Here is a 57,671-nt window from a genome sequence, read left to right on the forward strand (position 1 = left end):
CTGCGGCACGCGCGATCCGTGCGAAAGCCGGAACCGCCGTAAAGGCAATCGCGATGATAATATTAGTCATCGTGGCACCAAGCATTGCGACTAGCGCCAGCCCAAGGATCAGGGACGGGAACGCGAGCACAACATCCATCGTTTGCATAAGCACGATGTCGGTCTTGCCACCGAAGTTTCCCGCAACCATGCCGATTAGTGAACCGACAATCACTGCAAGGACAATCGAAAGAATCCCGATCGTTAGCGAATAGCGCGCGCCAAATATCAGCCTCGACAGCGTGTCGCGTCCGAAAATATCGGCGCCGAGCAGGTACTTGCCCCCCGGCGGGGCGAGTTGCGCCATGATGTTCTGCTTTATTGGGTCCAGCGGTGCGACCAGGGGTGCGAAAATCGCTGCGGTAATTAGGAGCAACAGAATGCTACCGCCTATCACCACGGAAGGGTTCATCCAGTGCGGCAGGCGACGGGAGGCGGAGGGGGTCATGGCAACGGTCATCTATATTGTACCCTTGGATCGAGGAAGCCATAGGTCAAGTCGGTGATCAGGTTCACCAGCACCACCAGCAGCGTGTAAACTACAATCAGCCCCTGCAGCAGCGTGTAGTCCCGCTGCGATAGCGCATTGAGGATCAGCTTACCGAGGCCGGGACGGTTGAAAACGATCTCGGTAAGGACCGAATTGCCGATCAGGATACCGAGGTAAAGCCCAACAACGGTCGTAATCTGGATGAGGCAATTGCCCAATGCGTGCCGCCATATCACTACGCTCGCGGGTGCGCCCTTGGCGCGTGCAGTGCGGACGAAGTCTTGGTTCAACACTTCCAGCATCGCTGACCTCGTGACGCGGGTAATGTAGGCCATTAGAAATAGCGCCAGCGAAACCGTCGGCAGGGCCATGTTCCGCAGATGCTCGCCGATAGTAGCCCCTCCGGCGCCCGATATTACCGGGAACCACCTCAACTTGATGGCAAAGAGCATCATCAGGATTATTGCGCCCACAAAGGCCGGAGCCGAAAGGCCAATAAGAGAGACTAACCGCATGAGGTAGTCCGGAAACGCGTTCCGTCGTACCGCCGCCAGAACTCCCGCGGGCACACCAAGCACCAAGCCCAACACTAGCGCAGCGAAGGTTAGCTCTAGTGTCCAAGGCAGGACCGTCATGATTTCCTGAAGCACTGGGCGATTGCTGATCATCGAGGTTCCGAAGTCGCCACTAAGGATTTGGGCAAGAAACGCGAAATACTGGACGTAGATTGGTTGATCGAGACCTAATCGTGTGCGCACGGCGGCGACGGCGACTTCGCTCGCCTGTTCGCCAGCAATTACCAAGGCGGGATCGCCCGGAATTATTCGAACTAGAATGAACACACAAGTTAGAACGAGGACCAGAGTTACGAAAGCAAAACCTAGGCGTTTAGCCGCATAGGCGATCATAGCCAGGCACCTTGGGACGAAAGGTCGCCAGCGCTAGTCGTCGACAATTTCGACACTGAGACCAAATCATGTGCGGAAACTACCAAAGCAACGGCGACAATCTCGCCAACGTCAACAATCCCAATCTTCATCGCCACCTGGCTCCTCGTCTAGCCCAATATACCCCAGCTATCTCGCCGGAGGCTACGTGCATCTGTTGTTGGCGTATACCAATTGCTATACCAATGCATTCCTGTCATAAACTTGTCAAGCGAATGTTGCTCTAGCCGTTTGTCGAACGTCAAAAAGGAATTGAAATGCGAATGAATGATCTAGCCCAATGGGTTGCCGCACAATCGTCTGTGGCTCCGCAGGTTCAGAGGGCTGCTGTCCATGTCGTGGCGGATGCTGTCGGCGCAGCCATTGCGGGTTACTCACTGGCGGGTGCAGTGGCCGCGCGAAAGACGGCCGGCAATATTTGGGGGCCTGGCCCTTGTACGATCTGGTTCACATCGCAAAAGGGATCGCTATCGACTGCAGCTTTTGCCAATTCGATGGCAACCTGCATCCTGGATCTCGACGACGGCCACCGTGCCGCTGCCGGGCATCCCGGTGCCGCAATCGTTCCTGCGGTTTTAGCTGCAGCGCAGACACTTGATGCCACCGGCGAAAAAGCTCTTATCGCTATCGCCATTGGATACGAGGTCGGCATAAGGATCGCAGCGGCTCGGGATTTAAGAGCTATCGACACTCTGATTACAGGACGTTGGTGCGGTCAAGGTATTGCGGCCGCAATCGGGTGGCTCAAAGGCGACAATGCCGAGCAGATTGCCGAGGCGATGGCGATTGCCGGCGCGGTTGCCCCTCACATGCTTGTCGCGGAATACACCCAGATCGGAAACCACACAAAGGAAGCAATACCCTTTGGCACAGCTAACGGTATCCTTGCTGGTGCGCTTGCAGCAGAAGGATTCAAGGGGCCGCTCGATATTCTGGACCACGATTCTTTTGATCCGAAGGTCTTGGTCAATGGAAATGGCGGGAAATGGTTTATCGAAACAACCTATTTCAAACCATATAGCTGCTGCCGGTGGATTCACGCCCCGATAGATGCGATCCTCGCCGTTGGAGAGGATATCGACTGGAACGAAGTTTCAGAGATCGAAGTTGAAACATTCGGTCGAACGATGTCGCTCAACAATCAATTTCGCCCGAGCAGTGTTCAAGCCGCACAATATAGCACGCCGTTCTGCGTTGCCGCGGCGGCAATCAATGGAGCCAAGTGCCTTCAGCCGATGTCAGATCAGTTGTTGACCGACGAGCGCGTTCTCACACTGGCAGCAAAGGTTCGAATGAGCGTTGATCCGGTGTTGGATAGGATGTTTCCAGCTGGCGTGCCGGGGCGCGTGACCATCAAAACCGGGAGCCTAACAATTTCAAAAGAAGTTCTAGCGCCCAAAGGAGAAGCAACAAATCCTATGAACTGGGATGAGTTGGTGGCAAAACTCAGCGCAATCTCAGTTCCGCGACTGGGAAGCGCGGGCACTGCTGAAGTAATTGAGGCGCTGTTAGTACTGCGGAACCAGTCTGAAATCAGCCCACTTCTTAAATGCTTGGCTCGATAGAAAAAAGGTGGCGAGGCTTATGCCTCGCCACCATCTTTGTAATCGATGCCATGGCCAAATCCACCCTCGAATTGGCAGGCTCTAGCAGCGTTTGAGGCTCCCGCGAGCAACGCGTCGGGGAAGGCTCCTTGTTTCATAAGTGTCGTAGTGACCCCGGAGATGAAAGCATCACCCGCACCAAGGGTATCCACTACATTGGTGGGGAGCGGCTCCTGAACATGAAGCCTGCCTTCAAACAGGCCTATGCACGGCATTTCACCACGAGTGGCGACCACCATTTGTGGCCCTAGTGACGCTGCGAAACGTACCAGCGGTTCAACATCGTCGATCGCCAGTTCAGATGCCGAAAGAAACGCCCACCGGCAGTACGGAAGCACTTTTTCTAAGTAGGCTTTGGTCCACCGATTCGAAAGGTCGAATGAGAGCGCCCATTTCGGGTTTATTCTTGGAAGATATTCGTCCAACTCGCTATAGATGCTGGTGTGAACAACGTCGAACTCGGCTATGTAGGCAAAATCCACATCGCCGAATTCGTATTGTGCTCTCACACCCGCATTTGCTCGAATAAAGTACCGATCACCATTGCGATGACCGATAAACGCCCGCGCATTATTTCCGTTGCGCCGTCGAACGCGAGGTACTCCGACGCCTTCTGCGGTGAGCGAAGAGAGGAGCAGATCTCCACCTTCATCACTTCCTATACATCCGAGGTAGTGACTGTCGACGCCGAGTCCCTTCGCCATAACTGCAACATTGACGGCATTGCCGCCTGGATATTGAAGCTTACGATCGAGATAGGTGTCGATGGTATTGTCCCCAAGTCCGAGAAGTCGCATCTGCGTCAAATCAATACTCGCTCTTCCACATATATCGGCGCGTCGAAAGAGGCTGATCGCGCCAGATGGATAGTCTCACAGAAAGGCGCTTCAAGGCAGCTTGGATCACATAAGGCGCAACTATGGGTCGGATTTCCGGATCCACACCTTCCATAGCGTACTCGCGCGAATCATAGATCATCAGGCGCTCAGTGTGCTTTTGGGAAAAGGTCTTTACTCGCTCCATCAGTGGCCGGCTAGGATCTTCACCGATAATCAAAACGAGCGGCGTTTTTGGCGTAACGATCTCGAAGGGTCCGTGGAAAAACTCGGCGGCGTCAATAGGGTAAGCGTGAATCCACAGCATCTCCATCAGAATGCAAACGCCAAATACGTAAGCACTGGTCGCGCCAGGGCCTGAGGCGACGAAGTAAATCTGATTGTCATCCTTGTAGAGCCGCGCATCTTCCGCCGCCCGTGACTCGTTCTGTTTTGCGGCCGCGACAACGGCCGAGGGGAGCGACTTCAAAGACGAAACAAGTTTCGGCAATAGTGGCCAGCCTTCTTTCTCTTCCCAAACCGCCCCAACAAGGGCTTGCATCAGCATAAAGATGGCAAGAAATGTTTCCTCGGTCTCGCCCAGGAGAAATACCTCGTCGCCGTGAGCGGCGAGCGGAGAGGATCCAGATTGAGTAAAGACAATTGTCTTGCAGGGCTTCCCCTTTACGAATTCTGCGGCGGCCAGCGTTTCGGGAGTGGTACCAGACTTCGAAGCAAGCAGAACAAGTGTGCGATCGTTCAATTTAGGCGGGTTCATAGCCATGAACTCGGCAGGGAAGAATGTGCGGACATCAATGTCTGACGCGATCTGATCCGCCCAATACTGAATGCCCTGCATTGCACGGTTCGCAGAACCGCAAGCGATCATATAGATGCGGTCAATCTTCGGGGCGACGTCGCGTCCCACCCGAACAGCGCGATCAATCGAACTGACAGCGTGGTCGAGGCTTTTGACTATTTCGTTTTCATTCAGTTCGATGGCCATTCAAATTGCCTTTATGATTGGAGTACTCCAGTGGTATAGTTCACTGAACTCCCATGCGCAATAATTTTTTGCAAACTTTGGCGCTGAGGTGTAAGCGGGAGCAAGGAATTCGGAGTCTGGCATGGTCCAAAAACAATCCAAGGTGCCTGTTTATCTACAGATCAAGCATTTTCTTGAGGAACTTATTGATGGGTCAGATTATGGCCCTGGCGATCATATTCCAGCCGAACGGACCCTTGCTGACCAGTTGCAAGTCAACAGGCTAACTGTGAGGAAGGCAATTGATCGCTTGGTATCTGAGGGAAAGCTCGAGCGGAACAGTACCAATGGAACCCGGGTGCCTGTACCCAGACTACTTCGTCCAGTCGAACCTCAAAATTCAGGCGGCATAGCGCGTGTTATCCAGCTAAGCGGTGGGATATCCAGCAACAGGCTTCTTCATTTTGAACTGGCTAGAGCAAAGGAATCTATCGCCAGTCATCTCAAAATTCCTGTAGGATCTGACATAGTTATCGTGCGACGACTTTGGCGCGTTGACAACACTCCTATCATTATTGAAACCAGCCATATTCCCGCTCAGTACGTGCCCGGCTTAGAGGCAGAAGACTTAATTTCGGGGCAGTCTCTCTATAACATATTGGGGGAGCGGTATGGTATAGTTGCTGCATTCAGCACCCGAACATTCTCTGTACATACTCCGACAAGTTTCGAAGAACAAACACTTATGTTGCCGCCGCACTCATCTACACTTCTTATGCGACTACTCGTCGAAGATGCAAACCGACGACCCATTGAGTACGTCAGGTCTGTCAACCATCCTACTCATGTAAATTTCCGTAATTCGGTTCCTGCAAGAGAATAGTCTCTGCTGCGAATTCCGATGATGCCGGACGGCTATTCCAATCTGAAGCCGGACAGTTGGTTTGCCTCTGGGTCGTTAGGTTTTTTGACCTGAAGCCGCTTGGCGGTCAAGGCCCGGGTTGTTTCAGCAGCGGTCACGGAACGTTGCTTTCGCGTGCTCTCGTCGGAGAGTTCGATGCGGTAGGCATTGTGGACAAGCCGGTCGAGGATGGCGTCGGCGATCGTGGGATTACCGATCATGTCGTACCAATGTTCGACGGGCACCTGACTGGTTACAATCGTGGACCTTTTCTCATAGCGGTCCTCAACGATCTCCAGGAGGTCGCGCCGTTGCTCGTCGCTGAGTTTCTCCGGGCCTCAGTCATCAAGGATGAGCAGGTCAGTTCTGGCGAGCGTCTTCAGGACTTTTAGATATCGGCCGTCGCCACGCGCCAAGCAAGGGTGGCGAAGAGCCTGGGGAGGCGATGATAGGCGACGGAGAAGTCTTCACGGCATGCCTTGTATCCGAGAGCGCAGGCAAGCCAGCTCTTGCCCACGCCGGCTGGCCCGATCATGAGCAGGCTGTTACGCTGCCGGATTCCGCCAACCCCAGACCTTCACACCACTCGGAACCGAGGTCATCGCAGACCCTGCATACAATCGAGAATGCGGCCCAGCGCATCCGTGTCAATATCGCTATCCACGCGGATGCGTCTGCCCCGACCAAGTTCGATCGTTACATCGCTGCACTTCCGGCGTGATGTCATCGGCGATTCCGTGGCCGCGGGCTGGCAGTCAGCGGTCTATCTTCGCAAGACGGCCTTCAACGTCTTCCGATTACCCACATTGTCGGCGAGTTCCGATGGAGATGCCGAAGGCGATGTCATTGAGGCGGGTCAGGCCTCGCCATACGACCATGTTTCCGGGAGGTGGATCGTGCTTGCGAGCGAGATAGCCACCGGCATGGCGATCTGGAGCAAATAGGAGGCAAGGGTCCTGCGCTGGATGCGCGGCGTGGGGCGCGCTGCATCGATGCTGTCGAGTGTCGCGATTTCAGTCGGGGTAAGAATTATCTCCGGCTTCGCCTCGGGCTTTTCCCGTGCAGACATGGTGAGGAAAAATATCCGCCAGCTGACCACCGCAATCGGGGCGAGGAACTTCGCCAATCGATCTGCGGTCTTGAGGTATTAATGCGCTTCAGGTAACGCAGCATGTCGAAATGCAGCGAGCTGGTTCACTGGCTGTCGGCGCGGCCGTCGCGCAAGCCCCCGAGATGACGTTCGGCCGATTGCTTTTCAATCCGGCGCACTTCGACCTTCATATCCATCAAATGTCTGGCGAGAGTGGAGTCGCGGGTAACGAAGATCGTCTGGGCGATCCACAGATTGTCGATGGTCAGATCGAAGAGCGCCTTTAACTCCTCGTACCCATCCGCTGAGAGCTTCAGGCTCAGCGAGGCTTTCCTGCCACCTCCTGCTGCAGGCTGTCGACACGACTTTCCAGCAACGGGACCTCGTTTGACGTCGAGGTGCCGTTTTTCTCGAACGCTTCGAATGCGGTTTCAAAGACACGGCTTCTTCGCCACATCACTTTCTCTTTTGGGAAGTTCCATCAAGCACCGCGGGCAACTTGGGAGGTTCGCTGCCAACCGGCTTCCTGTCCGCGACGCTTCGCACTCAGGATAAGGGATGCAAACCGCATGTCGTAGCGCGGTCGTAGCCTGTCCGGATCGCTACGAAGCAAAACCAAACCCCCCTTCAGTAATGCGCTCGATGCAAGCGTCACACCGGTTCCTTCTCCAATCCTCATTGTGATCGATATCGATCATTGATTCAAAATGGTTTTGATTTTCGCATCTCACCCGTCTCGCTCGGGCAAACATCATCCGCAGAACTGCTGCTGCGCAACATGTTTCGTCATCAATCTGTCATTTGACAGAGATAGATAACGATCATACGAATGATCGAATTAGATCACCATTCGAAGAGAGACACCGTGTTAACAGCCGCCCAGGACCGCCAGGCAAAAATCGCAGAGCTGCTGCGCGAGGAGCAGTTTGTCGCGATCAATACGCTAACTGAACGTTTTCAAATCTCGCTGGCAACAGCGCGGCGCGATCTTGGCGACCTCGAGCAGGCCGGCGTACTTCGCCGGACGCATGGTGGTGCGGTGAGCGTCAATCAGGTCGGTCAGGACCCAACGCATGCTGCGCGCGCCATTTCGCGTCAAGCAGAGAAGGCAGCCATTGCTGCCGTCGCCGCGGGGATGATCGCCGACGGTGACGCAGTCTTTCTCGATGCCGGAACGACCGCACTTGAGGTCGCCAAGATCCTGTCGGCTCGCAAGGGTTTGACGCTGATCTCCAACGGTCTTGATATTGTCGCCGAGCTCTCCCGGGGCGAAGGGAACACCATTTATTCCGTCGGTGGTGAGTTCACCGATACGAACCGCTCCTATCGCGGACCGCATGCGGAAAGCTTCATTCGCCAATTCAACGCCGACAAGCTGATCCTCAATGCCAGCTCGATCGATCTCGATCGCGGCCAGATCTGCACATCGACACCGATGAACGCCAGCGTTCAGAAAGCCATGATCGAAGTCTCGAGCCGTGTGATCGTGGTCGCCGACCACTCGAAGTTCACGAAATCCAGCCTGTCGGTCACAGCAAAAATCGAGGACGTCGGTGTGATTATCACCGACGTCGGCACCAGGACCATCATCGACACGGTGCCAGAAAAACTGCGGAGGAAGTTCGTGATCGCGAACTAGGGCTCGATGTCCCCGCCAATCCGTCAATAGAAATTTGTTAAGTCCGGGAGAGGACCGATGGTAAAAACTGATCGCAGAAATTTCCTAATTGGCGCAAGCGTTGCCGCGCTCGCATCGACCACGAGCATGAAATTCGCCTTTGCAGCAGATCGCCGCGCGTTGCGGATCGGCGTCAACGGCCTGCCGAGTTCGCTTGAGCCGATCAACGGTATCAGCAACACCGGTCCCCGCATCATCAACCAGATCTTCGACACTCTCATCCGTCGCGACTATTTCGCTGACGGCGCAAAGGGAAATGGCATCAAGCTGGTGCCGGCACTCGCCGAAAGCTTTGAACGCATCGACGACAAGTCGGTACGCTTCAAGCTGCGCCAGGGCGTTAAATTCCACAACGGCGCCGAGATGACTGCCGAGGACGTAGCCTTCACCTTCTCTTCCGAGCGTCTTTGGGGCGATGAGGCGATCAAGACAGTCCCGAACGGCCGCAATTTCTCGCCGAACTGGGATGAGCCGGTCGTCGAGGACAAGTACACGGTTGTTCTGCGGACCAAGACGCCGTCCTATCTCATCGAAAAGTATCTCGGTTCCTGGCTCGGCCCCATTGTCCCGAAGGAATATTACAAGAGCCTTGGCGCGGTCGCCTTCGGCAACAAGCCGATCGGTACCGGCCCGTACAAGTTCCAGGAACTGGTCGCCAACGATCACGTTACGCTGGAAGCCAACGACGCCTATTGGGGTGAAAAGCCCACGGCCTCGAAAATCACGTATCAGGTCGTCGCTGAACCGGCGACACGCGTCGCCGGTCTCATCAGCGGCGAATACGATATCATCACCACTTTGACGCCGGACGACATGGCGCTGGTTGACGGATACTCGGACCTCGAAACGCGGGGCACGCTGATCGAAAACGTCCACATGTTCACCTTCAACATGAACCAGCCGATCTTCCAGAACAAGACGCTGCGCCGGGCCCTGGGCCTCGCGGTCAATCGTCCTCTGATGGTCGAAGCACTCTGGAAGAAAACCGCGTCCATTCCGAACGGCTTCAACTTCCCGCACTATGGGGCAAGCTTCGATCCGAACCGCAAGGCGATGGAATACAACATCGAAGAAGCCAAGCGCCTGGTCAAGGAAAGCGGCTACGACGGCACGCCGATCACCTATCACACGATGGGTAACTACTACGCAAACGCCGTACCGGCGCTAATGATGATGATCGAGATGTGGAAAGCGGTCGGCATCAACGTCGTGCCCAAGATCTACGCTCCGGGAACCACGCCTAAAGATCCCGACATTTTCATCCGCAATTGGTCGAATGGCCAGTGGCTGACCGATGGTCTCACGACCCTGGTATCCGAGTTCGGTCCTGGCCGCGGCATCCAGAAGCGCTGGGGCTGGAAAGCACCTGCCGAATTCAACGAACTTTGCGACAAGGTGGCCCAGATGAAGGATGGCGAGGAGCGCTCGGCCGCTTTCAATCGCCTGCGCGATATCTTCGAGGACGAGGCTCCTGCCGTGCTCTTGTATCAGCCGTATGACGTCTATGCCGCGCGCAAGGACGTCCAGTGGAGCCCTGTCTCGTTCGAGACCATGGAATTCCGCAAAAACCTGAACTTCAAATAACAACGAACCGACAAAATTGGCGGTGCGCATCCGTGCGCACCGCCCCCTGGGAGGGAAGAATGTCCACTTTGTTGAATGTTCGTAATCTCGTGGTCGAGGTTCCGGCACAAAAGATCAAAATCATAGATGATGTGAGCTTCTCCCTCGAGGCCGGGCAGACGCTTGGGCTCGTCGGAGAATCCGGCTGTGGCAAGAGCATCACCTGTTTTGCCGTTGGCAACATGCTTCCTCGCGGGATCGCCCAAACAGCTGGCTCGATCGAATTCGGAGTGGATCCGGCGGTAGTTGGCAAGGCCGGCAAACCGACCATCGCGATGATTTTCCAGGACCCGACGAGCAGCCTGAACCCGGTCCATACGATCGGCTATTACCTTGAATCGGCGCTCTACCGCCATCAGGGCCTAAGAGGCAGTGACGCCCGAATGGAGGCCATGCGCCTTCTTGAGCGGGTAGGTATCGACCGGGCCAAGAGCCGGCTTCGTTCGTATCCGCATCAGTTTTCCGGTGGCATGAACCAGCGGGTGATGATTGCTCATGCCCTTGCGGCCAAACCCCAGCTGTTGATTGCAGACGAACCAACGACAGCGCTGGACGTAACGATGCAGGCGCAGATCCTGCATCTGCTCGAAGAACTGAAAGCTGAAACCGGTATGGCCCTGATCATCGTTTCGCATGATCTGGGTGTCATCGCGCGTTTGGCCGACCGGGCAGCCGTGATGTATTGCGGCAAAATCGTAGAGACAGCACCCGTTGCCGAACTGCTGGACAGGCCAGCGCACCCCTATGCCCGCGCGCTTATCGACTGCATGCCAAGCATCGATGCTGCCGATCTCGAGCCGCCGGTTCCGATCCCCGGGTCCGTCCCGCTTCTCGATAGCCTGCCTGAGGGCTGTTATTTCCATCCGCGCTGTTCGCGGGCGAGCGGTGAATGCACCGCTCGCTTCCCGGCGCCTGCAAGGATCGGCCCCGCCCATGAAGCCGCTTGCTATCACCCGGTGGCCGCATGACGACTCATCTTCTTAAGACGCGTGACCTGTCCAAGGCGTTCAAGCACAAGACTGGTTTCTTCGCCAAGCCAACCAGCCAATTCGCATGCAATGCCATTGATCTGGAGCTCGCCCCACGCGAGCGGCTGGGCGTTGTCGGCGAGTCCGGTAGCGGCAAGTCCACGCTCGGCCGACTTCTTCTCGGATTGACGCCGCCCACCAGCGGCGACATCTGGTTCGAGGGTGTCGATCACAAGGAGCGAAGCGCACAGGACTGGAAGCAGTTCCGCATCAGAACATCGCTCGTGCAGCAAAACCCATTGTCCGCGCTGAACCCGCAGATGACCATCGGTCAGCAGGTTGCCGAGGGCCTCCTGGTGCATCATGTCACTGATCGCTCAGGCGCCTATGAACGAGCCGCGGCCATGCTGGAGCGTGTCGGCCTGTCGAGTGCGATGATGAGCCGCTATCCCCACCAGATGTCGGGCGGCCAGAGACAGCGCGTGGTTATCGCTCGTGCTCTGATCCTCGATCCGAAGCTCGTCGTCTTCGACGAGGCCGTCTCTGCGCTGGACGTTTCGGTGCAGGCGCAGGTCGTCGCCTTGCTGCGCGAGCTTTGGCAGGAGCTCAATCTCGCCTATGTCTTCATCACCCATGACCTCCGTATCGTTCGTCATCTGGTTGATCGTATCGCCGTCATGTATCTCGGCCGCGTCGTTGAGACCGGAGATATAAAGTCGGTTTATCAGTGGCCACGCCATCCCTATACGCGCGCACTACTGGCGTCAGTTCCGACGATGGACCCAACGGTTCGCAACATAGAACCGCCGATCAAGGGTGAGCTCGACGCGTCAAAAGTCGCGCAGGGTTGTGCATTCCGTTCGCGCTGCCCATTCGCGATCGAAAGATGCGCAACCGAGACACCGGCCCTCCGACCGGTTGGTCAGCAAGTCGCGTGTCATCGGGCGGAAGAATTCCCGCAATCGATCGCGTCGTCGCCCGTGACCACGCCGCACAAGGAGATCGCGTGATGGGTCCGTTCATTCTTGCCCGCATCGTCCGGGCAGCTATCGTGCTTGTCTCCACCGTAACGGTCGTCTTCGTTGTCCTCCGCCTGAGCGGTGACGCTGCTCAGCAGATGCTGCCTGATACGGCAAGCCCGGAGGCTCTGGCGGCATTTCGCACCAAATGGGGGCTGGATCGGTCGATATTTGAACAATACCTTATCTATGTCGGCAATGCGGTGCGCGGCGACTTTGGGACGTCCTATGCCGACGGCCGCGAGGTCTTCGAAATTGTCAAAGAGCGAATTCCGAAGACACTGCTTCTGACGGTGTCCGCCTTCTTTATCAGCATAATGATTGGCATCCCGGCCGGTATCATCGCTGCTGTGCGCCGTGAGTCCCCAGTCGACAAGGGTGTTATGGCGGGAGCGGTGCTCGGCTACAGTATCCCAAACTTTCTGCTTGGCTTGATATTCGTCTTTCTGTTCGCCGTCTGGCTGCGTGTGCTTCCAAGTTCCGGCAGCTCTTCCTGGAAACATATGATCCTTCCGGTGGCAACGTTCGCCCTCTTCAATGCGGCTGGCATTGCCCGGTTCATGCGTTCGACGCTGATTGACGTGATGGGCCAGCCCTACATCGCTGCCGCACGTGCAGACGGGATCCCGAACTGGGAGATCATTGTCCGGCATGCTTTGCCGAACGCTGCGATCCCGATGGTGACAACGCTCGGTTTTACCGCCGGTGGTCTGCTTGGCGGTGCTGTGCTCATCGAACCGGTGTTTGCGTGGCCAGGCCTTGGTAGCGGTTTTGTCGCCGCCACCAGCAGTGGCGACCTCTCCGTGGTTCAGGCAATGATCCTGTTGTTCACCGCCTTCATGGTGACCATCAATCTGACCGTCGACGTCCTCTACGCGGTTCTCAACCCCAAGATCAGGAAGCAGTGATATGACGACAGCGACATCATCGCGTTCGTACACGAGCGCCATATGGACCCCTTTCCACCGCATGCCAATCAGCATCGGCGCATGCTGCACTTGGATCGCAATCGTTATCGCTATCGGTGTTTCGGCGCGATGGGTGGCGCCCTTTGACTACCTCCATCAAGACCCTCTGGCCCGCTTTGCCAAGCCTTTCTTGTCCGCCGCCCATTTTCTCGGGACCGATTACCTTGGCCGAGACGTGGTCAGCAATCTTCTGGTAGCAACCCAGACGACGCTGATGATTGCCATCATCGGATCGATCATCTGTGCTTTGGTCGGGACCAGCCTTGGTCTGCTTGCCGCCCACTTCGGTGGCTGGGTGGATAATGCAATCATGGGGTTTTCCGACGCCATGGCGTCTATTCCCTTTATCATCGTCGCACTCGGCGTATTGGCAATCTTCGGATCCAGCCCGCTCCTGTTCGTGTTCCTGGTCGGGTTTGCAAACTGGGAGCGCTATGCTCGCCTGACACGCGGGTTGGTTTTAAGCGCCAACGAAGAGGGCTACGCGGAGGCCGCCCGGATCGTCGGCGTCCCGCCGATGCGTATCTACCTGAGGCACATGCTCCCGAATATCGCCGGGCCGCTCATCGTGCAATTCACGGTCAATTTCCCGGAAATCATCCTGCTTGAAAGCGGCCTGAGCTTCCTCGGCCTTGGCATTCAACCTCCGGCGACGAGCCTGGGCCTGATGGTGGCAGACGGTCGTAACTACCTGGCTATCGCGTGGTGGCTGGCTGCTTTTCCCGGCGCCGTGATTGTCCTGACGACCCTGTCGATCAGCCTGCTCGGCGACTACCTGCGCGACCGTCTCGACGCGCGCCTCCGTTAAATGAAAGGAAAAGAAAATGAACCCGCTGAGAATGACACCGAAAACGATGCGTGTCGCTGGCCATCGCGGCCACAGTGAAGGTGCGCCGGAAAACACGTACGCCGCATTCCGCAAGGCCCGCGAATATGCCGGACCCGGCGTGACATGCGAAACCGATTTGCGCATCACCAGCGACGGAGAGCTCGTCTTGATCCACGATGAGACCGTCGATCGCACGACCGATGGCCACGGCCTTGTCCGCAATATGACCTATGCCGAAATCGAGACCTTGAGTGCCGGCCGCTGGTTTGATGAGGAATTCGCGGAGGAACGAGTGCCTCGTCTAGCCGACGCACTGCAGTTTGCTCGTGAGCATGGCATCATCTACCAGCTCGAATTGAAGACCTACGGTCAGGACGAAGTCTTCTTCCCGAGGTTAAAGGCGCTGATCGAAGAACTGGGCTGCGCCGATCTGTTGCAGTTTTCGTCGTTCGACTTCGTGCAACTGCGCGCGTTGAAGAAGGCGATCCCGGACGTTCCAACGGTCGGTCTTTCTCATTCCCGTCTGATTGATCCGGCCGCGATTGCCCTGGAGGCAAACGTCGACGCTATTAACCTCGAAATCCATCATTTCCCAAGCGGCGAGGCACGCCAGTTGCACGACGGCGGTATCGCGACCTTCCTGCACGTGCCACCCCCAAGCAAACTGAAGAGCCTCAAGACCTACGGCGTCGATATCGAGGCTGACGTCGTTGAATGGATCCACGATGGTCAGCTCGACCAGCTGATCAGCAACGATGTCTCCCAGGTCGTCCGGCTCAAGGACATGGCCAATGCATGATTTGAATACGCCAGCCTCGGTCGAGACAATCATCGAAGGAATCGCTCGGGAGGCCGGCAAGCTTGCCCTTGAGCATTTTCGATCGCTGGCAAGCCTGCCCGTCGAAAAAAAGGGGCACCTTGATCTTGTGACGGAGGCCGACAGGCAGGTCGAGGATTTGTTGATCGCACGTCTCAAACAGGCTTTTCCCGACGACGGTATTTACGGAGAGGAACGCGGCGAGATCCTGGGGACATCAGGCCGGATCTGGGTCATCGACCCAATTGACGGCACGTTTAATTTTATTCGTGGCGGTCAGAACTGGGCGATTTCGATTGGCCTCTACGAAAATCGTTGGCCGGTATTCGGCGTGATCTACGCCCCAGTCCGTGATCTGATGCTGGTTGGTGGTAAGAGTGTCGAAACTCGATTGAACGGTAAGCCTCTGAGGTTACTTCCTCCGCTCGATCTCTCGCAGGCATCAATGGGGATAGGCCTCCATCCTTCGGTCGTCACCAAAGATCGTCTGGAAGTAGTGCGGTTTATATCAGATGATCTTCGCATCAGTTTCCGGTGCTGCGGTTCCGCGACTCTCTCATTGATCGAGGTGGCGATGGGAGAGACCGATGGTTACGTGTCGCTGGGGGATTCGACTTGGGATGTAATGGCGGCTCTGCCCATCCTCGGCAATCTCGGCGCCTCCCATACGATCGATTGGGACCGGATCGAGCTGCAAGACAAGCTGCGGTTTGCTGTTGGAAGTAGCTCATTCCTGGAAAAGGTCAGACCTTTGCTGGAGAAGGTGGCTGCATAGTGCGGTGTGGCCCCACGAGAAAAGGCCGGACGCCGGCAGACCCGAAGGTCAACCAATGCGCGGCAATATGCTTGCGATCAACGGATGTCGCTGCCAGCGAATTCGAGGTTCTTCTCATCACCAGCCGCGAGACCGGCCGTTGGGTGATCCCCAAGGGCTGGTCAATGGCCAAGAAGAGGCCGCATCAGGTTGCCCGGCAGGAAGCTTGGGAGGAAGCCGGCGTACGGGGGCGGGTACGCAAAAAGCCATTCGGCCACTACACCTATAACAAGAAGCGCTCGCAGGATGAAATCGTCCGCTGCTTGGTTCAGGTTCATCTGCTGACCGTATCGGGACTCGAAGGCGACTTTCCTGAAAAAGGACAACGTCAAATCAGGTGGTTCTCGCCAGAGGATGCAGCTCGCGCAGTAGAAGAGCCCGAGCTGCAACGGCTGTTCATGAATCTGCCGCATCAGACGGAGGCGAACGAACAGCGTCGTCCTCACTGACGGCCGTTCGGAAGTTCTTTTCGGCGTGCGGCGCACTATCGAGGGTAATATGGATATCAACCTGCTAAAAAAGACGCCCGATTTAAGGGCCGTCGCGGACATTCGTCTGGCAACGCTAGAGGACGGTCCCGGACGTGGCCAGAGGCTTCTGATCGCCCGAAATGGAAACGGAATCACGTTCGAGGTTGCGGTCGATAGAGGGTTCGATATCTCCAGCCTCTCCTTCAAGGGCACTAATATCGGGTGGAATTCGCCGACGCAGTTGCGTTTCCCTCCATCCGATCCTGGCTCCGAGGAAGGGTGGGCCTTTATGCGCAACTTCGACGGATTCATGGTGACATGCGGCCTCGATCATATCAGCCGGCCCCGTGAAATAGATATTTCTCACTACGAGCACCCGCATCTCAAAACGAAGACCATGCCGCAGCATGGAAGGATTTCGACCGAAAAGGCGCGCCTTATTGGCTATGGCGTGGATGCGGAGACTGGCAAAATCTTCTGCGAAGGGCTCGTCAGGCAGGCGAGCGTTTTTGGTGAAACGCTGGAATTGCGTCGGCGGATCACTCTGGGTGTGTTCGACTCCAAGCTTGCCATCGACGATACGGTGAGCAACCGCGGCTTCATCCCGTCGCATCACGCCGTCATCTACCATCTGAACTACGGGTATCCCTTCCTTGACGAGAACTTGGAGGTCACTGGATTGCCTGAGCTTCTATCGGCTACAATGCTGGCGGACCCGCCTGTACCAAATGACAAATACGGCGAGCGGGTGGACTCGGCTGATAGTCGTGAAATCCCGGAAGCGGGTTCGATCATGCTTAGCAATCCCGCGCTCGATATATCCGTTGGTCTGACATTTAGCCGTACGCACTTAACCAAGCTCGCTATCTGGCGCGCATACCAGTCAGGTGTGTTCGCACTCGGGGTGGAGCCGCGGACTGAACTGGCCCAAGACAGACCTCTGCTTCAGCCCGGGGAAAGCTGCGCGCATTCTCTGCAACTTGCCCTCGGCAATCACAGAGACTAGCGAAAGCCGCGGCACGCGCCACATAACTTCCTCTCGAACTGAGTTTACATACGAAGGAATTGCGGCCACCGGTCAACTGCAGCGCAGTATGAGGAGTTAAAAGGCAATGTTCGGTATAACTATTAGCACCTCATCCGAAGCGCAGCCATTTTGGCAACTGGTTAAAAGGGCCTCCGTCTTTGAACGCAATTCGTCGATCGAAGCGTTGGGATACGCGCCACATATCACACTAGCGCGCTACTCTGAGATAGAGCCCGCTACTCTTCTCGAAGCGGCAGAAAGAGTGCAAGAAGCGAAGGCCTTCTTACTAACGTTCGATCGCATCGCTTTTTTTGACACTGAACCAATTGTCTTGTGGCTATCGCCACGCGCCAATCAGCGCCTTTTTAAACTGCATGATGAAATCCATAGAATTATCGACCCTCAACTCTGCGACCCGCACTATCGCCCGCTGCAGTGGACGCCGCACCTGACAATCGCAATGGCGATTGACGCTACGCAACGTGACGGAGTGTTGGAACTTTCCAACCAGCCTTTTGATCCCGTGACCTTGAGCTTCGATGCTGTCGATTGCGTTTCCTGGCCACCGGTTCGTGTCTTGAGCACGTTGTCGTTGCAACCGCGGGAGTTGCGCCCGTGACTATGCTGCTGCACGGAAAAGCAAGTTGAGATGGTTGCGTGCCGGCCGTGCCAAACTCGATGTAAAAAGGGCGTTTGAGCCCCCGCGGGGGGCGTTCTGGACGAGTACCCCGCCGGATACTCGATGGCGTCAGTTTAATCATTGCAAATGAGGAGCTTGTCAGCAACTCTTGCTGGTAGAAGAGGCGATTCGGAGGTGCGCCAAACACGTAATTTGATTTAGTCTTTCGATCAAAGATCAAACTCTAGGGACGAAACCGATAAGATAAATCAGCTGTCGCTGACAGAGGATTTGGGGCGCAAACGGGGCAGATGTGTTTGTAAGGGCAATCGAGGGAGAGTTTGCCGAGTTAGGGATCGGAAAGTTAATTGACCGAAGAGGGCAGACTGCGCTCGTCGAGTATTTTGACTCGCCCAACAGTGAAACTCATGTCCATTCGATGGACGTTGAGCTTGTAGCACCAGTTGCGCTACCTGAGCAGACGCGCATTTACTATTTTAGCAAGGCGACGGCAGCCTGGGAAATTGGCCGCGTTCTCGATGACCAAGGTGAATTCCTCTACGTCAAGTTTCCCAATGGGATAGACAGGCGCTTAAGACCTTTGGAAGCATTCGTCAGATGGGCAAAGCCGATTTCTGACCCCACGGCCTTCCTGGCAGCGAGGATTAACGAGACGCCCCGGTTCTCGGCCGGGCGTAGCGGTTTTGTACGTTCGCTTGTGAGCCAACGAGGGGCCACTATCGGCATGTCGGCCGTTGCTTCTTCCGCCATCGAATTGGAGGCCCACCAGATCGAGGTGGTTCGCCGCGTGCTACAAGACCCGGTGCAACGCTACCTCCTTGCGGACGAGGTCGGGTTGGGCAAGACCATCGAAGCGGGAATGTTGATCCGCCAATGTCATCTTGACGCGCCCGATGTCCAAATTCTCGTGATCGTTCCGGATGCACTTGTTCAGCAATGGCGCATCGAACTGACATCCAAATTTTTTCTCGGTCATTGTCTCGATCAATCGCTACACGTTGTTTCTTACTCCAACGTCGACCAAATCGTGGCTCTGCTCCCATCTCTCGCGATGCTCGTTATTGACGAAGCCCATCACCTAACCGAGGACCGGGGACGTGGCGCTAACAGCTTGTACCCTGCAGTTGCGAAAGCAGCTCCGGCTATCGAACGGTTTATTCTCTTATCCGCGACGCCCGCCCTCCACAATGAACGTGGCTTTCTCGAAATGCTTCATCTGCTCGACCCCGACACCTATTCGCTCGATGACGTACCGGGGTTTCGGCAGAGGGTTGTAAACAGGCAGGCACTCGCCGAGATTGTGGCTGGGCTTACACCCGACAACGCATTGTTCCTAGACGAACGCCTTGCCGAACTTGAAGAGTTCTTCCCCGATGATGAACTGCTTCATACGTACGCGCGGGAATTGTTATTAGTAACGAATGAAATGCCAACCGAGGACGATCCGAGGTTGATCTCGGCGATCAATGTGCTGAGGGCACATCTGAGTGAAGTCTATCGGCTTCATCGCCGCGTCCTCCGGCATCGGCGCAGCAGCGTCGGTGGCTTGACTCCTCATCGAGCAGGCGCCCACGTTATTGAATATCGATCGGAAGAAAGTGGTCGACTGTCTAACACCACCGAAGACTGGCGGTTTGAGGAGTCGGTGGCCTCTGCAGGCGATCCAACCGGCAAAATGCGACTCACTCGGTCATCGGCGTTTGCCAAGTTACTCGACCGTTCGTCTCAGTACGCTGCGAACGGCAACGGCGTTGTCGGATCGCTCGCTCGTCGACCGGAACTGGTCGGCAATATGGAAAAATTCGATCGCATTGCCGAGCAACTGAACAGTGACGCGCATTTTGAGGCGAGGCTTGATGCGCTGATAACGGGTATTCAGCCTATGCTTGTCCCCAAGCAGCAGGTGGTTGTCTTTTGCTCAGATGAAAGGACGGCTGATAAGCTTGCTAAAAGCCTGGAGGATCGTTTGAAAGCCCTGGTCTATCGCCATCACCCGGAGGACCGAGGGTGGCAGGCGTTCAACGACAATTCTGAACCCGCGATTTTGGTGTGTGATCAGCGCGCTGAGGAGGGACTCAACCTTCAAGGTGGACGCAAGATCGTGGTTCATTATGATCTTCCATTTAATCCAAATCGCGTAGAGCAAAGGTTGGGTCGTGTCGATAGATACGGTTCAGGAGATGCAATTCGATCAGTTGTTCTTAATTGTCTCGATAATGCGCTTGAAGGTGCGTGGCTGGGGTTCTTGGACAGGGGATTGGAGATTTTCAATCGCTCCGTTGCAAGCCTCCAGTATTTTATCGAGGACATGAACAGTGCGTTGGCTCACTCGCTGTTCGATGGTGGATTGGACGCCTTGCTTGAATTGACGGAGGTGAGTGGCGGTAAAGACGGGCTTATCGCAAAAGAAATGCATAGTCTGAACCAACAGGATGCACTGGACGCACTTGGTGCCACGCCTTCGGAATTGCTGGACCAGTTATCGGACGTCGATGAGGATTGGGAGGTCCTGGAAGCGGAGGCTAGAAACTGGATAGAGACTACGCTCCAGTTTCATCGAACAGTCGAGCATGTTGGGGGAAGCCGCGACGCAAAGGGGTCGCCACCATTCCGCTATCAATACGCATCATCGGGCCGCGCCACGTTGGTACCCCTGGAGACATTCTACGCCCGATGCCAGTCGGCGGTTGATCGATCACAAGCTGCCGCACTGGCGAGGAAAATAAGAACCGTCCCACTCACGTTCCGGAGAAGAACAGCGCTCAGCCGGGCTGGGCAATCGATGGAAACGCGAATCCTTAGATATGGCGACCCCTTCATCAATGGGATGTGGTCGATTACACAGGCCGATGACCGGGGCCGCTCTACTGCGTTGTGGCGCTACCTGCCGGGACACAAGAGCGATGGCCAAAGTAATCTGTTCTTTCGGTTTGATTATATCGTCGAGGCCGATATTTCGGGCGCCACTGAGGTTCTCTTAGCGGCGTCCCGGATAACCCGGTCGTCGCAAGCGGCCGTCTTGCGACGCGGAGACATGGCGCTCCCGCCGTTTTTCTATACGGTCTGGCTTGACCGCGACCTCAACCTCGTCGAAGACGCCTCTATCCTGCGAAACCTTGAAGTCGACTATCGCCCTGAGCCGTCGGGAGATGGGGGACGTGATTTCAACCTGAACCCCAGACGATGGCACCAACTGGACCGTCTTGACATCCCCGAGCTTGGAAACTGGGCGGGTTTATGTATCGAGGCGCGGCGACGGAGTGAAGAACTACTGAGGACATCACCATCCTTCGTTCAAAAATTGGCGAGTGCGTTTAACCATGCTTCCGAAACTGACATCGGTCGAATTGGACAGTTGGCAGCCAGGGCACAACGAAACGGTAGACCAGATGAGATTGCCGATCTCGCGTTGGAGCAGGCCCTGTCTGGCGCCTTGTTGGAAGGCATCGTCGCTCCTCGCATTCATGTGGATGCGGTACGCGCTTGTTTCTTAAGCGGCCTCGCTTCAGCAGCGTCAATATTGGATAAACCAGCATGAACGCCAAGCTCGACTTTGACGTTCTATATGCAGTGCTGGACGAATGGCCTAACGCCGATTTGCCTACTGGTGCCCAAGATGGGCTCTTCGATCGCATCCTCCAGATCCTGACAGCTTGTCGAGCACAGGATAAATTGACGAACGATTTCATTAGCCTGCTTCGCCACGTTTTGAGGCGTCATACTCTTCAAGCGCAGATGACAGCGCGTTTGAGGGTCCCGGCTGTATCCATGTGGCCTTCTCGCGATCAATGGGCAAAATTCGGTGTTCGCGCCCAGAGAGTGGGAGTCGATCAATTTTTGATCGAGGCCCATCCGTACGCTCCGTCATGGCTAAGCGATACCGATGTACCTATTTTCGAGGACTCGTTTGCAGAACGAGAAGTACGCCTCGATTGGCGGCGGCCGATAGATCCATTTCTCGAGCATGCCAGCAATTTTACTAGCTACACCTCGCCGGGACAACGTGAGGCCGTACGAAGCGCATTTCTTATGGCTCCGGGCGAAACGCTAATTGTTTCGCTGCCGACCGGATCCGGTAAAAGCTTCGTGGCTCAGGCGCCAGTGCTTGTTCGCGGACTGGAGTCGGGACTTACGTTATGTGTCGTTCCGACGACAGCGTTAGCGCTGGATCAAGCACGACAGACCAGGAAATTGATCAAAGATCGTCATCCACGCACCGACGTGCCCGAACTCGCGTGGCATGCTGGGCTTACTGATGAGGAGAGAACAGAACTCAAGAGTGCGATCAGGCAGGGGCGGCAAGGAGTGCTCTATTGTTCTCCTGAGGCGGTAACCGGGGCGTTGCTTCCTGCCCTATACGATGCAGCAAGGGCCGGGTTCCTTGCGTATCTGATTATTGACGAGGCTCATCTTGTCAGCCAGTGGGGCGATGGATTTCGGCCTGCATTTCAGATGCTTTCCGGGGTACGTCGCGGCTTACTCGAAGCCTGTGGCGGTGAGCGCTTTCGAACCATCTTGATGTCGGCGACCTTGACCCCGGAGACTGTCGGCACGATCGACGCATTGTTTGGACCTGCGCGTACAACGCAAATGATTGCGTCAATCTATCTCCGGCCAGAGCCACAATATTGGATCCACCGCGAGTTGGACGAGCAAGCAAAGGTAGCCAAGATCCTCGACGCTGTTCGTCATGCTCCCAGGCCATTCATTCTTTACGTCACGAAGCGTGATGATGCCCGCGCATGGTTGAAGCGGCTGAGAGCAAACGGCTTTCTTCGCACCGAATCCTTTCATGGAGAGACGCGTGACGGCGAGCGACGGCAGATCATCGATATGTGGGCTGGTAACAAGCTGGACGGTATTGTGGCGACGTCCGCTTTTGGTGTTGGCATCGACAAGCAAGACGTTCGCACCATTATTCACGCGACGGTCCCCGAAACACTCGATCGCTTTTACCAGGAAGTCGGACGCGGCGGGCGCGACGGAAAGACATCAACGTCGCTGTTGATTTATTCAGAAGTCGATCGCGAGATAGCAGAACGATTGAGCGCGCCCTCCCTGATCAGCGAAGAATTGGGTTTTGAGCGATGGTCAGCCATGCTTGAGACGGCAAAGCCACTCAATCCGACGGGAAGCCTGCTCGAACTTAGTCTCGATGTCGTTCCTCCGCGTCTACACCAACAAACTGACTACAACGCAGCTTGGAATATGCGCACTTTGATCATGATGGCGCGAGCGAATATGATCGATCTAGGATCTCGTCCTCCGGAGGCTTTGGCCCGAGATGAAGGCGAGTTGGACGCGGCCTTCGATCTGCGAAATGAAGAACATTGGGCACAATATTTCCGGCAAATCATCGTGAGCACAAACGAGTTCGCCCATCGTAGTAGGGAATTCTTTGACGCCCGCATAGCCGAAGAGCGGGGCAGATCGACGCGAGCAGCAGACGCGGGCAACGAACTCTTGGGCAGTCTCCTCCAAGGTTCGACGGAGGTCTCTAGCCTGCTTGATGATCTATATCGCAGCCACGCGCCCCGCCGCGCGATGATCGTATCGCGCGCATGTGGAGGATGCCCAGCACATCGAGCGGCGGGGAGCGCCGACTTGTCGTATGCTGAGCCGGTCGCTCCAGGTATCGATCTATCCACTAAGCCCGACACTTCCGCTTTTGAAGGACGATTTCCGCACCTGAGTGTTCACGCCCCCATTCTCTTGCCGTTGTCCACACCCTTTGATCCAAGTCAGATCATCAAAGTACTCGGAGCACTCGTTGCAACATTTGGGATCCGCGAAATCAGTGTGTCTGACCGATTCCGCATGGAAACGCCGGCTTTGAATAGACTGCACACCCGGTCAGACAATGGAATTTTGTTATTGCAGTCGATGGACGAGGAACGCCAGCGCATGTCAGGTTTCAAGTTGGCGAGAGCGACCATCTTAGAAGAGGGGATGGCGGTGGAACCTATGCTTCTACTTGACCGACCGCTACATTTCCTCCTTTTGCCGGCGACAACGAAGGATCCGTTCCATCCTGAAAGGCGTCTTGTCGAAACCGACAGGAACACAATTACATTCGACCAGTTCATGCTGGGTGCTCGCGCATGAGTATTTTAAACATGCCCAGTGACGGGCTCTTCAACGTCTTGATTGTCCTCGTAAGGGCACTGGTTCGCTTCGGTCCTAAATCGCGAGATGAACTCCTAGGGTCTTGTGGTGCAAATGTTTCTTCAATCGATCCGAAGCAATTGAATCAGACGCTAAACCGCTGGATGGAGCTCGGATTATTCGAACTTGAAGCGGATCAGGTTCGGCTGAATGAAGCCCACAGAAAAACTCTTGGCAAAATTCCAGACCTGGCAGAACTGAAACTGCCAGGAATCATTCGATCCGTGGCGTTGAGACCAGAAAACAATCTTCGCTTTTGGGAATCTGAGGGCAATAGAAGCGCCGACCTCAATCGAGGTCTTTCGTGGATACTGGCCCAAGACGTCTACTCGATCGACACCGGGTCTCATCAGCTAATACAGAAGCTGGAGAATGAGCAGATTGCGGATTTATCAAAGCGCATCTTTCAAAATGATACGCGTTGGAACGGCCTCCGGACGTGGATGGTCTATCTCGGATTCGGCCGAACGGGGACCCGAGTGACGGTGGATCCAACTGTCGCAATCCGAGATGAATTGCCGCAAATCTTCAAACAAGACACAACCTTGTCGGCATCAGTTTTTCTTGATCGCGTGGGCGAGATCCTCCCTGTACTTGATGGTGGGAAATACCGCGTGGAAATGGAGGGCGTTCTCAATCCAGCGAGTTGGGCGGCCCCGGCAGAAAATCGGTTATCCACATCCCTGTCTCGCGCCATACAGCGTCTCGATCGCGAAGGTCTTATCGCAACAGAACAGAAAAGCGATAGCATCGACGGCGGCTTCACCTTGACGGGATATGGTGGTCGCCAGTGGCGAGACGTTACCCACATTCGACGTCTCCCTGAAAAAGGGGGCAAGTGATGCTGGAACGCTATTGGCCTGATGCAGCTGCAGTCAACGCTTGCATAAAAAACGAAGCTGAAACCGCAGACGTCTCTGTTTTGCTAGCGGTGCATCAGCCTGCACCGCTCATTCAACGTGGTGCGGTCTCAGGAAACAAAACCTCCGGATCAGAGCAAGACTTGCTGGAGGCGTTCCTTACCGACAATGTGCCGACAGGCGCATTGCTGATGCCTATCACAGGGCCGTCTGGTGTTGGCAAGTCCCACATCATACGTTGGCTTGATGCCCAGTTGCAGCGATCCGCCAAACGCGATCAGCTCCACATAATTCGAATCCCGAAGAGTGCGAGCTTACGTACAGTCGTGGAGCTCATCTTGGAGCCGCTTAAAGGCGATCCGCGTTATGCAAAAGCACGCGAGGACATGACACGCGCAGTTAGTGAAGTGAACCTTGCGGAGGCAGTTGTAACCTTCCGTGCTCACCTGCAAAACGCACTTACTGCGAGCCGTGCGCGGATGGTCACTGAGGTCCGTGAGAATCCAGAGCGTGCGCATCTTAAAGCGCTAATAGCGCACGCGGATAAATTGCCGCAGTTATTTAGTGATGGCGCGCTAGAGCAGCATTTTTCTGAGAAGGTCCTATCACGCGTGGTTTCACGCGCGCTGGGCGGGCGGACGGAGGACCAAAGCGACGAGGATGCGCTCCCTCAGTTTTCGGTCGCGGACCTCGTTCTCCCTGAAACCGTAGCGATCAATCAAGCGTCGCGGCCAGTCCATGATTATTACGTTCGCAATATCGCAGGCGTGGAAGTCGAAAAACTTGGCGCAGTCGTAGATTTGCTCAACGATGCGGTCGACCCAGCCATTGGAAACCTATTCCAACTCCAACAGAGCACCGGGGGGATCACTCTGCAGGATATCATCCTAGCAGTCCGAGAGATTCTGTTGGCAGACAACAAAGATCTGGTTCTGCTTGTAGAGGATTTTGCCGCTCTTGCCGGCATCCAAGAGGTTCTCCTCAAGGTCTGCATCCAAGAAGGCGAGCGGGACGGAAAAAAAGTCCGCGCAACAATGCGAACTGCACTTGCGCTAACTGACGGCTATCTGTCCTTCCGCGATACTATTTTGACGCGAGCCCAGAGAGAGTGGGTCGTGGGCGGGCGCACCCAGAGCGACAGCGAAATAAAGGCGAGCGTCGTTGAGATGGTTGGAGCCTATCTCAACGCGGCACGATGGGGTGAAGCCGAATTGGAACGGCGTTTCAATCTTAAAGGCGATAGTCAGGAGTTGCATGACTGGCTTCCGTCTTGGCGTGACGAAGATATATCCGAAAGCGAAAGTGAGGCGGTTGCGGCCTTCGGCTATAATGAAAAAGGGGATGCCCTCTTTCCCTTCAACCGAAGAGCGATAGAGCAACTCACTGTTCGTCATCTGACGGTCGGCGGTAATCTCCTTTTTAATCCACGACGGATTATAAACGAGATTCTGCGCAACACCCTCTTAATGCGCGGGACATATCTGGCCGGCGGCTTCCCGCCAGCCGGGTACGAAGCCATGGCGCCTAATGCAGTCCTTGCCAATTGGCTTCGGCAGACACATCAGCCGGAACAGATTTCTCGTCGCCTCGCTCCCCTCCTCGTGGCTTGGGGTGGCGATCCGATCGATCAGAATGAGATCGCGCATATGCATCCGGCGATTTTCACGACGTTCAATCTCCCACCACCTCTCGAACTGGCCAATATCAAGTTTACGCCAGAGCCCGAACGGCCGACGGTCCCGAAGGCCGTGGTCGTTGATACAAAGTCCGGCTCGGTCAAAGAACTCATAGAGCCCGAGGTGCCAGAGCCCGAGCATCCAAAAATTACAGATCTGCGCAGTAAGCTCGACGCATGGTCGAAGGGAGCGTTGTTGGGCCAGAATGAGGCTCGTGACATTCGCACCGCACTGTTCGAGTTACTGAAGGACGCAATTGACTGGCCAAGTTTGCGCATGCGGTCGTCCGACCTTCGAGCGGCATGGATTAACATACCCAATGCCTGGGGCAATCCAAGGTCTGGCCCGTATCTCCACGTTTGCGAAGATCAAAGCGACGAGTATGGCACCATCCGCGCTGGTTTGATTGCTGCGGTCCGCTTTGCGAATCTCAATGGCAGGCGTTGGACGTATTCAGAGGCGGACGATGACTATGTGGCTGTGGCACCGATCGTCGACCACCTTCTTGGCCAATTAATGCCCAAGCTCCTCAATGAGGCAAAAGCGCAAAGTGCAAGTCTTGCGAAGGCTCTTTTGACGCAAGCGCGGATTGCTGGTCTTTCACCATCTGTAAGGCCCTCCGGCCCCGATGTCATTCTGGAGGGGATGTTCAGTTTCACCGATTTGAAATCAGAGGCGCAGCCCTTTGAAGAGAATTGGGACAGTCTTCGCGCAAGCGCCCTCAGTATGATGCGACAACGGCCGGCCTGGGTTGCCTTGCAGGAAGAATTACTTGCTCGTTCCGCATCCTTCCAAGGTACGGGCAACACACCGTTTGCGATCGACACTGTAAGGCTCTTAGATGCATTTGGCGAAGAGGCATATGGGACCGAGGCACTCGATGGGTTGCCCGAGGATGTCCGCGTTTTCCTGCGCCCCTTGGCTGAAGCACGACTATGGCCACAACTGACGCCGGTCGTTCAAAAGCTCGACAATTTTAAAAGGCAAATCGCTGACTACGTAGATGCCAATTTCGACAAATCGACATTTGTCGCGGATCTTCAGACAATCGTGATGTTGCTGGCCAAAACTGGAACCGCTCCGTCAAACGGTATCAATCTGAAAGAGTTCGAGAAACAACTACTTGAATTCAAACAAAGCGCGTTTGTTGATTTGGTTGGGAAAATCAATGTCATAACGGAAGCTGATCGTGAACAAATTCCGAAACTGCTTAATGCGCTCGGCGCAATCGATCTGGGTTTGATTGGACGAACAATGATGTTTCTGAATCAGACCACCCAGTTGCTGTCAGCGTCTGAGATCAGCGTTTCGCGTGAAGAAGCGAACCGAAGTCAGTCTGATCCATCGGACGTCAGCCAAGAGATTGTTGCCATGCTCGAAAGTGTAGCAGGCATATACTCACAGGCAGAGGGAGAAGTGCGTTGACGGCCAATCTCGCTATTAGGGCTTCTGCTTTACGGTTGCGACTCGAGGCGCTGGAGAAGGCAGCGTCTAATGTTGCCGAAGTTAGCGCGCTAGAGGGTTTGCGAGCGGATTTGGCAAGCCGGGCTCAGAAATTGGCTGTCGAACAAGGCAAGCAGTTGGTGCTCACAGCGTCAAAGATCACTGTGCCGGACCCGAAAAGCATTATTGCTGCTCGAAAACGCGCCGCCGGCCTACTTGAAAAGTTTCTGGTTGAACGACAGGCCTCCACTCTAAAGCGCGGTCAAGGTTGGCGACTGTTACTTGAGGAAACTGATGCTGCCACCGGTGAACTCGCATCCGTCTTGATGAGCGCTTGGCGAGCCTACCGGCAGGCAGTATTCGCTGGCGAAACGCCCGCACAGATCCGCGGAAAGCTTGCTCACACCAAAGAGAACGATGCTGTATTCGATGAATATCAGCGTCTTTTTACGGAATTGAGGGCTAAGTTCGACACTCTTCCAAACGATCAGGCCGCCGTGAAGCACGTTGAAAGCCTCGCGGAAAGCCTGGTAAAGGTCGGGAAATCTTTCAACTTCAACGTACCGGCGGACGTAAAGCGGTTTTTGGAGGCCGTACTGTCGGTTAATGGAGCGCCATTGTCGTTGATGACGCCGGCTGTTCAAGAATGGCTGACAGCTAACGGAAGCCTTGACAGCTACAGCATTCGAGCAGCGGCACAATGATCAATCCCAACGAAAGATTTATGATCGCTGTGCTCGACAGGATTGAGCAGCGTGAGGCCCGTCTCCTGACATGGGGCCTTGTTGATGGGTTTTTGGCATCGCACGAAGTTGCGGAGATCATCGATGCGATGTTGGACGATCCAGCGCACGCTGATGGAATAACCTTCGTCCGTGTCTCTGAGGTCGTGGAGCGACTGCGCGAGCGTGTTCTTCTTCTCGACATTGGTGAAACACCAGGCGAGCGATACCGCTCACGGATGGCTGAGACTGTTCGGCTCTCCTACCGACTGAGGCAACTCTTTCCACAGCACCGCGGCTTGGTGGGCTGGCAGGCCGCTCCGACCCTCGTCGCAGATTTCCGATTTCTATGGCGTCGACGCCGTTACCCCAACCGGACGATCTCAGCGGAGAGAAGTCTGCGCGAGATCAGTGACGCGACATCGGATCACTATGCACGCCAAGCAATTGCTGATCTCATTGAAAGCTACGGTTCGGACTTCGGGCTAGCAGGTTTTCAGGTAGAGGCAGCAACCCGCATTTTATCCAGCCTTGAAAGTCCACGTTCGCTTGCGACTTTGGTCAGCGCAGGGACCGGCAGCGGAAAAACACTGGCGTTCTATTTGCCGGCGCTCGCCCGAATAGCATCGCATATACGTCGAGATGGTGCGCGGAGGAAGTGGGTCAAGATACTTGCAGTTTATCCCCGAAACGAACTGCTCAAAGACCAGTTCGCCGAGGTTTACAGCCAGGCTCGTCGCCTCGACACATCGTTGCAGACGGTTGGTGGTAGGAAAATCCTCATCGGAACGTTGTTCGGCCCAACCCCCGATAGTGCTGCTGAGGCTCAGGACAGTAGTGGGTGGCGGCGTCATGCAACGGGACTGGTCTGCGAATACCTGCGATGCCCTGATCCAAACTGCGACGGGGAAATGATTTGGCGCGAAAACGATAGAGCCAATAAAATCGAGAGACTGGTCTGCTCTGAATGCGATCATGCCATTGAAAGCGACGAGATCATCCTCACAAGAGAACGCCTTCGGCGCGAAAGCCCCGACATTCTCTTCACGACGACCGAAATGCTTAATCAGCGGATGGGAGACAATCGGATCCACCATCTCTTCGGCATTGGCGAGCGGGCGGCTCACGCGGTCGAGATGATGCTTCTCGACGAGGTTCACACATACGCAGGTGCGTCGGGTGCGCAGGTCGCGTATCTTCTCCGACGTTGGCGGCAGATGGTTCGCGGGCCAGTTAGCTTCGTCGGTTTGTCGGCGACATTGACGGACGGCGCGCGATTCTTTGCAACGCTTACGGGGTTGTCGGAGCATGCCGCAGCGGAGGTAGCACCCAAAGCCGGTGATATGATCGCTGAAGGGGCGGAATACTTGTTGGCTCTTCGAGGCGACCCAGTATCACGCACGGCGCTGCTTTCGACAACAATTCAAGCCGCGATGCTGTTGTCGCGAATGCTCGATTCCTCGGAAAGCCGGGTAAGTCGTGGTATCTTTGGCGAAAAGGCTTTTCTTTTCGCTGACAACCTCGATGTCATTAATCGCTTGTACTATGCGATGTTGGATGCGGAAGGCCGGCGCAGTAACGGCGCCCCAGATTTGAACGCCCATCCCACGGGCGGACTTGCGACGCTTCGTTTTCCCATGACGAGCGAGCACCGAAAAGTACACGGCCAAGATTGGGAAGCGGCCGTTGACATCGGTCACAGTTTGCAAGCTTCCGATCGGAAACGGGTGGGGCGTGTAATGTCAATGGATCCGGGTGTGGGAAACAATCTCGACGTCATTGTTGCGACCGCTTCATTGGAAGTCGGATACAATGATCCGCTAGTGGGCGCGGTACTTCAGCATAAAGCACCGCGGGATGTGGCTCAGTTTCTGCAGCGGAAGGGCCGAGCGGGTCGTTCGCGCCGAATGCGTCCATGGACCGTCGTTGTGCTGTCGGACTATGGAAGAGATCGAATTGCCTATCAGGGCTACGATTTGCTTTTTGACCCAGAATTGCCGATGCGCACACTGCCTATCGGCAACCGTTATGTCACCCGCATCCAGGCGGTTTATGCGACCCTGGACTATCTTGCCCGGATGACCGGTTATGATCGTGGTGGCAGCGTCTGGACCAATTTGTCCGGTCCTTCTGAATACGCCAACCAAAGATCGCGCCAGGATCGGTTTGCCGAAGTCATTCATGGTTTGATCACCAGCCCGTCTGAGCTTGAGCGTTATTCTTCTTACTTATCAGAAGCATTGCGTCTGGACATGCAGGAAATTCAGTCACTGCTGTGGGAACACCCCCGTCCTCTTCTAACCGAAGTTCTGCCGACGGCTTTGCGGCGTCTTGAGACACAATGGCGAACGCAGAAACAGGGCGTTATAGATTATAATGTTCGCAACTCCCCCTTGCCAGAGTTTGCGCCTGCAAATCTGTTCGGTGAATTGAATCTTCCCGAGGTCGATATCATTACACCTGCAGTCGGTGGGGTTGTCCCCGATCCCGTGTTTATGCCGATCGTACAAGCGATGCGGGAATTTGCTCCTGGGCGGGTCTCACGGCGCTACGGAATAACCCATGCCTTCGAAAAGCACTGGGTATGCCCACCTCTTGATCAAAACGTTGAGCAGTCTATGCCGATCGATGCGAACGTTCGGTCAGACATGATTGGTATCTGGCAGATTTCCACTGCAGCCGGTGCTCAATCAATCCCGGTCTACCGCCCGCGTACCTACACTTTAAATCAGTCACCTGGCACAGTAGTGGACACGTCGAACGCGCGCCTAAGATGGCAGAGCCAGATCGTCGCTCGAGACGTTGGCCAAGTCTTCAACGCGCCACCCGGGAACCCTTGGGCCAAATTTATCGCGGATGTGCGTTTCTACACCCATCAAGGCCTAAGCCCGATCGAGGTGCGCCGAATGGCGCTCGGCAGCGACGCCGACATACGATTCAAAGATGGGACGTCGTCGAAAAAGCGGTTCTGGTTTGAACGGGACGGCCTGGCGAGTGCACTCGGGTTCAATCTCTCTGTCGATTCGCTTTGCATTCGCCTTCGGTTCGACGAGTCATTATGGTCGAGTGTGGGACCTGAAAGCTGCCAACTTTATCGGGCCTTGAGGACAGCGCGGTTCCACGATGAGGCCAAGGGAGAAGCGTATTTAGCCTCGGTGGACAACGTTTTCGCCCGCGGATGGCTCGCGCAACTGTTGTTGTCAGCGCTGGGTAACGAAGCGATGGCGAAGTCCATTACGTTGCGCGAGGCGGCCGGCAATCTCGCAAATGGACACGCCGATCTTTCGTTGGAACAGACCCTAGTGATCCTTTTTCAATCGCCTATCGTTGATGATGCCAACGGTCAGGGTAACCTCCAGGATAAACTGCGGCAGGATCTAGGAGCCCTTTTAGCGGATCCGGTGGTCAAATCCGGACTGTTCAATCTTGCGACCATTTTGTGGGCATCGATTGGACTGGATTGGGAGCCGTGGCTACGGCAGAGGTTTGCAGCAACGGCAGGCGCAGCGGCCTTCAATGCCATTTTAAGCCTCTGCCCGGAGATCGATGGTGAGGGTCTCGTCGTCGATATCGATCCCGGTCCGCGCGAACCAGATGACGTGCTTAGTGGAGAGCAGGAAGCGGAAATCTGGATTAGTGAGCTGGCTCCCGGAGGAAACGGTCAGATAGAGGAAGCGCTGAAGCAATACGTCGAAGACCCGCGCCGGTTCTTCAACCTCATGACATCCCAGTTAAGGGATAGCGACTTTGCATTGAGCGACTATCAGTTGGCGAAGTTTGTCACCATAGTTTGCGAAAGCGATCCTTCTGGCGACATCTCCACTGCGGCCCAGGCCTTTCGCGACGCGTACGGCTCGGACGAAAGCCATCGAGCAATGTTATCTCTGCGTCATTCGCTCGCTGCCGGAGGGTTTGCGACATTTCACGCTTTCATGGTCGCACTCGCAAATCGTGTACTGCGTGCCGGTTCCAGTCCCCAGAGCGATCGTTTTTTCCTGAGTGCAATGCGTCAATGGGATGCCGAAGAGGCACGTCTTGGCGTTGAACTAGACGCTCGGGTCATCGCGTACCGTCTAGCAAGGCGTGACGACATCGATAATGCGCTAAGCTTTGCTGGGATCGATGCGCCAACTGTCAATCCAGATCAATGGCGTTTTGGTGTGGTCTATGGCCTGCTTTGGCCACGTGGATCGCAAATCAGGCAGGCAGGGCTTAGGATAGAGTCTCTTTTTGTTGATCTCCCGCTGACTGAGCCACTCCTTGTTCGAGCATTTATCAATGAAGCGGTTCAGGCCGTCCATCTTCGAGAACCAGATTGGAAGACCAGATGCTTGGAGGCTCTCGCTTCGCAGGGATCGATTACTTTGGTCTGCGAGATAACGGATGGCGAAGACCTTGCCAGCGCTCTCAATTTCCTTGCCACCAATCCAGTTCATACCGCCTATCTGTCTGTATTTGCGCGGGTGCAGGCGGTGCGTCGGGTTGGCGATGCCTATGAAATTGATGTGGACATTGCAGAGGCGTTACAATGAATTTCGAGACACGCCGGATCTTCAAGAGCGCCGTCACGAGCCAAAACCTAATCCGCGAATTGCTCCAATTGATGTTACTAGGAGAGCTCTTGGCACCCAGCGGCGAGCGGGCATGGATCGTCAGCCCTTGGATTAGCAATGTCATGCTTTTCGACAACCGAGCGGGCGGCTTCTCATCCGTAAATCCTGAATGGGGAACACGTGAAATTCGTCTTATCGAAGTCGCTTGCGATTTGGCGGCGCGGGGAACGCCTCTCGGCATCGCGACCAGTTTCGATCAGCATAATGCACCCTTCATAAATGCCATTACTTCAGGTCTTCAGGAGGTGGGGCTTTCTGAGAACGTCGTCATAGTTCAGCGGGAGCATCTTCATACAAAGGGTGTCTTGCTCAAACGCGGGCTCCTGACCGGATCGATGAATCTTACATTCAGGGGGCTCGAGCTTAATGACGAAATGGTCGTATACGACACCAATACCAAGACGCTCGCAGAAGCCCGGCTCAATTTCGAATCATACGTCGGGGCCGGCAAATGAGAGAGGACCTCATTCTCGATAATCCTTGGTTAGCCCGTTTCTTTGCGGCTCCAAATCAATTGGCATGGAGCGCAATCGTTGGCGGTACTATCGAGCCGGATATTGACCATTATCTTCGTCCGTGGCTCCAACTTCTTGACCAACCGGAGATCCGTGCGCCTATCATTCTTCCGTTTGTGCGAAACGATGCCGTCGTAGGCTGGTATGCCAGCACGAGGGACGCTAAAGGCGGAAAGGAACTCGGCTCCGAGATCCGCGCTTGGCTCGGTCCGACGTTTCTTGACTTGTTCGAGATGGCGCCGATCGACCGAGATCCCATGGCCGGTGCGATGCGTGAGCGATCTGGCGGTATTGTTTGGCGGTTTAGCGGCTCCGATGCAGCGTCAAATCGAGAAATTTTGCAACGGCTCGACAACTTCGCGGCACTGCTTGTTCGACGGCCGGATTTGAAAAGCAATGTCCGCCGCCCGGTGGGCGCGATCCGCGCACAGTTTGAGCGCGCACTTGTGGCGAGAGACGCAGCGCAAGCAGAGGCCCTTATCGCCGAACTTAAAGCGACGGGAAGGCTCAATCAAGAGAATCTAAAATACCTCGATGTTCGTATGAGTGCTGGCCTTGGCCTCTGGCCGCAGATCGCTAGGGATCACTGGCTCATTCGGACCCTGTCTGATTTAACGCTTCCACCGCAAATTCAATCCGATCTAATTGAGGCACTTTACCGCACTTACGTTGAGGAGAGTGAGGCGCTCAACGACCCGACCCAAACGCGCAGTATATTTGAGCTTCATGTAGCGAAACGCTATCCGGGATTGTTTGCCTCACGGCGCGGTATCCGCACGCCGCGGGTCGTAAAGTCTTTTCTGCTTTTCGAGCAACTCCAGCCGTCGCCGAACGGAGCGCTCTTAACAGAACTGTTTGAGTTGCTACCAGACAATAGCAAGCTCGGGATCTCTGTTGAGCAGACCAATATTCAGCAGCCACCGCCTGTCGACGAAGGTGCTGCTGATGAGGCCTTCGATGATGGTCAGTTTGATCGTGCGCTCGCATTGTACCGGCCACTTCCCATTTCGAAGAAGTCGATATCGCGTATGATCCATTGCGTGAATTTCATCGATACTCCGGAGTCACGTCAAGACTTCTTGGCGGTGATCGACGGCGCAGATCAGCAGCTCATCGAGAGCTTGACGCCAGCAGTCCGAGAAAAGCTCAACGTCCTGCAATCTCCAACAATCCAAATCACTGCAACCGAACTGTTGTTTCCGACCGCGGCGACTTTGCCCCCGGCTGGGAGTCCGCTCGGTTGGCTGAAGTGGGCGGAAGACTTATCTTACGGAAGGGATCTAGCCGGTCTAGAACTCGCGGTTCAAAATGCGGCAACTTGGGATACAAAAGAGTTCCAGAGCGAGGCATTGTCGCGCCAATTCGCCGACCTCCTTGGCAATCTTGTTGGCGAGGCTGCGGCTGTCGCGCGTCGATCTGTCCCTCAACTGTTCGGCAGCTTCTTTCCCATTGGAGCGGATCCCGAGGTCGGTGCGAAGCCCATAGCATCCGTCCTGTTCTACTTGATCGCTGTTGATGAGAGGCTGTCAGGCACCGATCTTGACCTTCTTGCACAATTGCTTTCACATCTTCTGACGCTTGGGGTGGCGGAGGGCGAGTATCTTTCGACTATTCAAGACCTTTCTGAGATCCAAGACCGCGTTCGCTCCTACAAGCATTTGCCGTGGAGCCTCGACATTTGCGAGACGCTGGCGATTGCGCCTGCGCCGTCTAAGGCTGCTCAAGCCGCCCGTGTGGAGTTCTTCGTCAAGATTGTCGGTCAAAGTCAGGCGTTTGCGCATCGTATCGGGCCGTCAGACATGTTGCCCATCGAATTCCTTGCCCAAGACTTCGGCGTTGGTCCAGATGTGCTTACATCGCTGCGGCGGACCGAGGAAGCGGAGCAGCAGTCGGCGGACCTGCGCGATCTAAACGGCAAGACAATCGGAATTTACACATTGGCCGAAACAGCAGGAATAAGAGCAAAGGCGGCTTTGGAGCGAATGTTCCCGGGCTGCGTCGTCGAAGTTAATTCCGACACTGTTGCCACCGCGAAATTGAGGCACCTCGCCCAGCGGGCCGATCTTTTCGTGTTTGCATGGAAATCCAGTAGTCATGCCGCCTTTTACTGCGTCAAAGAAGCGCTTCCCACGGGTGAACCTATCTGGGCTCCTGGGAAGGGGACAGCCAGTATTCTAAGGGCGGTCCTCGACAGTCTTCTTTAGCTTCACCTCGCGGTGCACTCGGATCTCTTTTCAGAGAAAAGTCCCCTCCGCGGGATTTATGATCTGAAAGCCTGATCCTCGTATTGAGCTATTGCGATCATGCCGGAAGAAGACCCAATTTGCGCTCGCGGTTCCGGATCCACAACAGGACCGGTAGTGCGGCGACTACCATGATGAACTTCCCAATCATTTGGCCTGCAACAAAATCAAGAGATCCGAAAGCAAGCCATAGGAATATCACGCTATCGACAACCAGACCGGCAACACTGCTCGCGAACGCCGCTTTTATTAGCCCCTTCCTTTGAAGAGGAGTGAATACAAATAGGTCGACAAACTCCGAGGTCAGGAAAGCGACAGCGGAGGCAAATGCCAAGGCAGGTGCCGTAAATGTTGTCGACAGAAACGCACCAGCAATGATCGCGCCGATTGCCCAAATCAACCCAAGCCGCCGCTGGACTAAATCACGCAGCACAAGCGCGAGCCCAACCAGCAGAACCCCGCTTGGTGCCGTGATGCCGAAACCGACAGGGATGAGGCAAGGGCCTTCTGGCACGCAAACCGTGCCGACATGACCGATCATATAATTGGCGAGTGGGATGCAGGCGGCAAAGCCAACCAGAAATATCCCGCCCTCAATCCATTGCCTGTTGCGCGTCGTCATCCCGCCTCTCCTTGTCACACTTCTTCGGCGACGAATTTTTCGTAGCCTCTTGCCCGAAGATCACAGGCCGGGCATGTGCCACAGCCATAACCCCAATTATGAAACTCGCCTCGCTCGCCGAGATAGCAGGTGTGGCTATCTTTCACGACGATATCCACCAGCGCCCGGCCGCCCAAATCCTTGGCCAGTTGCCAGGTTTGGGCTTTGTCGATCCACATCAACGGTGTGTCGAGGACAAACCGCTTTTCCATTCCGATGTTGAGCGCCACCTGCAAGGCTTTGATCGTATCGTCACGGCAGTCGGGATAGCCGGAATAATCCGTCTCGCACATTCCCCCGACGATATGCTTTAGGCCGCGACGATAGGCCAGGGCGGCTGCAAAGGTCAGAAATATCAAGTTTCGGCCCGGCACGAACGTGTTTGGAAGTCCGGATTCGGACATTTCGATCTGCATGCCGCTGGTCAGCGCCGTATCCGAGATCTCACCGAGTGCGGCCAGCGATATCGTGTGATCATCGCCAAGGCGATCTGCCCATACAGGATTGAGCGCACTCATTTGAGCGCGCAACGTGTCCCGGCATTCGAGCTCGATCCGATGGCGCTGACCATAATCGAAACCAACGGTCTCCACGCGCTCGAAACGGTCGAGCGCCCAGGCAAGACAAGTCGTTGAATCTTGGCCGCCCGAAAATAGCACCAGTGCAGTCGTCGACATCGCCCGGCTCCTTTTAGTTGCCTTCAAATTCCGCCCAGCAGGATGGCGTTTCGAATACCTTCACGGAATTCAACTCGTCGATGAGCGGCTTGACCTTCTGCCAAATCCAGACAGCGATATTCTCCGCCGTCGGGTTCTCGAGGCCGTCAATATCGTTGAGTGTATGATGATCGAGGCTCTCAAGAACCGGCCCGAAGACCTTCTCCACATCAAAGAAGTCGATCACAAATCCAGTTTGTGGATCGACGACGCCTTTGAGTTGCAACTCGACCCGATAAGAATGTCCATGCATGCGATGGCATTTGTGCGTTTTGGGCACATTCGGAAGTCTGTGGGCCGCCTCGAATGTAAAAGCTTGTGTGATTTTCATGGGATCCCGATCATTTTGTGTGTCTGCAGGCTGAGCCGCCAGCGGGGGTTTTCAAGACAAAATGCCGTCACCGCCGCGATATTCTCGATCTGATCTGGCCCGTCCATCGGCTGCAGGAAATAATGCTCGAAGGCGACGTCGGGGAGATCGTCCGGTAGCAATTTCGCCTGAGGATAAACCAGTTTCAGTTCGCTCCCGGATTTGAGAGTGAATGGCGCGCCGGCCTTCGGACTGACGCAGATCCAATCGATGCCCTTTGGCGGTTCGATTGTTCCATTCGTCTCGATTGCAATCTCGAAACCGTGTTCGTGGACCGCCGCAATCAGCGCATCATCGATTTGCAGAAGCGGTTCGCCGCCGGTGAAGACGACATAGCGCCTGCTCTCAACGCTCCCCCATGTCCGGGCGATCGCCGACGCAAGCTCGCCGGCGTCGCGAAACTTACCGCCGCCTTCGCCATCTGTCCCGATGAAGTCTGTGTCGCAGAACTGGCACACCGCCTTATGCCGGTCTTCCTCGCGACCGGTCCAAAGATTGCAACCAGCAAAACGGCAAAATACCGCGGCGCGGCCAGCTTGAGCACCTTCGCCCTGGAGCGTCTTGAACAACTCCTTGACAGAATAGGTCATGATAAGCTCACCAGTTTTTGCGGAACAGTCTCGGATAAATCGGTCGCCTGGCTACGGCGGCGCTTGATGTCAGCTCGAACAATGCCAACCAAGTACTGCGCAAGCGTGACGATGTCGCGATTGACGTTCTGAACAGACTTCCAGTTCCGCTTGTCGGTTTCGCCGAAGTTCCATTCCCCCGACGTCCAGGCCGTGTTGTCGATCAGGCAGGCGAGGCCCTTGGAAAACTCATCTGACGTTCTCGCCCCGTCGAGCAACGCCAAGAGTTCCATGACATAGCCAAGCGACATGATGCCTGCGCCATGCACGAGCCGAGAGGTCTTCGGCGTATGATCGACCCATTCTTTTCGGAAAACGTATTGAACAGCGCCATAAAAGTCACTGATCAGTTTGAAGCAGAGGTCAGCGCCATCGGGCTCGCGAATGAGTTCGCGCATCACGCCGTCGCTCAATGAATTGATGATCACACGCTGGATTGCGGTATCCCTGATAATGCCGGTGGGATTGGTGTGCTGATACACCTGCCCCTTAAGCAGCGACTTTTCGTCGTAGTTCAAGCGCGCGGCGATCTCTGCGGCAACGGAGCGGTCGCCAAGGCGTCGCGGCAGGCCGGTAACGGTTGGCAGCAGTTCGTAGATCAGCGATTTCGGCAGGGGCCGAGTGTTGTTGATCAGCACGAACTGCCGACGGAGTTCTTCGTCGTCGCGGCAAATGATTGCGGACACGAAGACCTGGAAATCTTTCTCGTGAACCTGCCCGAGCGCTGTGAGGCGCTGTTGTCCGTCGACGACCATGCCGGGCGCGCCGGCGGCGATATCGATTTCGACCGTGCAGCGCCCGTCGGCGCTTTGGTCGAACACCTGGACGCTGTTGGTAAAAGCCACGACGATCGGGTTGGGCAAAATTGCTTCCGGTTTTTCTAGGTAGTCACGGATCTCACGAATATGACCGGCGATCTGTGGACGCTGAAAACCGCTCAGTGCACCTGCATCATCGCGCGCAACCCGCTCGATAACGGCAAACTTCTGGAGATCAGACGCTAGCGCTGCAAATGAAAGGACTGTGTGCGCTTCGCTCTGTCGGGCTCTGATCGCTTGGAATTTCAATGTTGTCATTTCGGCCACTATTGCTTGGGAGTTGGTCGACCAGGGCATCGTAGACGCCCAGATTGTGAATGCCGCGCCGCTTGTTGCGATTGCTCGCTCGAAAGATCACGACTTCGATCGAAAGCGCAGAACAGATAGGGCAGTTGCAACGCTTCCAAGGCCTGTCGCGAAGCGTTCGCTCGTAGCGCTCGCGGAGGTCCTTGACTGCTTTGGCGCCGGGTAACTCGTCGATCGTCGTCCCCATCACTGCAGGCGTGGTATAGGCCAGGACGCTGTCGAGCGTCTCGTCCAATTGCGCTTCGCCCTTATCGTAGGAACGCAGCGCCGCAAGCGCGGTTTTCTCCATGGAAACAAGGCGCTCCTGGTTGAGCGACCCGCGCTTTGCAAGGCGCTGCAGCTTCGGGTTCTCAAGCGCCTGAGGCACGCGAATGGCTGTGTAATATTCGAGTTTGCCGCTCTTTGTCGGAAGAAAGTAGTTCGCCTTCGCATCCTTGAATGCGCGGATCAACGGCGACGTCGTGTCAAAGCTGGTGATGTTAAAAGAGCCAAAGGTATGGATCTCATCAGCTTTTGCAAAACCGAGAATATGAAGGCGGGTAGTTTGCGGAATGGCATCTCGGATCGCGATCAGGCAGGATTTGATCTGTGCCGCCTTCAGCGGAACGGTGCCGCCGAGTGCCAGATAATCGTAGCCCATCGCGACCAGACGGCGGGCGCCCTCGGCCATGCTGCCAGGGGACCAGCCCTGGATGACGCCCATCGGAGTGAAGCGGTTTGACATATGCTGCGTGGCAGTCCGAAAAGCGGCCGCATTCTCAAGCGTGATCTCAAAGCGCCGGCGTGCTTCTTCAGTGCCGCCTTCAAACCCGGTCAGGCTCTCGTCGAAGTCGAAAATGATATGGTCGACCGAGCAGCCATGGGTGAACCGCGCATCATCGTAAAATTCAGCCGTGTCCTCCGGTGTGTAGGGAGGCTTGTCTTCCTTATGATAGGTAAACGCCCCGCAATCGCCAAAGATAGGCAGATCTTCGAATGCTGGCTTGTCGAGGCGGAGAAACTCTCGCGCACCCACCCGGCGGAAGCGCATTGACTGTGCTTCCGTATATTTTCCGCCCACTGCGGCGCCGCCGACGATGCCGCGGGAAACAAGCATGCCTTTGTACGGGGCGTATCCCATGATTTCGTGCGGGTAAGCGTCATCCCAATAAGGCGTGCGGCCCTCCGAATAGCGGTCCCGGAGAAAGTCGTAACCGGGATCGACGTGATCGAGACTGTCGGCAAAAATGAACTTCATCGTGTCGGCCTCGATAGCTTGCGGTCGAGTTGCATCAGGTGCTCGGCAAGCAGCCGATTATGCTGCGGCGTGCCCTGGATCTCATTCCACTGGAGACCAAGCCCCTCCCAAGTTCCTTCCGTCCAGGCGCAAAGGGGTGCGATCCGGTGCAACGCCTCCCTGACTTCGGCCTCCGGCGTCGCAGAGCTATCGGCACGTAGCATCACCTGATCCATCAAAGCGCCCATTGCCTTGATGCCAGCAGAATGCATCAGCCGGCTTTCGGTCGGTTGCTTTCCCCAGGCTTCTTGAAAAACCTCGCGGACGCCTGACCAATAAAGGAATAGCGCCTCGTACATGGCATCAGGATTATAGGTCTCCGCCGTAAGTTTATACTGGTTTAGCGCGCCGTGTGGGGTCTTCAGGTTATGCTTAATCGCGTCAATCAAAGCGGTATCGTTGACGACGCCTTGCTCATTACCAGTATCGGAGGCGCGACGGATCAGACGGTAAAAGGGCGATTTTTGTTGTCGATTGAGAAGGTTGCACAACTCGCTCGGGAGGCGATTGGCTGCCAGGTCCTTTGGTAACAGCGACCCCACCTCCGGGAGGAGTTCGTTGATCAGCCTGACGTCGAGGGCTTTGACCTTGTTGACCAGAATAAATTGTTCGCGATGGACCTGTACATCCTGAGAAACGAAGCCGACGACCGGAACCGGGAAGCGGCTATCCTTCGCTTTCGCGAGCGCCAAGGAGCGCTGCTGACCATCGACGATCCAAGCGGCACGTTCACCGGCCATCCTGATCGGGATGTTCAGCGTTCCCGATTGGCCGACCTCGGTCAGCCCTTTCGGCTTCGGTCCGCGAGACACGTCAAACGTGACGTCGGAAGAAAGGGCGAGCGTGATGGCATTGGGAAAAAGAACCGGGCCGCTATCGAGAAACTCCGTGATCGCGTTCACATGGCTCCGGATTTCCTTACGTTGAAAACCCTTCAGGTCCTTCTCGTCACGATGAATCCGACTGATATCGGCAATCCGCGTGAGGTCCGAACCGTGGAGAAAGAAGGCGTAAACATCGACGCCGTCCCCTTGCTGGGTTTTGACCGCACGTATTATGAGCTTGTTCTCGTCAATACTCATAGGGCTTGTTCTTTCCGGATCTCGGCCGCCAACTTTGCGAAGCGCTTTTGCTCGCAAGCGACGTTCAATTCGTCCCGCAATATCCGCAGGAGCTTGGTGGAACGGCCGCCGGCACGCGACCAATGATCACGAACGATAGATTTGAGCGCCGCGTCGGACATTCGAGTGCCAGACTTCGTGGTCGGACGTGTCCATGTTGACATCGAGGCCTCAGCCAGGGCGCGGTGAATGTCGATTGATGCGACCGGAGCATTCACCAGTATTTCTTCCGCGAAATGGCGAGTTGCACGGGAAGCAAAATCAGATTTTGTCCCCGGCAAGGAGCTGTCTGGGCCATCCAAGCGATCGTCATAGGGGAGCCGGAAGTGTTCAAGGCGCGGATCCAGATCCGGCACATCACGACCTCCGACAATTCTCAGCTTGCTGCAGAGTCCATCGGATAGAAGCGCCAGCGTCGGTGCGATCATGCGCAAATAAGGGGAGGGGAGTCCGACAACGACCACCGGGTCAGCTTGCTTGATCACGTGAAGGAGCGCTTCGCCGCCGCCTAGCGCCGCCCACCAGTCGGCTTCAGAGTATTCGCCATCGAGCTTGTTCATAACGCAGTCGGCGGCCCCCTTCGAGACCGTTAGGTTATAAGAAGGCACGTCGACGTCGCCCGGAACGAGGCCAAGGCCAGCCGAAACGATATAAAGATCAGCCTGGATGTTTTGGGCCCCTTTGACTGCCTCAGAGAAGGATCGGCCGCAATAAAGATCCTTTGCTGGGCGGGTAACCTTAACTTGACTGAGGCGATCGGCCCAAGTCTCGATCACGTCCGAAAGCTTACCCTTGGGCAGATCTCTCGCAGAGAGCAACGGGCTGTGGGAAACCCGCTTTCTCTGAGTGCAGGCGGTGAGAATTACGGTCATAATGGTTGTCTCTGTGGTCGTTACCCGGTTACTGGAGCAACCAAATCCTGAATCCAAAATAACTGCATCGCAGCATTTTGGTCAATGCAGAAACTGCAGGGCATGGTGGAAAGTCCAGAAATTACTGTAATCGCCCCAAAGGGTGGTGCGCAATTGTTTCGCCGATTGCCGATTCTTTTTCTGAGGAAGCGCGGTAGTGAAGATAGTATTCGACCCGGTCAGGAAGGCGATCACGGCTCAGTGCATATCGCTCCTACTGGACGATAGGGCCTCGGCCGCACCACTGCTGTCTTTACCTATGGAGGAATGCTCCAATTTAGGATCGGCAGTCGCGATCTCTGATGGCATGCTCGTCTATTCACGCGAGTTGGTGAAGGCCCAGACCGTGGATGAGTTTAAGCAGGCCATCAAGGGCTTGGTGAAATCTCAACGTGTGGATCCGCGGTGATCCAAACCAGAATATCTAGACGCTGCTTCGACAAGCGATGGCACACTCCAGATTTTCGTTCTGACATGACGGCGCCTGGTGCAAACTCTATCGCGCTAGGCGGCTGCACGAAGCAGCCCGATCCAGGCGCTGCGACGAGCTTTGATAGCAGGTGGTACTCTGAAAGCGGGTGATTCAGGACGAACTGTAGGCCACTATGCACTATGCACTATACGCCTTCGCGTCGTGATCCAATGCAAACACTGGACGAGGCGGAGCGTAAGCCCTTCGGAGGTCGCGTCGACCATGGAGCAAATGGCGCTTTCGCCCAATCGACGGGTTGATGTGCTTGTCGTTGCAACAAGCGCGCACGAATCCAGGCGGATGCGGTGCACTACCTTGTATTGAGACACGCTGACGTTCGCCACATATCCGTTAGGTACGAACCGTCAGTGCGACGCTAAAATCGGGAGCGCGACGGCGAGCAAGGGATAGCGCAGATATTACGCTGCAGTATCTTGACGCGCGCAGTCGCCACTGGCCAAAGATGCGGGGACAGTTTTTTGGGAATTATCGAACGACATGACACTTGATATCAGGGGAAGCATCAAGAACACCAAGCTGAGCTCGAATCCGTATGTCGTTTTCGAAGAGCTTCTTTCAAATGCGATTGACTCCTTCTTGATACGCAAAGGCGCCGAGCCGTCGGTGGCTCAGCTGAAGGTAGCCATCAAGGTTGAGTTTACACGCGGCGATCTACTCGGAGACCATGAGGGGCTTGCCATCTCATGCACAGACAACGGGTGTGGCCTTGGCGACCCCCAGCTTCGAGCTTTCCTGACCAAGGACACTTCCTACAAGGATGACTTGGACATTCCCGGCATCGCCCAGTGCAAGGGGGCGGGCCGAATCCAGTTCTTCCATCATTTCGCCCAGCTCTCGATTGACAGCAATTTCCCAAGCGACGACGCTATTGTCCGTCGGCAGATGCGGTATGCTGAACCGCAGAAGCAAATCGACTTCGGTGATTTCGCAGACAGCGTCGGCGGTGAATCCGATATCGGTACAGAGATTAGGCTTAGCGAATTCAAGGACTCCGCGCGAAGCCGAGCATTGCGCGGGGAAGCACCGAGTGCACTGTATTCCGCGCCTGCGCTGAAGAGGGAGATGCTCGTCGCATTTCTTCAGCGCTTGGTGGGACTTCAAACCCGCCTTGGCGAATTCGAGATAGTTTTCACCTCAAAGCGCTGGGACAAAGAAGAGGTGGAGACCGAGTACCTGCGTCGAACCAATTTGCCCGAGGTCACGGCGCAGCGATCTGTGCTGGTCGAGGAGCGGGACCCGCTAACCGGCAACGGGCTCACCACGTTTCAAACGTTCGACCTTTCGCACTACCAGCTCGATCCGAGTCAGTATGACCTTCCCAAGAACGCGATCGCACTATGCGCGAAGTCATCTCCGGTCAGAGACATCACGGCCCATTATCTTCGCACCCGAGCCGAGCAGAATAATCCGGTAAGCGGTTTCCATCACATTGTGCTTGTGGAGAGCCCGTTTCTTGACGATCGTGTCAACGAGCAGCGAGACGACTTCGAGAACATCCCTGACGAGATTCCGTCAGACATGTTTTCTTCCGATCGCATATCATATGCCGACATCCATGCAGCAATCGATCCAATAATCGAAGAAATGGTTGTCCCAGCAGACTGGAATAAGGAGGAGGTGCTTAACGAAATCAGTGAGCAGTTCGGCTTGAACGAGGCGATGCTCGCCGACACTACGACCCGGATTCGATACGGAGAGCCAGCTAAAGCGGTCGTCGAACGCGTCCTAAAAAAGTATCAAGAGCGTGTAATCGAGGAGACGGCAGAGATTTTCTCGCTAAAGGAAGAGATATTAAAGGCCGAGCCGGATTCAGAGGAGTTCAGAACCAAGGTTCATGAGCTATCTTGGAAGTATACCGCCTCGCTCAAGAATTTTGATATGGCTAACCTGTCGCAGCTGATCGTTCGCCGGACAGCGATCGTGGAAATTCTGAGCCTCGCCTGCAAGAAGGAACTGTTGGTTCAGGCGGTGGTGAAAGGTGAACGGCGCAAAGATGAACGCATCATCCATAGCATTTTCTTCCCGATGCAGAAGGACAGTGCTGGTGTGTCTGATCACGATATCTGGTTACTTAGCGAGGAGTATCACTACTACGATTACATCTCATCGGACATGCCGCTGGCCAATATCACCTGGAATGGGGGCGAGAAAGTCTTCGACGAGGACATCGATGTGAGCTTCCAAGAGATTCTCGCCAAGCGCACCGACGACAACAGCAAGAAGCGCCCGGATATTGCACTGTTCAGTCAGGAGGGGTCGGCGATTATCGTTGAATTCAAGGCGCCCGGCGTCGCGATGGATGACCACATCGGTGATCTAACTGAATACGCACATCTGCTCGCGGCGAAGTCTGGCGGCAAACTGAAGCGGTTCTACTGCTACTTGATCGGTGATACGTTGAACCCACTGCGGATGGGGCCGGGCTGGACCCAGTTTCCGGTCGGTCAAGGCTGGTTCCAATCCGGCGAGTTGCGTGACCCCGTGTCGCGACAACAACTCGGCGAGACGTATTCGGAGATTTTGTTCTTTGATGATGTGGTGGATCGCGCGCGAAAGCGGATCGTCGTGTACAAAGACAAGCTGAACATAAATTTTAGTTAGGCCTGCTGGAAACAGAAGGGCATTTGCCGCAGTCAGAACTTCACCGCTCGACGATGAACCGAACTGTCACAAGTTGGGCGGTAGGTGACTGACTAACGAGACGGAAACTGCTTCGAGTTCAATCGGGGCAGCGGTCTGTGTTTGAGCTTGATCTGCTGTCGTCGGCATGATTGGCCAGTCCATGTTGAAAGTCGGGCTTTTCCGACTTGGATATTATCGCAGCTGTCTGGGTTCGACAGCTGGTCAAGGGAATGCCGCAGATCGGCGACCGGATACTGGAGCAATGGCAGTTGGATGGATTTGGCCAGGCCCAAGTCAAGCTGCAAGAAAATTGGGCTCGCGGCTGATATTGCCCAGCACGACGTGCGCTCGCAATGGAGTAAGGATTGGGAATGAAGGTATTTTGGTCCTGGCAGAGCGACCGTGATCAGACGCTCCACCACTATTTTGTTCGCGATTCCCTGAAGGATGCATGCAAGCTGATCGCAAGCGATCCCGACTATCAGGAATCAGAACGGCCGGAAGTCGACCATGATATGAAAAATGTGCCCGGTACAGAGGACATTGCGTCGACCATTCTCTCCAAGATCGCGTCAGCGAATGTCTTTGTCGCGGACATGACACCAGTTGGCATCACAGACCCGGCTGCCCTGCAGCCTAGTGTCGTCCCCGATAAGCGACCCGAGCCCAAATATCTTCAGAACCCGAATGTCATGTCGGAACTCGGCTACGCCGAGCGCGCGATCACAAAAGGACGCATAGTTCTTGTCGCCAACGCGGCTCACTATCCTGGGCCAGAAGCGCTCCCCTTCGACTGGCGTCATCGCAGTGGCGCCAAAACATACACGCTGGCCGATGGGGCGACAAAAGCTGAGATCAAGGCCGAGCGACAGCGGTTTGCCGACGTCCTCAAGGCACATATTCAGCCAATCCTTGCAGCCCAGGTGCCAGCACAAGCAGCGCTCTCCGCAATCGTTTGGCAACCAGCGAGCGAGACGGATCCGGCGATCTGGGTAGGCGCTGAAGAAAGCCTTCAGTATCGCAACACATCGATGAGCGAGCCGCAGCGTCAGGTCAAATTAAACGCCGGCCGACGGATTTTCGCCAGGATCGCGCCGACGCAATGGACGCCTCCGCCGAGGAGCGATCTTGAATCCAGAATCTCAAAAGTGGGCCTTCACATCCGCAGCACCGACGGAGACTGGGGCCTTAGTCGCGAAGGCGCACTCTCGGTATGGGGACGCATAGGGTCGCAGCGCAACGATATGGATGTCTGGAACGCGACGCAGTGGTTTCAGGCAACAGGCGAGCTTTGGGCCGTCAATTGCAACAGTTTTACCGAGCATGAAGGACTGACATACTTTTCGTCTGCCATACCATTTGGGCAAATTGATGAGTTTCTGCGTAACGGTATCGCTGCGATCCGCGAGATGGGTGGTAAGGGACCGATCGGCATCAAGCTTGGTGCAACCGACCTCACTCAAACCATCCTCCCTGGAATCTATAGGTCTGAACAATTCGAGGATGTTGCCAGCGCGGCGGCGGTCGAGTACGAGGCAGAGGACTGGACACCCACCACGCGCCGGGAATTCCTCCTTCGCTTCTGGAATGAACTGCACGACGCCTACGGCCGACCGCCGCAGTCGATGGAGCAGTTCGAACAAGACGCCAGAATGCGGCCTATGGAAGAATGACAACTCCAACGGCATTGAGTGTCATCGAGCTTCGGCACGGAAGAGGCACTCGCGGCCCTTGGCAATCGTGCGATGCTTCTTGTTTGCGAAACTGGTATTTATCGTCAGGCTCCTACGCTGCGGTACGAAAGAGTCCGCTACGGTCGCCGGTAGGAAGAGTACGGTCGCCGGTAGGAAGAGATTTTAATAGGGCATGGAGCGGTTGTGGTGATCGCAAGTGAAGATGGTTGCATGTCCCCGCAACCATCTTTACTTGCTCGGGCAGCAAGTAAAGATTAGATCCTGCCCCCGCAACCAATCCCCCGCTATACCAACCCTGCTATAACATCAAAGCCCCCAACGGGGCTTTTTGGCGTTCGAAAATCTCACAAAAACGCCTCTGGAAGTCATGCTCGTGGAACACTTCACGCGCAGTGCCGCTCGCAAACCAATAGCATGAAAGCCGTGCCGCATATGATGAGTAGCGCAGCAGGCCAATTCCAGGCGCCTTTCGCTAAACTGCAAGGGAACGGGCTGCTCGCACATATGTCCAATGAGCGGATGACGATAGCGGATGGCGGCGTAACTTAAGTCAAATGGGCTGCACCAAATCCGGGATGCTTCACAAACTCACAAATTGTTTCATAGACTGATCGTCGCATCCTCAATCGCGCCGATGGTATGTGTCCAGGCTTGGATCCGCTGGTGCCGGGTATGAAGACGCCGGCGTTTGCCAGGCGGTCCGTTTGCTTGCGGGCGCGGGCAATACGGTTGTCTTCGGGTGTGCCTGGCATCATGGCGAGGATCGTCAGGCCCACGGCGGGGCGGGCGCTTCCGGAGCGGAAATCCGGTGTGTCTAGCGACCACGATCCGCCAGAAAGGCCGGCGGAAAGCATCTCAACAAGCAGGGCGATGTTTGCGCCCTTGCGACCACCGAAAGGAAGCAGCGCGCCCTCCAGCGCCTTTTTAGGATTGTCAGTATCGACGCCGCTGTCGTCCACCGCCCAGCCTATGGGAATGGGTTTTCCTTCGGCGGCTGCGGCGACGATGTTGACATAGGCTGTCGCGCTGGAAGCCTGATCTATAATCAAAGGCAACGATCCGTCGCCGAGTGGAAAGCCGAATGCCATCGGATTTGTGCTGTAGACGGCGGGGCCGCCGGGCTTTGATACGACCATGGCGTTGGCGTTCGTCACAGCAAACCCGACAAGTCCGTCTGCTGCGAGGCGGCGCACATAATAGCCGAGTTCGCCGGTCGTATAGCTGTTTGTCTGAGTGAAGATAGCGATGCCGAAACTGCGTGCCGCTTCGACAAGCTCTTTAAAGAAAAGATCGAATCCAAGTTGCGCAATGCCGCCATCGGCGTCGGAGGTGAGCATGGCAGGCAAGGGGTGCGTCAGCCTCGGTGCGGGCGTATTATTGATGCGCCCGTCGCGGTAGCTGTTAAGGTAATCCACCATATGTGGAAAGCCAAGCGTTGGCGGGCCGAAACACGCAGCCGACATTGTCGCATCGACGAGGGAGCGGGCGCTTGCCGGGTCCGCGCCAGCACCGAGGCAGGCCCTGAGCGCCAGATCCTCCGCGTCTTGATGGTCCAGTTCGATCTCGTCTGTCATGTCAGATGCTCAATCCTGCTTTTCCGCCTCCCGTTATTCTCCACCACTGCCACGCCGTTTGCAGGTAGGCGCCATGCCGGCGTGGACAGTGGAGACGATCCGCTTCTTCTCGGTTGCCTTCGGGGCTAAACCGCCATGGCCGGCACCACGGCTGGTTCGATTGCCGCCTCATGGTTCACCATGGCAGCGGCGAGTTGCCGGAAGGTAAGGTTGCCGATGGGTTTGCCAGCGGTATCGACCACGGTGATTTGACCGCCTTCGGGGGCGGAGGCGAGGCTGCGCAACGCATCCTCGATTGTCGTACCCGCGACAACGGTCGTGCCAATCCGATCGGATGATACGTGCAACGGGCTCATGACCGCCTCCACATGCACGATGCGGCCGCGGTTCACTTCCTTCACGAAGTTGGCCACATATTCGTCGGCAGGGCGCAGCACGATATCCTGGCTGGTACCCTGTTGGACGACCTCGCCATCGCGCAGGATGGCGATCTGGTCACCGAGCCTCAGGGCCTCGTCAAGGTCATGCGTGATGAAGACGATGGTTTTCTTGATCTCCTTCTGCAGGGTCAGCAAAACGGTCTGCATATCGGTGCGGATCAGCGGATCGAGCGCGGAATAGGCCTCATCCATCAGAAGGACAGGCGCATCGTTGGCCAGCGCTCGGGCAAGGCCGACACGCTGTTGCATGCCGCCGGAGAGCTGGTTGGGGTATTTTTGCTCAAATCCCTTGAGACCGACACGGTCCAGCCAGCGCATGGCCGTTTCGATACTCTTCTGGCGCGGAACGCCTTGGATTTCGAGGCCGAATATCGTGTTGTCCAGCACGGTGCGGTGCGGTAGCAGCGCGAATTTCTGAAACACCATCGCCGTCTGATGGCGGCGAAACTCTTGCAATTGCGCGGCCGGCATCTGGACCACATCGACGCCGTCAACGAGAACCTCGCCTGCGGTGGGATCGATCAGCCGGTTGATGTGACGGATGAGCGTGGATTTTCCGGAGCCGGACAGGCCCATGATCACCTGGATGCCGCCCGAGGGAATCTCGATATTGATGTCGCGAAGCCCGAGAATGTGGCCGTATTTTTCATTCAACTCGGTCTTGCTCAGGCCGTTCTTGACGGCCTCGATGTGTGAAGCGCCATTGGGTCCGAAGATCTTGTACAGGTGGCGGATCTTGATGCCGCCGAAGACATGCTCAGCCATGGACGATCTCCCGGTGCTTCTGCAGTCGCTTGCCATACGCCTGGCTGACACGGTCAAAGATGATGGCAATGCCGACGATGGCGAGGCCGTTGAAGATGCCAAGCGTGAAGTATTGGTTGGCGATTGCCTTGAGCACCGGCTGGCCTAAACCTTGCACGCCAATCATCGAAGCGATCACCACCATGGCCAGCGCCATCATGATCGTCTGGTTGATGCCAGCCATGATGGTGGGCAGGGCAAGCGGCAATTGAACCTTGAACAGCTTTTGCCGGCTGGATGACCCGAATGCGTCCGCAGCCTCCAGAACATCCTTGTCGACAAGGCGAATACCAAGGTCGGTCAGCCGGATCATCGGTGGAATGGCATAGATAACCACGGCGATCAGGCCGGGAACCTTGCCGATGCCCAGCAGCATGACGACGGGGATCAGATAAACGAAGCTCGGCATGGTCTGCATCACGTCCAGAATGGGGCTGACAACTCTTTGAACGGAGTTGGAGCGCGACATGAGAATGCCGATGGGAAGACCGATGGCAATTGAGAGAACCGTGCAGACGAAGATCATCGACACCGTGCGCATGGTGTCATCCCACATGTCGAAATAGCCGATCAACATCAGGGTCACAAGACAGCCCAGAACGATCTTGACGTTACGGCTGGCAAACCACGCCATGGCCAGGATGATCAAGGTTATGATCGGCCAAGGCGTTTTGGTCATAAACCGTTCCGCAGCAATGAGAAAATGCTGCAACGGGACAAACAAACCCTCGATCGTATCGCCATAAGCCCGTGTGAACCCGCGAAATCCGTCGTCAATCGCCTTCTTGAGGTTGCGAAGAGCATCGTCATCCATATGCGGGAATTTATAAAACCATTCCATTTCTGTTCCCCTTGTTGAAAGAAGCCGGGCACGTTTTTTTATTTTACCGGCGCTTAAGAGGCGGTGCGCAGAAGCGCACCGCTGAATCGAGGATTAGAGAGCGGCTTCGATTTTCTTGGCTGCTTCCGGCTTGACCCACTTGGTCCAAATGGCCTTGTTTTCTTTCAGGAAGTGCTTGGCACCGTCTTCGCCGCTTGCCTGATTGTCTGTCATCCAGGCCATCAGCTTGTTGACGGTCTCATTGCTCCAGGAGCGTTTCGCCAGGTACTCCATCACATCTGGGCCAGCCTTTTCAGAAAATGGCTTGGCAACCAGGGTAACGATCTTATCGACCGGCCATGCATTCGGCTTGGGGTCAGGGCAGCTCTCCACTGTATTGCAGCGCTTCCATTCGGCAGCGTCAGCAGGGACGCCAGCCTCAAGCTTCACCATGGGATATTTGCCGAGCAGGGCCGTTGGTGCCCAGTAGTATCCGACCCAGGCTTTCTTGTTTTCGTAAGCTTTGGCGATTGCGCCATCGAGACCGGCAGCAGATCCGGTATCAACCAGCTTAAAGCCTGCCTTTTCAGCGTTGAACGCTTTGTAGAACTGCGAGGTAACGACAGTACCGCCCCATCCTTGAGGACCGTTGTAGATAGCGCCCTTCGAGGGATCTTCTGGATCCGGGAACAATTCAGGATGCTTCAGAAGATCAGGGATGGTCTTGATGTCGGGATGGGCATCCGCAAAATATTTGGGAATCCACCAGCCCTGATTGCCACCATCTGGCAGGGGAGAGCCGACCTGGACGATCTTGCCTTCTTCCGTGCCTTTCTTGACGACATCCGGCAGCAGATCGATCCATGCTTCAGGCGCGATGTCGGGCTGACCTTTTTCAGCCATGGAGGTGATCGTCGGGACAGTGTCGCCGACAGTAATGTCGGCGCTGCAGCCATAACCTTCATTCAGAATGATCTTGTCGAGATTGGAAAGAACCTCGGCACTCTGCCAGTTCATGCTGGCAATTGTCAGGCTGCCGCACTCGGCGGCATTCGCCAGGGATGATCCGGCAAGAGCGCTGAAAATGAGGCATGTCGATGCAAGCAAGCTTTTCATTGTCGTTCCCTCTGTTATGCGGCTGATAGTATCGAGGAGCGAGACACCGCGCGAACCCGCTCCGACGGCGTTAGGAAGCGTCTCCCATCGCCACCGATTTCCTGAGCGCCGCTGCGAGCCCGCGTGCCACCGCAGTATCAAAGCCAGCGGCGCGCATCTCGTCAATCGCGGCAGCTGTCGTGCCGCGATATTCAAGGAAAGCCTGGACCGTCTCGCCGGGACACTCGCCATGTTGTTCAAGCAGGCGTCCGGCACCGATGATAAGCATGTTAACGGCGCGCTGTGCAACATCACGATCGAGACCATGCAAAATCGCGTCATCCATCATCGCTTTGGCAAGCAGCGCCGGAAAGGCCGGTCCTGAACCGGTGAGGCCGGCGAGATAGTCGATCGCCTCCTCCGTCCGTACTTCGTCCTCAACCCCGCAGGCACCGAAGATGGCCCGCACAACGGTGCGGTCCTCTTCACTCGTGTCGGAAGAGGCAATCCAGGGCGTATAGGATTTGCGAACCTTGGCGGCGGCATTTGGCAGGGAGCGGACCACACGCCTTATCTTATGATATTCGCAAAGTGCGCTTAGCGGAATACCGGTCATGACGGAGATCACGAGCTTGCCTTCGAGATTAATCTTCAGCTCAGGCCAATCGGCTGGACGGACCGAGAGAATGATGACATCCGAGCGGTCGGCAAGGGTCTGATTGTCTGAGGTCCAGAAGGCATCGGGGAAGCGGTTCGGGCGCTGTCTGCGATAGGAGAGCGAAAGGTCTTGAGGCTTGATGATACCGGCATCAAGAACCGCAGCGGCTATCGCGCCGCCGAGCCAGCCCGCACCGCCGATCACCCCAATCGTGAGTGCCCTGCCTTTGTTCACGCTGCCTACTCCTGCTTGTAGCCATGTCGGGCGAAGAAGCGGTCGAGCTCCCTTTGCTGTGGGGTATTACCAGTGTAAATGGCAATGTATTCAGGAATACGCTTCATGCGAAGCTCAAGGTCTTCGGTGGATTGCATCGAGATGTAGCCGATCTGAACCAGATAGGTCGTTCGCGCACGAACGTCCGCTGCTTCTTCGCTATAGCCGAACCGTATGAACATGCGGCTGATCGCTTCCACTCTGAGTCTGATCCGCCTGCTGCACCTCCGCCTGAATGTCCGCTGACTGCAATGCCCAACTGCGAATGGCAAATTCGAACTGCGAGTCGAACAGGTCTTTGTTCAGCCAGCAATCGAAAACGTTCAGCATGGCCTCGGCAAGCGACTCCGCATAGGCCTCGGTCTGTTTGACGATGTTACCGGTGTTCTTTTCTCTCCATCTCGAGATCAACCCGCTCAGCAATTCCTCGCGGTCTTTGAAGAACCAATAGAAGCTGGTCCGCGAAAGATTGAGCCGCTTTGCCAACGGAAGAATCTTCACCGAATCCACGCCGGATTCCAGCAGAGACTCATAAGCCGCCTCAAGCCATCCCTCGTATGAGCCACGCCAGCCGCTGTCATTCGTCGCCTGTTCCATAGATATCACCTAGCAAATTGATAGGGGCGTCGCAAGCAAAATGTACATATGTGTCCAAATCATGAACCATAGTGTTTTCGATATTGACACAGGTGTACACTCCCGCTTAGCCTTGCTCAAAATCCTTAAACCGGAGCCCGTCGCATGTCGAACGATCCCCTCCTTCAGCCTTACCAGCTGAAGCATCTGACCCTGCGCAACCGCATCATCGTCACCTCCCATGAACCGGCCTATCCGGAAGATGGCATGCCGAAGGAGCGATACCGGGCCTATACTGTGGAGCGGGCAAAAGGCGGCGTTGCACTGACGATGACAGCCGGATCCGCTGCCGTCTCTAAGGACAGCCCCCCGGTTTTCAACAATCTGCTGGCCTACAAGGACGAGATCGTTCCATGGATCCGGGACATGACCGATGCCGTGCATGAAGAGGGCGCGGCGATCATGATTCAGCTCACGCATCTTGGCCGCCGCACCCGGTGGGACAAGGGCGACTGGCTGCCGGTTGTCGCTCCGTCCCATCAGCGCGAGGCGGCCCACCGTGCCTTCCCCAAGAAATTGGAGGACTGGGATATCGAGCGGATCATCAAGGATTTCGCTGATGCTGCCGAGCGCATGAAGGCGGGCGGCATGGATGGTGTCGAGCTTGAAGCTTACGGCCATTTGATCGACCAGTTCAACTCGCCACTGACGAATGAACTCGACGGTCCCTACGGCGGCTCACTCGACAACAGAATGCGCTTCTGTCTCGACGTGTTCAGGGCGATGCGCGAGAGGGTCGGCGATGACTTCATCCTCGGCGTTCGCTACACAGCCGATGAATGTCTTCCCGGTGGGACCGGGCAGAATGACGGTATCGAAATTTCCAAACGGCTGCGTGATAGCGGCCTGATCGACTATCTGAATGTCATCCGTGGTCATATCGATACGGACCCCGGCCTCACCGACGTCATACCGATCCAGGGCATGGCCAACGCGCCGCATCTCGATTTTGCTGGCGAAATCCGTGCCGCCACCAGTTTCCCGACATTCCATGCTGCGAAGATTCCGGATGTTGCAACGGCGCGGTATGCGATTGCCGCTGGCAAGGTCGATATGGTCGGAATGACCCGCGCCCATATGACCGACCCCCATATCGTGCGCAAGATTATCGAAAAGCGCGAGGACGATATCCGCCCCTGCGTCGGCGCTAACTACTGTCTTGACCGGATCTATCAGGGGGGCATGGCCTTCTGTATCCATAATGCGGCCACTGGCCGCGAGCAGACCATGCCGCACATCATTTCGAAAGCCGAAACCACCAGGAAGGTGGTCATTGTCGGCGCTGGCCCGGCTGGTCTTGAGGCGGCCCGCGTCGCTGCCGAACGCGGCCATGCGGTCGTGGTTTTCGAAGCCGCAAATGATCCCGGTGGACAGATCCGCCTGACGGCGCAAAGCGAGCGTCGGCGCGAGATGATCAGCATCATCGACTGGCGCATGAGCCAATGTGAAAAGCTTGGCGTCACCTTCCATTTCAACAGCTGGGCAGAGGCCGATACTATTGCGGCAGAAGCGCCGGATGTCGTCATCATCGCCACGGGTGGACTGCCGCATACCGATGTCCTGTCGAAGGGCAACGATCTGGTGGTCTCCTCCTGGGATATCATCTCCGGTGACGTGAAGCCCGGTACCAACGTGCTGATCTTCGATGATGCCGGTGATCATGCCGGTTTGCAGGCGGCGGAATTCATCGCCAAGGCCGGTGCCAAAGTTGAGATAATGACGCCCGACCGGTCCTTTGCGCCCGAAGTCATGGCGATGAACCTCGTTCCCTATATGCGGTCGCTGCAAAAGCTCGATGTCACCTTCACCGTCACCTATCGGTTGGAAGCGGCGGAGAAGAGCGGCAACCAGATCATTGCCCATGTCGGCAGCGACTATGGTGGGGTCGCCAAACAGCGGACGGTGGATCAGATCGTTGTCAACCACGGCACCATTCCGCTGGATGATCTCTATTTCGAGCTGAAGCCGGGCTCGAAGAACCTCGGCGAGGTCTCTTACGATGAATTGCTGTCAGGTGCGCCACAGACTGTTGAGCGCAATCCGGCCGGAACCTACCAGCTCTTTCGGATTGGCGATGCGGTGGCGGCCCGCAACACGCATGCTGCCATCTACGATGCATTGCGCCTTGCCAAGGATATCTGACGATGACCCGTCGCAATGCATTGCAGGGTTTTATCGATCACGCCATGCGCTCGCCGCTGTTTGCCTTCTGGCTGCTGCTGGCAGATCCGCCGAAATATTGATCCAAAACCGGCCACCTGTGACTATGTCGCCACCCGACGCGGCGGCTGGGGCAAATCCGTGATCGTCGGGGTTGCGGGCGCTGGCCATGGAGGGCAAGATCATGATCGATCCGATGATCACCCCACATGCCGCTCGAGGATATCCATAAAAGCTTTGAGCTGATGCATTATTGTCCACGAATTTCGTGGCGTCTGCCCGCTCGATATCCTCAATGTGGTTCTGCATGCTGTCGTAGCAATTGCTGGGCGCAAGCTGGCTTCAATTTTTCACTCCTGGGGTTGCGCAAAAGCAACATGTGTTTTTTGAATGTCGTTTTTGCGGCATTTGTCGGTTTTTGCAATTGTTAGTTAGGCTTGGGCTGCTATCTATTTTTTCTATTGATTCTTGGATTTTGGAGCAGCGAATGCGCAAGGTTTTGCCAGTTCTTTTGATTGCGATTTTGTCGAGCTGTGCAAAACCATCGGATGGACCAAGTGCTGGGGCCATCCGGTCTGCGACGTTCCCGGGCAGTTCAAGCAAGGTGCCGGTGATAGAGCTTTCCAAGGCACCAGCGGTCACGGCTGCAGCACCGCAATCGGGTTATTCAGCCTCCGAGCCGGGTTTGTCGGTGCTTCGCGGCGCCTATAATCAACAGCGGCTGAGGCCGGGCGATGTGTTTGACGTGACCTTGCTGGATACCGGCGAAGAAGGTCTGTTTTCCTCCACCCATAGCAGCACCCTTAATCTTGGTCGCTTCACTGTCGACCCCCAAGGCAGTGTCACCATGCCTTTCGTTGGCAAGCAGCGGGTGACGGATTCCACCCCGGAAGGCCTGCAAAATCGTATTGTTCAGGGCATGAAAGGCTCGGCTGTTAACCCACAGGCCGTCGTGACGGTTGTGGACAAGCCGTCCAGCGCCGTTTTGGTCAGCGGTGGCGTCAAGACCCCCGGAAAAGTGGCGCTGACAGCGCGGCGTGAGCGGGTTCTGGATATCATTTCGCAGTCGGGCGGGGCGTCTGTCGCACCGCAGGCCGCCAAGGTCACCGTGGTGCGTGGTCGCGAACGTGCGACCACGACGCTGGATCGGGTGATGAGCGATGAAAAACAGAATATCGTCCTGCTGCCCGGCGACCAGGTGATCGTCGACGGCGAACCGGCCAGCTATACGGCCCTCGGCGCTTTCAAAAGCACGGGCGAATTTCAGTTTGAAACCGGCAAGCTCACCCTGGCTCAGGCTGTTGGCCGGGCTGGCGGATTGCTGGATGACCGGGCCGATGCCCGCAATGTCTACGTGTTCCGCAACCAGTTGATCCAGGTTCCGGCATCCACAGTGACGGCAAACGGCGCCAAGGGACCGGTTACCATGGTTACCAGCAGCAAGCCGGTGATCTACCATGTCAATATGAAGGACGCCTCCAGCATCATGCTGATGCAGCTGTTCCAGATGCAGAAGGGCGATGTGCTCTATGCCAGCAATTCGGGCATGGTTGATGCCGCTAAGTTGCTGACCGTTTACCAGAAAGTGCCGTCAACATCGGCGGCTCCGCTCCCCGGCTCCTCCAATTGAGCC

Annotated in this window: 45 protein-coding genes and 3 pseudogenes (1 of these 48 cut by a window edge); 27 read left to right on the forward strand and 21 right to left on the reverse strand. The window is 55.9% G+C overall.

Annotated elements, in window-relative coordinates:
* A protein-coding gene (locus V6582_RS21750; protein WP_156633553.1) for an ABC transporter permease crosses the window boundary here: on the reverse strand, positions 1–499 show its 5' portion. Its footprint begins 374 nt before the window's first position; 499 of the gene's 873 nt are visible here — the first part of the coding sequence; the start codon lies at positions 497–499; its stop codon lies beyond the left edge, outside the window.
* Entirely contained in the window at positions 496–1,437 is a 942-nt protein-coding gene (locus V6582_RS21755) for an ABC transporter permease (protein WP_156633552.1), read from the reverse strand. Before V6582_RS21755 ends, V6582_RS21750 begins: the two co-directional genes overlap by 4 nt.
* Before the next feature lie 302 nt (positions 1,438–1,739).
* On the opposite strand from V6582_RS21755, the gene V6582_RS21760 reads away from it, so the two are divergent.
* Positions 1,740–3,041 carry an MmgE/PrpD family protein gene (locus V6582_RS21760; protein WP_197434456.1) on the forward strand — a complete coding sequence of 434 codons (1,302 nt, stop codon included), beginning with the start codon at positions 1,740–1,742 and terminating at the stop codon, positions 3,039–3,041.
* A gap of 17 nt (positions 3,042–3,058) precedes the next feature.
* Here the strand turns inward: V6582_RS21760 and V6582_RS21765 are convergent, their stop codons facing one another.
* A complete protein-coding gene (locus V6582_RS21765; RefSeq protein WP_156633550.1) occupies positions 3,059–3,877 on the reverse strand; it encodes a PfkB family carbohydrate kinase in 819 nt (272 codons plus the stop codon).
* Between the two features lie 10 nt (positions 3,878–3,887).
* The gene (locus V6582_RS21770; protein WP_156633549.1) at positions 3,888–4,901 is read right to left on the reverse strand and encodes an SIS domain-containing protein; all 1,014 of its coding nucleotides are present in this window, start codon (positions 4,899–4,901) and stop codon (positions 3,888–3,890) included.
* Positions 4,902–5,022: 121 nt separating this feature from the next.
* Between V6582_RS21770 and V6582_RS21775 the strand changes: the two genes are divergently transcribed.
* On the forward strand, positions 5,023–5,763 hold the full coding sequence (locus V6582_RS21775; protein WP_156633548.1) for a GntR family transcriptional regulator: 741 nt from the start codon (positions 5,023–5,025) through the stop codon (positions 5,761–5,763).
* Between the two features lie 32 nt (positions 5,764–5,795).
* Here the strand turns inward: V6582_RS21775 and V6582_RS21780 are convergent.
* Positions 5,796–6,340: pseudogene (locus V6582_RS21780) on the reverse strand (ATP-binding protein); the annotation flags it as partial.
* On the opposite strand from V6582_RS21780, the gene V6582_RS21785 reads away from it, so the two are divergent.
* A complete protein-coding gene (locus V6582_RS21785) occupies positions 6,227–6,502 on the forward strand; it encodes a hypothetical protein (RefSeq protein WP_197434458.1) in 276 nt (91 codons plus the stop codon). The pseudogene V6582_RS21780 and the gene V6582_RS21785 overlap by 114 nt on opposite strands.
* Before the next feature lie 135 nt (positions 6,503–6,637).
* Here V6582_RS21785 and V6582_RS21790 read toward each other — a convergent pair whose 3' ends face one another.
* Both V6582_RS21790 and V6582_RS21795 read right to left on the reverse strand, forming a co-directional pair.
* Positions 6,638–6,907 (reverse strand): hypothetical protein, encoded by a 270-nt coding sequence (locus tag V6582_RS21790; protein ID WP_234889798.1) that lies wholly within the window; start codon positions 6,905–6,907, stop codon positions 6,638–6,640.
* Between the two features lie 71 nt (positions 6,908–6,978).
* Positions 6,979–7,206 (reverse strand): annotated as a pseudogene (locus V6582_RS21795) (Na/Pi cotransporter family protein); the annotation flags it as partial.
* A gap of 494 nt (positions 7,207–7,700) precedes the next feature.
* On the opposite strand from V6582_RS21795, the gene V6582_RS21800 reads away from it, so the two are divergent.
* The 19 genes from V6582_RS21800 to dpdD all read left to right on the forward strand — a co-directional run bounded on the left by V6582_RS21800 (position 7,701) and on the right by dpdD (position 35,922).
* Positions 7,701–8,510, forward strand: coding sequence for a DeoR/GlpR family DNA-binding transcription regulator (locus tag V6582_RS21800; RefSeq protein ID WP_156633547.1), 810 nt, complete (start codon positions 7,701–7,703; stop codon positions 8,508–8,510).
* Between the two features lie 126 nt (positions 8,511–8,636).
* Positions 8,637–10,133, forward strand: coding sequence for an ABC transporter substrate-binding protein (locus V6582_RS21805; RefSeq protein ID WP_234889797.1), 1,497 nt, complete (start codon positions 8,637–8,639; stop codon positions 10,131–10,133).
* Between the two features lie 59 nt (positions 10,134–10,192).
* Positions 10,193–11,140 (forward strand): ABC transporter ATP-binding protein, encoded by a 948-nt coding sequence (locus V6582_RS21810; protein WP_156633545.1) that lies wholly within the window; start codon positions 10,193–10,195, stop codon positions 11,138–11,140.
* Positions 11,137–12,150, forward strand: a complete 1,014-nt coding sequence (locus V6582_RS21815) for an oligopeptide/dipeptide ABC transporter ATP-binding protein (RefSeq protein ID WP_156633544.1) — start codon at positions 11,137–11,139, stop codon at positions 12,148–12,150. Before V6582_RS21810 ends, V6582_RS21815 begins: the two co-directional genes overlap by 4 nt.
* Positions 12,150–13,067, forward strand: a complete 918-nt coding sequence (locus V6582_RS21820) for an ABC transporter permease (RefSeq protein ID WP_156633543.1) — start codon at positions 12,150–12,152, stop codon at positions 13,065–13,067. Before V6582_RS21815 ends, V6582_RS21820 begins: the two co-directional genes overlap by 1 nt.
* A gap of 1 nt (position 13,068) precedes the next feature.
* Positions 13,069–13,935 (forward strand): ABC transporter permease, encoded by an 867-nt coding sequence (locus V6582_RS21825; protein WP_156633542.1) that lies wholly within the window; start codon positions 13,069–13,071, stop codon positions 13,933–13,935.
* A gap of 16 nt (positions 13,936–13,951) precedes the next feature.
* Entirely contained in the window at positions 13,952–14,755 is an 804-nt protein-coding gene (locus tag V6582_RS21830; protein WP_156633541.1) for a glycerophosphodiester phosphodiesterase, read from the forward strand.
* The gene (locus V6582_RS21835; RefSeq protein ID WP_156633540.1) at positions 14,748–15,548 is read left to right on the forward strand and encodes an inositol monophosphatase family protein; all 801 of its coding nucleotides are present in this window, start codon (positions 14,748–14,750) and stop codon (positions 15,546–15,548) included. The genes V6582_RS21830 and V6582_RS21835 overlap by 8 nt, the downstream gene beginning before the upstream one ends.
* A gap of 71 nt (positions 15,549–15,619) precedes the next feature.
* On the forward strand, positions 15,620–16,036 hold the full coding sequence (locus V6582_RS21840) for an NUDIX hydrolase (protein WP_156633539.1): 417 nt from the start codon (positions 15,620–15,622) through the stop codon (positions 16,034–16,036).
* A gap of 49 nt (positions 16,037–16,085) precedes the next feature.
* Entirely contained in the window at positions 16,086–17,063 is a 978-nt protein-coding gene (locus tag V6582_RS21845) for an aldose 1-epimerase family protein (RefSeq protein WP_156633538.1), read from the forward strand.
* 106 nt (positions 17,064–17,169) lie between these two features.
* Positions 17,170–17,703, forward strand: a complete 534-nt coding sequence (locus tag V6582_RS21850) for a 2'-5' RNA ligase family protein (protein WP_156633537.1) — start codon at positions 17,170–17,172, stop codon at positions 17,701–17,703.
* Positions 17,704–18,016: 313 nt separating this feature from the next.
* Positions 18,017–21,262 (forward strand): protein DpdE, encoded by a 3,246-nt coding sequence (dpdE, locus tag V6582_RS21855; RefSeq protein ID WP_156633536.1) that lies wholly within the window; start codon positions 18,017–18,019, stop codon positions 21,260–21,262.
* The gene (gene dpdF / locus V6582_RS21860) at positions 21,259–23,829 is read left to right on the forward strand and encodes a protein DpdF (RefSeq protein ID WP_156633535.1); all 2,571 of its coding nucleotides are present in this window, start codon (positions 21,259–21,261) and stop codon (positions 23,827–23,829) included. Before dpdE ends, dpdF begins: the two co-directional genes overlap by 4 nt.
* On the forward strand, positions 23,826–24,731 hold the full coding sequence (gene dpdG / locus V6582_RS21865) for a protein DpdG (RefSeq protein WP_156633534.1): 906 nt from the start codon (positions 23,826–23,828) through the stop codon (positions 24,729–24,731). Before dpdF ends, dpdG begins: the two co-directional genes overlap by 4 nt.
* Positions 24,731–27,850 (forward strand): protein DpdH, encoded by a 3,120-nt coding sequence (dpdH, locus tag V6582_RS21870; protein WP_156633533.1) that lies wholly within the window; start codon positions 24,731–24,733, stop codon positions 27,848–27,850. The genes dpdG and dpdH overlap by 1 nt, the downstream gene beginning before the upstream one ends.
* Complete coding sequence (locus V6582_RS21875; RefSeq protein WP_156633532.1) at positions 27,847–28,572, forward strand: hypothetical protein; 726 nt, start codon at positions 27,847–27,849, stop codon at positions 28,570–28,572. Before dpdH ends, V6582_RS21875 begins: the two co-directional genes overlap by 4 nt.
* Entirely contained in the window at positions 28,569–33,122 is a 4,554-nt protein-coding gene (gene dpdJ, locus V6582_RS21880; protein ID WP_156633531.1) for a protein DpdJ, read from the forward strand. Before V6582_RS21875 ends, dpdJ begins: the two co-directional genes overlap by 4 nt.
* Positions 33,119–33,658, forward strand: coding sequence for a phospholipase D-like domain-containing protein DpdK (gene dpdK, locus V6582_RS21885; RefSeq protein WP_156633530.1), 540 nt, complete (start codon positions 33,119–33,121; stop codon positions 33,656–33,658). The genes dpdJ and dpdK overlap by 4 nt, the downstream gene beginning before the upstream one ends.
* On the forward strand, positions 33,655–35,922 hold the full coding sequence (gene dpdD / locus V6582_RS21890) for a protein DpdD (RefSeq protein WP_156633529.1): 2,268 nt from the start codon (positions 33,655–33,657) through the stop codon (positions 35,920–35,922). The genes dpdK and dpdD overlap by 4 nt, the downstream gene beginning before the upstream one ends.
* 97 nt (positions 35,923–36,019) lie before the next feature.
* On the opposite strand, the gene V6582_RS21895 is transcribed toward dpdD, so the two are convergent.
* The 8 genes from V6582_RS21895 to V6582_RS21930 are packed head-to-tail and all read right to left on the reverse strand — an operon-like array spanning position 36,020 to position 42,730.
* On the reverse strand, positions 36,020–36,583 hold the full coding sequence (locus V6582_RS21895) for a VUT family protein (RefSeq protein WP_156633528.1): 564 nt from the start codon (positions 36,581–36,583) through the stop codon (positions 36,020–36,022).
* Positions 36,584–36,597: 14 nt separating this feature from the next.
* A complete protein-coding gene (queC, locus tag V6582_RS21900) occupies positions 36,598–37,299 on the reverse strand; it encodes a 7-cyano-7-deazaguanine synthase QueC (protein ID WP_156633527.1) in 702 nt (233 codons plus the stop codon).
* Between the two features lie 13 nt (positions 37,300–37,312).
* Positions 37,313–37,669: a 6-carboxytetrahydropterin synthase QueD gene (queD, locus tag V6582_RS21905; RefSeq protein ID WP_156633526.1), complete on the reverse strand. Its 357-nt coding sequence runs from the start codon at positions 37,667–37,669 to the stop codon at positions 37,313–37,315.
* On the reverse strand, positions 37,666–38,298 hold the full coding sequence (gene queE / locus V6582_RS21910; RefSeq protein WP_156633525.1) for a 7-carboxy-7-deazaguanine synthase: 633 nt from the start codon (positions 38,296–38,298) through the stop codon (positions 37,666–37,668). Before queE ends, queD begins: the two co-directional genes overlap by 4 nt.
* Positions 38,295–39,413, reverse strand: a complete 1,119-nt coding sequence (dbpB, locus tag V6582_RS21915) for a DGQHR domain-containing protein DpdB (protein ID WP_060640151.1) — start codon at positions 39,411–39,413, stop codon at positions 38,295–38,297. The genes queE and dbpB (V6582_RS21915) overlap by 4 nt, the downstream gene beginning before the upstream one ends.
* Positions 39,331–40,698: a tRNA-guanine transglycosylase DpdA gene (gene dpdA / locus V6582_RS21920; RefSeq protein ID WP_156633524.1), complete on the reverse strand. Its 1,368-nt coding sequence runs from the start codon at positions 40,696–40,698 to the stop codon at positions 39,331–39,333. Before dpdA ends, dbpB (V6582_RS21915) begins: the two co-directional genes overlap by 83 nt.
* Positions 40,695–41,819, reverse strand: coding sequence for a DGQHR domain-containing protein DpdB (gene dbpB, locus V6582_RS21925; protein ID WP_156633523.1), 1,125 nt, complete (start codon positions 41,817–41,819; stop codon positions 40,695–40,697). Before dbpB (V6582_RS21925) ends, dpdA begins: the two co-directional genes overlap by 4 nt.
* Positions 41,816–42,730, reverse strand: a complete 915-nt coding sequence (locus tag V6582_RS21930; protein ID WP_156633522.1) for a hypothetical protein — start codon at positions 42,728–42,730, stop codon at positions 41,816–41,818. The genes dbpB (V6582_RS21925) and V6582_RS21930 overlap by 4 nt, the downstream gene beginning before the upstream one ends.
* A gap of 196 nt (positions 42,731–42,926) precedes the next feature.
* On the opposite strand from V6582_RS21930, the gene V6582_RS21935 reads away from it, so the two are divergent.
* From V6582_RS21935 to V6582_RS21945, 3 genes are all read left to right on the forward strand, one after another.
* Positions 42,927–43,178 carry a hypothetical protein gene (locus V6582_RS21935; protein ID WP_156633521.1) on the forward strand — a complete coding sequence of 84 codons (252 nt, stop codon included), beginning with the start codon at positions 42,927–42,929 and terminating at the stop codon, positions 43,176–43,178.
* Positions 43,179–43,739: 561 nt separating this feature from the next.
* Positions 43,740–45,863: a hypothetical protein gene (locus tag V6582_RS21940; protein ID WP_156633520.1), complete on the forward strand. Its 2,124-nt coding sequence runs from the start codon at positions 43,740–43,742 to the stop codon at positions 45,861–45,863.
* Positions 45,864–46,255: 392 nt separating this feature from the next.
* Positions 46,256–47,557: a hypothetical protein gene (locus V6582_RS21945; protein WP_156633519.1), complete on the forward strand. Its 1,302-nt coding sequence runs from the start codon at positions 46,256–46,258 to the stop codon at positions 47,555–47,557.
* Between the two features lie 566 nt (positions 47,558–48,123).
* On the opposite strand, the gene V6582_RS21950 is transcribed toward V6582_RS21945, so the two are convergent.
* From V6582_RS21950 to V6582_RS21975, 6 genes and pseudogenes are all read right to left on the reverse strand, one after another.
* Positions 48,124–49,152: an Ldh family oxidoreductase gene (locus V6582_RS21950; RefSeq protein WP_156633518.1), complete on the reverse strand. Its 1,029-nt coding sequence runs from the start codon at positions 49,150–49,152 to the stop codon at positions 48,124–48,126.
* A 125-nt stretch (positions 49,153–49,277) separates the two neighbouring features.
* Complete coding sequence (locus V6582_RS21955) at positions 49,278–50,357, reverse strand: quaternary amine ABC transporter ATP-binding protein (protein ID WP_156633517.1); 1,080 nt, start codon at positions 50,355–50,357, stop codon at positions 49,278–49,280.
* Entirely contained in the window at positions 50,350–51,237 is an 888-nt protein-coding gene (locus V6582_RS21960; protein WP_156633516.1) for an ABC transporter permease, read from the reverse strand. The genes V6582_RS21955 and V6582_RS21960 overlap by 8 nt, the downstream gene beginning before the upstream one ends.
* A 93-nt stretch (positions 51,238–51,330) precedes the next feature.
* Positions 51,331–52,332: an ABC transporter substrate-binding protein gene (locus V6582_RS21965; protein WP_156633515.1), complete on the reverse strand. Its 1,002-nt coding sequence runs from the start codon at positions 52,330–52,332 to the stop codon at positions 51,331–51,333.
* 70 nt (positions 52,333–52,402) lie between these two features.
* Complete coding sequence (locus tag V6582_RS21970; RefSeq protein ID WP_337739354.1) at positions 52,403–53,203, reverse strand: pyrroline-5-carboxylate reductase family protein; 801 nt, start codon at positions 53,201–53,203, stop codon at positions 52,403–52,405.
* 5 nt (positions 53,204–53,208) lie between these two features.
* A pseudogene (locus V6582_RS21975) lies at positions 53,209–53,839 on the reverse strand (TetR/AcrR family transcriptional regulator).
* Positions 53,840–53,983: 144 nt separating this feature from the next.
* On the opposite strand from V6582_RS21975, the gene V6582_RS21980 reads away from it, so the two are divergent.
* The gene (locus V6582_RS21980; RefSeq protein WP_156633513.1) at positions 53,984–56,020 is read left to right on the forward strand and encodes an FAD-dependent oxidoreductase; all 2,037 of its coding nucleotides are present in this window, start codon (positions 53,984–53,986) and stop codon (positions 56,018–56,020) included.
* A gap of 505 nt (positions 56,021–56,525) precedes the next feature.
* Positions 56,526–57,668, forward strand: a complete 1,143-nt coding sequence (locus V6582_RS21985; RefSeq protein ID WP_156633512.1) for a polysaccharide biosynthesis/export family protein — start codon at positions 56,526–56,528, stop codon at positions 57,666–57,668.
* The last annotated feature ends 3 nt before the right edge of the window (positions 57,669–57,671 follow it).

It is taken from the genome of Agrobacterium vitis (assembly GCF_037039395.1).
Taxonomy (GTDB): Bacteria; Pseudomonadota; Alphaproteobacteria; order Rhizobiales; family Rhizobiaceae; genus Allorhizobium; species Allorhizobium vitis_E.

Bases quoted from the DNA above. Each gene is read 5' to 3' on its own strand.
- V6582_RS21755 (WP_156633552.1), bottom strand. From the start codon at position 1,437: ATGATCGCCTATGCGGCTAAACGCCTAGGTTTTGCTTTCGTAACTCTG.
- V6582_RS21760 (WP_197434456.1), top strand. From the start codon at position 1,740: ATGAATGATCTAGCCCAATGGGTTGCCGCACAATCGTCTGTGGCTCCG.
- V6582_RS21765 (WP_156633550.1), bottom strand. From the start codon at position 3,877: ATGCGACTTCTCGGACTTGGGGACAATACCATCGACACCTATCTCGAT.
- V6582_RS21770 (WP_156633549.1), bottom strand. From the start codon at position 4,901: ATGGCCATCGAACTGAATGAAAACGAAATAGTCAAAAGCCTCGACCAC.
- V6582_RS21775 (WP_156633548.1), top strand. From the start codon at position 5,023: ATGGTCCAAAAACAATCCAAGGTGCCTGTTTATCTACAGATCAAGCAT.
- V6582_RS21785 (WP_197434458.1), top strand. From the start codon at position 6,227: ATGATAGGCGACGGAGAAGTCTTCACGGCATGCCTTGTATCCGAGAGC.
- V6582_RS21800 (WP_156633547.1), top strand. From the start codon at position 7,701: ATGATCGAATTAGATCACCATTCGAAGAGAGACACCGTGTTAACAGCC.
- V6582_RS21805 (WP_234889797.1), top strand. From the start codon at position 8,637: ATGAAATTCGCCTTTGCAGCAGATCGCCGCGCGTTGCGGATCGGCGTC.
- V6582_RS21810 (WP_156633545.1), top strand. From the start codon at position 10,193: ATGTCCACTTTGTTGAATGTTCGTAATCTCGTGGTCGAGGTTCCGGCA.
- V6582_RS21815 (WP_156633544.1), top strand. From the start codon at position 11,137: ATGACGACTCATCTTCTTAAGACGCGTGACCTGTCCAAGGCGTTCAAG.
- V6582_RS21820 (WP_156633543.1), top strand. From the start codon at position 12,150: ATGGGTCCGTTCATTCTTGCCCGCATCGTCCGGGCAGCTATCGTGCTT.
- V6582_RS21825 (WP_156633542.1), top strand. From the start codon at position 13,069: ATGACGACAGCGACATCATCGCGTTCGTACACGAGCGCCATATGGACC.
- V6582_RS21830 (WP_156633541.1), top strand. From the start codon at position 13,952: ATGAACCCGCTGAGAATGACACCGAAAACGATGCGTGTCGCTGGCCAT.
- V6582_RS21835 (WP_156633540.1), top strand. From the start codon at position 14,748: ATGCATGATTTGAATACGCCAGCCTCGGTCGAGACAATCATCGAAGGA.
- V6582_RS21845 (WP_156633538.1), top strand. From the start codon at position 16,086: ATGGATATCAACCTGCTAAAAAAGACGCCCGATTTAAGGGCCGTCGCG.
- V6582_RS21850 (WP_156633537.1), top strand. From the start codon at position 17,170: ATGTTCGGTATAACTATTAGCACCTCATCCGAAGCGCAGCCATTTTGG.
- dpdF (WP_156633535.1), top strand. From the start codon at position 21,259: ATGAACGCCAAGCTCGACTTTGACGTTCTATATGCAGTGCTGGACGAA.
- dpdG (WP_156633534.1), top strand. From the start codon at position 23,826: ATGAGTATTTTAAACATGCCCAGTGACGGGCTCTTCAACGTCTTGATT.
- dpdH (WP_156633533.1), top strand. From the start codon at position 24,731: ATGCTGGAACGCTATTGGCCTGATGCAGCTGCAGTCAACGCTTGCATA.
- dpdJ (WP_156633531.1), top strand. From the start codon at position 28,569: ATGATCAATCCCAACGAAAGATTTATGATCGCTGTGCTCGACAGGATT.
- dpdK (WP_156633530.1), top strand. From the start codon at position 33,119: ATGAATTTCGAGACACGCCGGATCTTCAAGAGCGCCGTCACGAGCCAA.
- dpdD (WP_156633529.1), top strand. From the start codon at position 33,655: ATGAGAGAGGACCTCATTCTCGATAATCCTTGGTTAGCCCGTTTCTTT.
- V6582_RS21895 (WP_156633528.1), bottom strand. From the start codon at position 36,583: ATGACGACGCGCAACAGGCAATGGATTGAGGGCGGGATATTTCTGGTT.
- queC (WP_156633527.1), bottom strand. From the start codon at position 37,299: ATGTCGACGACTGCACTGGTGCTATTTTCGGGCGGCCAAGATTCAACG.
- queD (WP_156633526.1), bottom strand. From the start codon at position 37,669: ATGAAAATCACACAAGCTTTTACATTCGAGGCGGCCCACAGACTTCCG.
- queE (WP_156633525.1), bottom strand. From the start codon at position 38,298: ATGACCTATTCTGTCAAGGAGTTGTTCAAGACGCTCCAGGGCGAAGGT.
- dbpB (WP_060640151.1), bottom strand. From the start codon at position 39,413: ATGACAACATTGAAATTCCAAGCGATCAGAGCCCGACAGAGCGAAGCG.
- dpdA (WP_156633524.1), bottom strand. From the start codon at position 40,698: ATGAAGTTCATTTTTGCCGACAGTCTCGATCACGTCGATCCCGGTTAC.
- dbpB (WP_156633523.1), bottom strand. From the start codon at position 41,819: ATGAGTATTGACGAGAACAAGCTCATAATACGTGCGGTCAAAACCCAG.
- V6582_RS21930 (WP_156633522.1), bottom strand. From the start codon at position 42,730: ATGACCGTAATTCTCACCGCCTGCACTCAGAGAAAGCGGGTTTCCCAC.
- V6582_RS21940 (WP_156633520.1), top strand. From the start codon at position 43,740: ATGACACTTGATATCAGGGGAAGCATCAAGAACACCAAGCTGAGCTCG.
- V6582_RS21945 (WP_156633519.1), top strand. From the start codon at position 46,256: ATGAAGGTATTTTGGTCCTGGCAGAGCGACCGTGATCAGACGCTCCAC.
- V6582_RS21950 (WP_156633518.1), bottom strand. From the start codon at position 49,152: ATGACAGACGAGATCGAACTGGACCATCAAGACGCGGAGGATCTGGCG.
- V6582_RS21955 (WP_156633517.1), bottom strand. From the start codon at position 50,357: ATGGCTGAGCATGTCTTCGGCGGCATCAAGATCCGCCACCTGTACAAG.
- V6582_RS21960 (WP_156633516.1), bottom strand. From the start codon at position 51,237: ATGGAATGGTTTTATAAATTCCCGCATATGGATGACGATGCTCTTCGC.
- V6582_RS21965 (WP_156633515.1), bottom strand. From the start codon at position 52,332: ATGAAAAGCTTGCTTGCATCGACATGCCTCATTTTCAGCGCTCTTGCC.
- V6582_RS21980 (WP_156633513.1), top strand. From the start codon at position 53,984: ATGTCGAACGATCCCCTCCTTCAGCCTTACCAGCTGAAGCATCTGACC.
- V6582_RS21985 (WP_156633512.1), top strand. From the start codon at position 56,526: ATGCGCAAGGTTTTGCCAGTTCTTTTGATTGCGATTTTGTCGAGCTGT.